Annotated in this window: 48 protein-coding genes (1 of these 48 running past the window's edge); 27 read left to right on the forward strand and 21 right to left on the reverse strand. The window is 46.4% G+C overall.

Annotated features, from left to right (window positions below):
• The first annotated feature begins 121 nt into the window (after nucleotides 1-121).
• Nucleotides 122-760: a DUF805 domain-containing protein gene (locus L4C36_RS14355; protein WP_428478487.1), complete on the forward strand. Its 639-nt coding sequence runs from the start codon at nucleotides 122-124 to the stop codon at nucleotides 758-760.
• 129 nt (nucleotides 761-889) lie between these two features.
• Here the strand turns inward: L4C36_RS14355 and L4C36_RS14360 are convergent, their stop codons facing one another.
• Together L4C36_RS14360 and L4C36_RS14365 are read right to left on the reverse strand one after the other, a co-directional pair.
• Entirely contained in the window at nucleotides 890-2,194 is a 1,305-nt protein-coding gene (locus tag L4C36_RS14360; RefSeq protein WP_428478488.1) for an inosine/guanosine kinase, read from the reverse strand.
• 226 nt (nucleotides 2,195-2,420) lie between these two features.
• Complete coding sequence (locus tag L4C36_RS14365; protein WP_428478489.1) at nucleotides 2,421-3,116, reverse strand: DUF2786 domain-containing protein; 696 nt, start codon at nucleotides 3,114-3,116, stop codon at nucleotides 2,421-2,423.
• A 121-nt stretch (nucleotides 3,117-3,237) separates the two neighbouring features.
• Here L4C36_RS14365 and L4C36_RS14370 point away from each other — a divergent pair, with 121 nt between their 5' ends.
• The gene (locus L4C36_RS14370; protein WP_428478490.1) at nucleotides 3,238-4,203 is read left to right on the forward strand and encodes a hypothetical protein; all 966 of its coding nucleotides are present in this window, start codon (nucleotides 3,238-3,240) and stop codon (nucleotides 4,201-4,203) included.
• 91 nt (nucleotides 4,204-4,294) lie between these two features.
• Here the strand turns inward: L4C36_RS14370 and L4C36_RS14375 are convergent, their stop codons facing one another.
• Together L4C36_RS14375 and L4C36_RS14380 are read right to left on the reverse strand one after the other, a co-directional pair.
• Nucleotides 4,295-4,762, reverse strand: coding sequence for a DUF411 domain-containing protein (locus L4C36_RS14375; protein WP_428478491.1), 468 nt, complete (start codon nucleotides 4,760-4,762; stop codon nucleotides 4,295-4,297).
• A 93-nt stretch (nucleotides 4,763-4,855) separates the two neighbouring features.
• Nucleotides 4,856-5,254, reverse strand: a complete 399-nt coding sequence (locus L4C36_RS14380) for a hypothetical protein (RefSeq protein WP_428478492.1) — start codon at nucleotides 5,252-5,254, stop codon at nucleotides 4,856-4,858.
• 274 nt (nucleotides 5,255-5,528) lie between these two features.
• Between L4C36_RS14380 and L4C36_RS14385 the strand changes: the two genes are divergently transcribed.
• Complete coding sequence (locus L4C36_RS14385; RefSeq protein ID WP_428478493.1) at nucleotides 5,529-5,891, forward strand: XRE family transcriptional regulator; 363 nt, start codon at nucleotides 5,529-5,531, stop codon at nucleotides 5,889-5,891.
• A gap of 156 nt (nucleotides 5,892-6,047) precedes the next feature.
• Here the strand turns inward: L4C36_RS14385 and L4C36_RS14390 are convergent, their stop codons facing one another.
• Nucleotides 6,048-6,785 carry a phosphatase PAP2 family protein gene (locus tag L4C36_RS14390; protein WP_428478494.1) on the reverse strand — a complete coding sequence of 246 codons (738 nt, stop codon included), beginning with the start codon at nucleotides 6,783-6,785 and terminating at the stop codon, nucleotides 6,048-6,050.
• A gap of 183 nt (nucleotides 6,786-6,968) precedes the next feature.
• Here L4C36_RS14390 and L4C36_RS14395 point away from each other — a divergent pair, with 183 nt between their 5' ends.
• The 3 genes from L4C36_RS14395 to L4C36_RS14405 all read left to right on the forward strand — a co-directional run bounded on the left by L4C36_RS14395 (nucleotide 6,969) and on the right by L4C36_RS14405 (nucleotide 11,402).
• Nucleotides 6,969-7,922, forward strand: a complete 954-nt coding sequence (locus L4C36_RS14395; RefSeq protein WP_428478495.1) for a Gfo/Idh/MocA family protein — start codon at nucleotides 6,969-6,971, stop codon at nucleotides 7,920-7,922.
• 433 nt (nucleotides 7,923-8,355) lie between these two features.
• The gene (locus L4C36_RS14400) at nucleotides 8,356-9,438 is read left to right on the forward strand and encodes a hypothetical protein (protein ID WP_428478496.1); all 1,083 of its coding nucleotides are present in this window, start codon (nucleotides 8,356-8,358) and stop codon (nucleotides 9,436-9,438) included.
• A gap of 365 nt (nucleotides 9,439-9,803) precedes the next feature.
• Nucleotides 9,804-11,402, forward strand: coding sequence for a BCCT family transporter (locus L4C36_RS14405; protein ID WP_428478497.1), 1,599 nt, complete (start codon nucleotides 9,804-9,806; stop codon nucleotides 11,400-11,402).
• Between the two features lie 181 nt (nucleotides 11,403-11,583).
• Here the strand turns inward: L4C36_RS14405 and L4C36_RS14410 are convergent, their stop codons facing one another.
• From L4C36_RS14410 to L4C36_RS14440, 7 genes are all read right to left on the reverse strand, one after another.
• On the reverse strand, nucleotides 11,584-12,162 hold the full coding sequence (locus tag L4C36_RS14410; RefSeq protein ID WP_428478498.1) for a hypothetical protein: 579 nt from the start codon (nucleotides 12,160-12,162) through the stop codon (nucleotides 11,584-11,586).
• 189 nt (nucleotides 12,163-12,351) lie between these two features.
• On the reverse strand, nucleotides 12,352-12,822 hold the full coding sequence (locus L4C36_RS14415) for a hypothetical protein (protein WP_428478499.1): 471 nt from the start codon (nucleotides 12,820-12,822) through the stop codon (nucleotides 12,352-12,354).
• Nucleotides 12,823-13,004: 182 nt separating this feature from the next.
• Nucleotides 13,005-13,592 (reverse strand): FMN-dependent NADH-azoreductase, encoded by a 588-nt coding sequence (locus tag L4C36_RS14420; RefSeq protein WP_428478500.1) that lies wholly within the window; start codon nucleotides 13,590-13,592, stop codon nucleotides 13,005-13,007.
• A gap of 569 nt (nucleotides 13,593-14,161) precedes the next feature.
• Complete coding sequence (gene rsmF, locus L4C36_RS14425; protein ID WP_428478501.1) at nucleotides 14,162-15,592, reverse strand: 16S rRNA (cytosine(1407)-C(5))-methyltransferase RsmF; 1,431 nt, start codon at nucleotides 15,590-15,592, stop codon at nucleotides 14,162-14,164.
• Between the two features lie 114 nt (nucleotides 15,593-15,706).
• Nucleotides 15,707-18,334, reverse strand: coding sequence for an MlaD family protein (locus L4C36_RS14430; RefSeq protein ID WP_428478502.1), 2,628 nt, complete (start codon nucleotides 18,332-18,334; stop codon nucleotides 15,707-15,709).
• A complete protein-coding gene (locus tag L4C36_RS14435) occupies nucleotides 18,282-19,511 on the reverse strand; it encodes a PqiA/YebS family transporter subunit (protein ID WP_428478503.1) in 1,230 nt (409 codons plus the stop codon). The genes L4C36_RS14430 and L4C36_RS14435 overlap by 53 nt, the downstream gene beginning before the upstream one ends.
• Before the next feature lie 130 nt (nucleotides 19,512-19,641).
• Nucleotides 19,642-21,513: an ABC transporter ATP-binding protein gene (locus L4C36_RS14440; RefSeq protein WP_428478504.1), complete on the reverse strand. Its 1,872-nt coding sequence runs from the start codon at nucleotides 21,511-21,513 to the stop codon at nucleotides 19,642-19,644.
• 83 nt (nucleotides 21,514-21,596) lie between these two features.
• On the opposite strand from L4C36_RS14440, the gene L4C36_RS14445 reads away from it, so the two are divergent.
• The 4 genes from L4C36_RS14445 (at nucleotide 21,597) to L4C36_RS14460 (ending at nucleotide 25,761) form a co-directional block, all read left to right on the forward strand.
• Nucleotides 21,597-22,055: a GAF domain-containing protein gene (locus tag L4C36_RS14445; RefSeq protein ID WP_428478505.1), complete on the forward strand. Its 459-nt coding sequence runs from the start codon at nucleotides 21,597-21,599 to the stop codon at nucleotides 22,053-22,055.
• A 109-nt stretch (nucleotides 22,056-22,164) separates the two neighbouring features.
• Nucleotides 22,165-22,809: an RNA chaperone ProQ gene (gene proQ / locus L4C36_RS14450; RefSeq protein ID WP_428478506.1), complete on the forward strand. Its 645-nt coding sequence runs from the start codon at nucleotides 22,165-22,167 to the stop codon at nucleotides 22,807-22,809.
• Between the two features lie 17 nt (nucleotides 22,810-22,826).
• Nucleotides 22,827-24,827, forward strand: coding sequence for a carboxy terminal-processing peptidase (prc, locus tag L4C36_RS14455; protein ID WP_428478507.1), 2,001 nt, complete (start codon nucleotides 22,827-22,829; stop codon nucleotides 24,825-24,827).
• Nucleotides 24,828-25,098: 271 nt separating this feature from the next.
• A complete protein-coding gene (locus L4C36_RS14460; protein ID WP_428478508.1) occupies nucleotides 25,099-25,761 on the forward strand; it encodes a lipocalin family protein in 663 nt (220 codons plus the stop codon).
• 83 nt (nucleotides 25,762-25,844) lie between these two features.
• On the opposite strand, the gene pncB is transcribed toward L4C36_RS14460, so the two are convergent.
• Nucleotides 25,845-27,044: a nicotinate phosphoribosyltransferase gene (gene pncB / locus L4C36_RS14465; protein WP_428478509.1), complete on the reverse strand. Its 1,200-nt coding sequence runs from the start codon at nucleotides 27,042-27,044 to the stop codon at nucleotides 25,845-25,847.
• A gap of 487 nt (nucleotides 27,045-27,531) precedes the next feature.
• Here pncB and pepN point away from each other — a divergent pair, with 487 nt between their 5' ends.
• From pepN to rmf, 10 genes are all read left to right on the forward strand, one after another.
• Nucleotides 27,532-30,156, forward strand: coding sequence for an aminopeptidase N (gene pepN / locus L4C36_RS14470; protein WP_428478510.1), 2,625 nt, complete (start codon nucleotides 27,532-27,534; stop codon nucleotides 30,154-30,156).
• Nucleotides 30,157-30,296: 140 nt separating this feature from the next.
• The gene (locus tag L4C36_RS14475; protein ID WP_428478511.1) at nucleotides 30,297-30,521 is read left to right on the forward strand and encodes a DUF2835 domain-containing protein; all 225 of its coding nucleotides are present in this window, start codon (nucleotides 30,297-30,299) and stop codon (nucleotides 30,519-30,521) included.
• A 279-nt stretch (nucleotides 30,522-30,800) separates the two neighbouring features.
• Nucleotides 30,801-35,630, forward strand: a complete 4,830-nt coding sequence (locus L4C36_RS14480; RefSeq protein WP_428478512.1) for an NAD-glutamate dehydrogenase — start codon at nucleotides 30,801-30,803, stop codon at nucleotides 35,628-35,630.
• Between the two features lie 263 nt (nucleotides 35,631-35,893).
• Nucleotides 35,894-36,904 (forward strand): quinone-dependent dihydroorotate dehydrogenase, encoded by a 1,011-nt coding sequence (gene pyrD, locus L4C36_RS14485; protein ID WP_428478513.1) that lies wholly within the window; start codon nucleotides 35,894-35,896, stop codon nucleotides 36,902-36,904.
• 378 nt (nucleotides 36,905-37,282) lie between these two features.
• Nucleotides 37,283-37,828, forward strand: coding sequence for a cell division protein ZapC (locus L4C36_RS14490; RefSeq protein ID WP_428478514.1), 546 nt, complete (start codon nucleotides 37,283-37,285; stop codon nucleotides 37,826-37,828).
• 1,328 nt (nucleotides 37,829-39,156) lie between these two features.
• Nucleotides 39,157-41,295, forward strand: a complete 2,139-nt coding sequence (gene rlmKL / locus L4C36_RS14495) for a bifunctional 23S rRNA (guanine(2069)-N(7))-methyltransferase RlmK/23S rRNA (guanine(2445)-N(2))-methyltransferase RlmL (protein ID WP_428478515.1) — start codon at nucleotides 39,157-39,159, stop codon at nucleotides 41,293-41,295.
• Entirely contained in the window at nucleotides 41,296-41,553 is a 258-nt protein-coding gene (locus L4C36_RS14500; protein WP_428478516.1) for a glutaredoxin family protein, read from the forward strand.
• Nucleotides 41,540-43,468, forward strand: a complete 1,929-nt coding sequence (locus tag L4C36_RS14505) for an ABC transporter ATP-binding protein (protein WP_428478517.1) — start codon at nucleotides 41,540-41,542, stop codon at nucleotides 43,466-43,468. The genes L4C36_RS14500 and L4C36_RS14505 overlap by 14 nt, the downstream gene beginning before the upstream one ends.
• On the forward strand, nucleotides 43,468-45,636 hold the full coding sequence (locus tag L4C36_RS14510) for a DUF3466 family protein (RefSeq protein WP_428478518.1): 2,169 nt from the start codon (nucleotides 43,468-43,470) through the stop codon (nucleotides 45,634-45,636). Before L4C36_RS14505 ends, L4C36_RS14510 begins: the two co-directional genes overlap by 1 nt.
• Nucleotides 45,637-45,814: 178 nt before the next feature.
• Complete coding sequence (gene rmf / locus L4C36_RS14515; RefSeq protein ID WP_428478519.1) at nucleotides 45,815-45,988, forward strand: ribosome modulation factor; 174 nt, start codon at nucleotides 45,815-45,817, stop codon at nucleotides 45,986-45,988.
• Between the two features lie 306 nt (nucleotides 45,989-46,294).
• On the opposite strand, the gene fabA is transcribed toward rmf, so the two are convergent.
• Both fabA and L4C36_RS14525 read right to left on the reverse strand, forming a co-directional pair.
• The gene (fabA, locus tag L4C36_RS14520; protein ID WP_428478520.1) at nucleotides 46,295-46,810 is read right to left on the reverse strand and encodes a bifunctional 3-hydroxydecanoyl-ACP dehydratase/trans-2-decenoyl-ACP isomerase; all 516 of its coding nucleotides are present in this window, start codon (nucleotides 46,808-46,810) and stop codon (nucleotides 46,295-46,297) included.
• Nucleotides 46,811-46,877: 67 nt separating this feature from the next.
• The gene (locus L4C36_RS14525; RefSeq protein WP_428478521.1) at nucleotides 46,878-48,569 is read right to left on the reverse strand and encodes an AAA family ATPase; all 1,692 of its coding nucleotides are present in this window, start codon (nucleotides 48,567-48,569) and stop codon (nucleotides 46,878-46,880) included.
• Nucleotides 48,570-48,786: 217 nt separating this feature from the next.
• Between L4C36_RS14525 and matP the strand changes: the two genes are divergently transcribed.
• The 3 genes from matP to L4C36_RS14540 all read left to right on the forward strand — a co-directional run bounded on the left by matP (nucleotide 48,787) and on the right by L4C36_RS14540 (nucleotide 50,218).
• Nucleotides 48,787-49,245: a macrodomain Ter protein MatP gene (gene matP / locus L4C36_RS14530; protein WP_428478522.1), complete on the forward strand. Its 459-nt coding sequence runs from the start codon at nucleotides 48,787-48,789 to the stop codon at nucleotides 49,243-49,245.
• 64 nt (nucleotides 49,246-49,309) lie between these two features.
• Nucleotides 49,310-49,615, forward strand: a complete 306-nt coding sequence (locus L4C36_RS14535; RefSeq protein WP_428478523.1) for a DUF3634 family protein — start codon at nucleotides 49,310-49,312, stop codon at nucleotides 49,613-49,615.
• A gap of 198 nt (nucleotides 49,616-49,813) precedes the next feature.
• Nucleotides 49,814-50,218: a PPC domain-containing DNA-binding protein gene (locus L4C36_RS14540; protein WP_428478524.1), complete on the forward strand. Its 405-nt coding sequence runs from the start codon at nucleotides 49,814-49,816 to the stop codon at nucleotides 50,216-50,218.
• A gap of 134 nt (nucleotides 50,219-50,352) precedes the next feature.
• Here the strand turns inward: L4C36_RS14540 and L4C36_RS14545 are convergent, their stop codons facing one another.
• The 3 genes from L4C36_RS14545 to L4C36_RS14555 form a co-directional block, all read right to left on the reverse strand.
• Nucleotides 50,353-50,631 carry a hypothetical protein gene (locus tag L4C36_RS14545; RefSeq protein WP_428478525.1) on the reverse strand — a complete coding sequence of 93 codons (279 nt, stop codon included), beginning with the start codon at nucleotides 50,629-50,631 and terminating at the stop codon, nucleotides 50,353-50,355.
• A 242-nt stretch (nucleotides 50,632-50,873) separates the two neighbouring features.
• On the reverse strand, nucleotides 50,874-51,248 hold the full coding sequence (locus L4C36_RS14550; RefSeq protein ID WP_428478526.1) for a response regulator: 375 nt from the start codon (nucleotides 51,246-51,248) through the stop codon (nucleotides 50,874-50,876).
• A 148-nt stretch (nucleotides 51,249-51,396) separates the two neighbouring features.
• Nucleotides 51,397-52,416, reverse strand: coding sequence for a hypothetical protein (locus L4C36_RS14555; protein ID WP_428478527.1), 1,020 nt, complete (start codon nucleotides 52,414-52,416; stop codon nucleotides 51,397-51,399).
• Between the two features lie 479 nt (nucleotides 52,417-52,895).
• Between L4C36_RS14555 and L4C36_RS14560 the strand changes: the two genes are divergently transcribed.
• Nucleotides 52,896-53,246, forward strand: a complete 351-nt coding sequence (locus L4C36_RS14560) for a DMT family protein (protein ID WP_428478528.1) — start codon at nucleotides 52,896-52,898, stop codon at nucleotides 53,244-53,246.
• A gap of 122 nt (nucleotides 53,247-53,368) precedes the next feature.
• Here the strand turns inward: L4C36_RS14560 and L4C36_RS14565 are convergent, their stop codons facing one another.
• The 3 genes from L4C36_RS14565 to L4C36_RS14575 form a co-directional block, all read right to left on the reverse strand.
• Complete coding sequence (locus L4C36_RS14565) at nucleotides 53,369-53,857, reverse strand: YbhB/YbcL family Raf kinase inhibitor-like protein (protein ID WP_428478536.1); 489 nt, start codon at nucleotides 53,855-53,857, stop codon at nucleotides 53,369-53,371.
• 504 nt (nucleotides 53,858-54,361) lie between these two features.
• Complete coding sequence (locus L4C36_RS14570) at nucleotides 54,362-55,609, reverse strand: vWA domain-containing protein (RefSeq protein WP_428478529.1); 1,248 nt, start codon at nucleotides 55,607-55,609, stop codon at nucleotides 54,362-54,364.
• A gap of 15 nt (nucleotides 55,610-55,624) precedes the next feature.
• Nucleotides 55,625-55,816: a hypothetical protein gene (locus tag L4C36_RS14575; RefSeq protein WP_428478530.1), complete on the reverse strand. Its 192-nt coding sequence runs from the start codon at nucleotides 55,814-55,816 to the stop codon at nucleotides 55,625-55,627.
• Nucleotides 55,817-56,298: 482 nt separating this feature from the next.
• Between L4C36_RS14575 and L4C36_RS14580 the strand changes: the two genes are divergently transcribed.
• The 3 genes from L4C36_RS14580 to L4C36_RS14590 form a co-directional block, all read left to right on the forward strand.
• Nucleotides 56,299-57,330, forward strand: coding sequence for a cytosolic protein (locus tag L4C36_RS14580; protein WP_428478531.1), 1,032 nt, complete (start codon nucleotides 56,299-56,301; stop codon nucleotides 57,328-57,330).
• Nucleotides 57,331-57,453: 123 nt separating this feature from the next.
• Nucleotides 57,454-57,597 (forward strand): hypothetical protein, encoded by a 144-nt coding sequence (locus L4C36_RS14585; RefSeq protein WP_428478532.1) that lies wholly within the window; start codon nucleotides 57,454-57,456, stop codon nucleotides 57,595-57,597.
• 15 nt (nucleotides 57,598-57,612) lie between these two features.
• Nucleotides 57,613-57,671, forward strand: the 5' portion of a protein-coding gene (locus L4C36_RS14590; protein ID WP_428478533.1) for a hypothetical protein. 268 nt of this gene lie beyond the right edge of the window; only the first 59 of its 327 coding nucleotides appear in the window; the start codon lies at nucleotides 57,613-57,615; the stop codon falls past the right edge of the window.

Here is a 57,671-nt window from a genome sequence, read left to right on the forward strand (position 1 = left end):
GTTTAGTTTATTATTAGCACTTTACCTTATTTTATATAATGAAGATGATGAAATAGGAAAAATTAGGATTTATTTAAATAAAAATCAAGTTGTAGAAAATGAGTGATTGGAAGGGAATGAGATGAATAAATACAAAATTTTAGAAAGGGATAGTGTTCGCGTTGCGATTGATATATCTCAACCGCATAGCAATCTAGAAATTAGTCAGTTGGCCGCACAAGGTTTTCGCGTTGTTAGTGAAGGCGTTGATGCTCCGACACCAGAACGTGCAGTGGAGTATTTTAGTTTATCTTTTGGGCGTGAAATCATCTCATTAAGTCTTTATAATTTATTGTTTTTTAGAACAAATGCGTTAAGGCGACTGCCTTACTTAGGGATCAGTTTAATTGCGGGGACTGTGTTTGTTGCAATTGTTGTGGGACTCGCGATGAGTCTTGAAGGTTCGATGGATGGTGGCTCTTCACTGGGGATGCTGATTATACTTGCTTTATTAGGGTTGTGGGGAACAGTGTCATTGTCAGTCGCGCGTTGGAAAAACATTGGGCATCAAGGTTGGTATTATTTGATTGCGGTTATCATTGCGACAATCATCGATGGAATATTGATTGAGTTGGGGGTAGAGATTGGGATCGCTGGTCTAATTCTTGCTCTCTATTTACTGTTTACCCCTGAGAATTATGCTCGTCGTAATATGCCAAGTGGCGGCTCTTCGGGGAACGGCAATACGAACGATAAAACACCACAACAATTTAATGCGTAATGTAGCATAGAAAGTAGCAATGGATAAACAGTGGTTCGCTGTACGTTTTTCTCCAGTAAGTGGACTCTAAACTGAAGACACAAAAAAAGCCCTTACGGGCTTTTTTATCAGTAGCAATCTAAGAACAGGTTAACGTTCCCAGTACGCTTCTTCTAGGCAGTCTTCACGCTCAGGCAGGCCACGCGATAGGCGAGGGGCGTGTTGTGTCAATACTTCGTAGCTGACGCGGTTAGAGTACTGACAGATCTGAGAGAACGATGAGTAGCTCAAAAAATCATCCGCGTGTTTGGCTGAGTTTGGCACGTTTGCTTTATGGTAGCGGTTGGCTGACATGTCATGTAACAGGGCAGACAGCGCAGCATCCCCAGCGCCGTTGGTGTTTTTGATTTCAACCGGACCACCCAAGTAAGGGGCAATGTGAGAATACACACGAACTGGTTTTTCACACGCTGACTTCTTCATTGGACGGCTAAATTCATACTTATTGAATTCGGCAATGCGACCCGGTAACAATGGTAGCGTCGATTCACGTTTAAGTTCATCTTCGGTGTAACCGGCCATGTATAAACCAACAGGCCCTGCAGTGCACAGTACCAAGTCAACCCACTCAAGCGCTTTATCGGCGGCAACCAGTGGATCTTTCTCGCCAGTTAGCGCTTCCGCTTCTTCTTCATTCATCGCCACGCAAGTGACGTGATCTTTCAAAAATTCAATCCACCATTCCTGCTTACCTTCGATCACGTACTTCGTGCCCAGTGTCAGAACAACAGGCACACTGTGTTTTTTCGCGTACTCGATGGCTTTTAGCGCTGAATCCGTCATAGGATCGCCAGGCTTACCACGTACCAAATAAGAAGAAAGAACAAGGGCTGACGCATTTTCAAATGCACATTCTGGTACGAATTCTGGTTTAAGCTGGTTCATTTCACCTTCGTTAATGGCGAAAGTGCGCTCACCGTCTTCGGTGATCAAGGTGTAGCAGCGACCGATAGGACCATCAACAGGTTGCAAGTAATCAAGATCCATACGGCTTGATGTGTTGCACAGATAACGGTAAGCGTAAGAACCAATCTTAAGATCTTGGCTCATGACACCCAGAAGAATCGATTTATCATCTGCCAGCACAGAGTAGTTGTGCAGGGTGTTACCAATGGTGTCACCAGGATATTCATGGCTGATCAGATTGAGCTCTTTGAGCTCTTGGTAGAGCAATTCGGCTTTATCTTCGGCAAGCACTAATGAATGCCCTTTACTCAGGTTATGGCGAGCAAGAAACTCATCATCAATACGCGCTTCGATATCTACGATGGTTTGACCAACACCGACTAAGTGGGTACGAGATAGCGGATTTTCTTGCTGAATTTGAGCAACTAATGGATCGCGGGCATTGACTGGAAAGTAATGCTTGGATTTACGCTGACCAGGGAATTTCATGTCTGAAGGCTATCGGTTAAAGGGGATTTTGTTTCATTGTATCACAGAAATGCGATTTACATCCCACTTCATGACAATAAGATGACATGAGTGAATTGACTGCCGAAATTTTACGCGATAACGACGGTGGAGCCATGTGCGACTTGGTAACTGTCTATTTCACAAACAAAAAAACAGCCGCTTCATCGGCTGTTTCTTTGTCTAAATAGCAAGAGTGTGAAGAGGGCTATGACAGCAGTTTTGGAGCGTGTGCTCTTGTGCCGCCTACGGGACGGTTAACTGAAATTGCGCGTCCCTTTTTCATTCCTTTTTCATAATCGGCGGTCAACGCTTTCATGGCTTCTTGCAGTTGCTTTTTGAAGGTTTCACGGTCGAGGTTTTCAAACTCTTTATCAATGAAATTCGACATGCGTTGGTCGTGGTCGTCATCGGTGGTGAGCACAGGCAACTTTTCTAAGGCGCCTTCTAACCAACCCGCAAGGAAAGAAGAGACACGACGGGTAATCTCAGGATTACTGGTGCCCGATCCTTGGAAGCTGTTACGGAATTGGCCGGTTTGTTGGTTCATCTCGCGATAAACAACGTCAAAAGCGAAAGCGGCAAAAATGGCGCGTTCGGCCATACCGATAAATTCAGCTTGCTTCAATCCCTTATGATTGGTTAGCACGCATTCAACGCCAAAGCGGCGGTTAATGCCACGTATGATCTTCAATATCTGAGGGCTGATGTCAGTAGGCAGCAAGGTGGCTGTTTTGGTTTTGCCCATTTTGATGAATTCAATATCGTCTTTTTCCAGACCATATTTGAGCATTAAACGGTGGGCCATCTTTATGGCTTGGGCGGCTTCATTGACATTCGCCGAGTTACCTAGCTCGAGGCATTTTGCAATTTTCTTCAGCGCCTTTCGCTTCTGTTCAGACATTCGGTCACACCATGGTTGAAAAAGGTCGGATATTTTAACGTGAACATCCCTATAGCACAATTCCCTTTGTAAGGCTGATGTCGCATAATAACACGCGTGTTTCATTGATAAAAAACATGTTATGACATTGTCTTACCAAGAAATAGATGTGCCTTTTGAATACCGACATACCTGCTGGTTTTGCGGGGAGCCGTATTTTGACTCTCATGCCTTTATGGCCGCGCCCAACTATGAGCAGCAAACACTGCCGATTCGAGTGCCTTGTTGTCAGGAGTGTTTTTCGTTATGTAAACCCATGAAAGTCAGTGGATTAGACATTCTGCGGGACAAGGTGAAAGCGCAATTGCACCGTAAATACGAGAAGCACTTACAGATTGGCATTAACTGGACGCAGGAAGAGCTGGAAGACTGCGAGTTTGAAGGTAAGGCGCTTGAAGGTTTCAGGGAAAGCGCATGGGCGATGTACGAAATTGCTAAGGGGCGCGTGAACTACACGGGGTGGCCACTGGTGATTGATGGCCAGCCGGTGACGGCGTTCAGTTGTGCGTTTCATGTGCAGTTTGATGGCGTGACTTACACCAGTTTGCAGCAGGCGATTGAACAACTGGCGAAAGCGTATGCCATCCCTCAGCCGTATCTGGAAGATGTAGTCGAAGTGGTGGGGCGAGATAAGCTGACCTATGCCATTCGGTTTGCCAAAATGACCTATGGCTATTCTGCCCAAGAGCGGGCGGCGAGTGTTGCCAGTCTGCGAGCCTTATTAGCGGAAGAGGCGGCTTTATTTTTGCCGGCGCGCACTCAGCAGGCAGGGATCGACGTTGCATTGCCGGCGATTCAAGAATTTATTCTTCATCGAACCGTCATGCCAGCGCATGCCATTCAGTGGTTATTCAAGTATGGGGTTGTGACGTTGTCACAATTAGCGGCGCAGGAAGATGCGTTTTTTGCACACTTTGGTCAAGATTCAGAGCTGACGGCATTCACCTATTTCAATGCGATGCAAATTTACCTAGAACAGCGTGAAATCGACATGCAGTGGGCACGAGAACAAGACCCAAACCGTGCTTGGTTTGATCAATTGGCCTAGGTGACATTGCTGGGATAAGAAAAAAGGCGCTATAAGCGCCTTTTTTGTGTTTGTTATTCCATTGGATCATCCATGGGGGCAGTGATAACCGTTATTGGTTTTCGCGAGACCACACCATGGTTTTGCCGTTTTTATCGAACGCTAACACGTTATACGGGTCTTTTTGGTCGTTATATTCCATGCCCGGTGACCCCATAGGCATACCGCCTACCGCAAGGCCTTTCATGCGCTTTGGCTGAGATTCAAGAAAGCGGATCACTTCATTGGCCGGCACATGGCCTTCAAACGCATAGCCATTAATTTCAGCCGTGTGACATGAAGCGTATTCAGGACGAATACCCAGCTTAATTTTCAATGGTGTTAGATTTTCTTCGTACACGACATCCAGTTCGATGCCGTTCTCTTCCATGTGTTTTACCCACTCTTTACAGCATCCACAGTACGGTGACTGATAGTTTGTGCCTGTGTATTTAGCGGCATTTGCTGATGCGGTGAAAGTCAGTAGAGCAGCCACAGCCAGTGTTTTTACCAAAGAAGCGTGTTGAGTTAATTTCATCATTATTACCTGTTTATACATTATATATACATTGTTTATATCGACAGATGCATGCGCAACAGAGCGCTTGAATGCATCAAAGGGAATGGCAAACAATCAACAGGTAGTAGGAGGACGGAAAATGAACTCTGTGTATGACAGGCGCTCACCTTCGCGATCATCAAACCCTTGTGTGGGTTTAAACGTTTGGTAAGCCAAGGTGTCAGCTAAAATCGCCATATTCAGGCTATGAGAGTGACATTCGGTATCACTGCAACAGGAATCGCTGGAAGGGTGCGTGGTGTGGTCGTTATCGGTGGCAGACATCGCGGTAAGATCATGCACCATCATAGCCGCGCAGCACTCGGCGGCATCTGGCATGTTCATCATGCAATGTGCACGCAGTTCGGTTGGCATGCTATGGCTGATTGATACAGATGCACTGACGCCAAAAGAGGCTGAAATAATCAGCATCAAGGCGATAACACATTTTGTGATCAATTGCTGTAAGCGCATCCGCGAACCATACATCCTAAACATAACGCTAATTATATCTATCAATGTCACGAAATCACAATCACAAGATGGAAAGAAAATTGCGATAGGTCAAAAAATGACAAGTCTTTGAACCGCCACTGGGATTCTTCCGAAACGGGGCTGTAAAGGCATGAGACCTTGTGTGACGTGGCTTTCAACGTCATAAAGACTGACTTTTTTCTGACAAAAAATCCGGTCGTGTAGGATTTAATAACTACAATTAGAAATTTATAGCTTTTTGGGGTTTTTCGGGATGCAATACACAGAACAGGACCGTCAGGTACTACACGACACATGGATGAGTTACAAAGCGAAGATGCGTGTCACGCAGATTGAAATGGCGAAAAAGTTAGGCATCAGCCAATTGGTCTTTTCAGATATCTTGCGCGGTAGCGTGCCATTGGAACATCGCTTCGTTACGCAGTTCTGTAGTTATATTGGGGTTGATCCCGTGTTAACGCTCCCCTCATTGCGTAATCAGGTCGGGAGTCTGTTGCCAAACCAAGTGACGTTAACAAATACGTATATTGTTGATGGTGATATCAAGAACGTACGCTATAGCGGTAACCAGATTGTGGTGGAATATGTACACAGCGTCGATATGACGACCGCTTAAGTTGAGTCATCGATAATGCAATGGTTCAGCTTAATCACTGAGCAACAAAAAAGCCCTCATAACGAGGGCTTTTTTATGCCTACAGCTTCATCACACCGCTTAACGGCAGGTGAAGGGCGTCGTGATAAGGCTGTTATTGACTGTGATTGTCTATTATTAGCCGTGATTGTCTGCTGCGATTGTGTTATCACTTTGCCACTCCGGCACACATAGATAGAGCAGGGCGGCACAGCAAATGGAGGTCAGTAAATCAGTTGGCCAGTGCATACCCAGCCAAATACGGCTCACACCCACACCAGTAGCCCAAAGAACCAGCACCCCAGCCGGTAAATAGCGCCTTCTGCGTAAGAAAAAACCACCCCAGAACACCACGCACACAGCAGCAAAAATGGTATGCCCAGAAGGCAGTGAATAGTTGGTTTCCCCTAGCCAGTGTTTGATGCGCCATGCGCTAATGTGCTGACTGGCTGCGTGTACCGCATTATCTTTCCCTACTTCATCCATGTGATAGAAATCCTCTGGCGAGGAGACAATGCCGAGCGCTTCCAATTCGTAGGTATAAGGACGAGGGACTTCCGTGAGGTGTTTCAATCCACTTTTGGCGGCAAAGCTTAACACCAGCAAAATGGCAAACTGGATGCCCAGTTTACACACCGTTTTGCGAGGGAGCCTCAACGCCAGTGGGATCGTCATCAGTAACGTTATGGTGATCAAAAAGCCAGGATTACCGGCAGAGAAGGTCAATGATGAAAAGAACATCCCGATAGCATCGGAAGCCGGCGCAGCAAGGTTGGCTTGCGAGTAAAACATCAACACACCCGATAGCAGGGTGGCGAAAACCAGCAGGGCAATCAGGCCTGGGATTTTGGTACTGAAAAAAGAACGTAAAGACATGGCGCTATAACATTGGAAAAAGGGATTTGATGGTAACAAAGTCTAGATGCAGCAACGTAAAATAAATGTCATTTTATACGGCAGCGGATGCAAGAAAACGTCAAAATGTCGAAACGTGTACAATCACTATGCGATTTTTCCCGTTGTAGATGAATATAACAGAGCGATGAAAAAGGATAGACAATGAAGATTGCATTAATCGGCTTGGGTGATATTGCGGCGAAAGCCCATTTACCCGTACTGACTCAAATGCCGGATGTGGAATGGGTGTTCTGTACTCGTCAACCGCAGCGGTTGGCCGAGTTAGCGGCCATGTACCGTATTACCGCGTGCTATACCGACTACCGTGAATTAGTGAATCTAGGGTTAGATGCGGTGATGATCCACAGTGCGACACAGGTGCATGTCGAGATTGCCCAATTCTTCTTGAATCATGGGTTACCCGTGTTTGTTGATAAACCGCTGGCAGATAATTATGCAGATTGCGAACGACTACACGAATTAGCCGCACGTAAACGGTTACCGATCTTTATGGGTTTTAACCGACGGTATATTCCACTCTACCAAACCCACCTTACCGGGATGCGGGGTGAGGAAGGGAATACGCATGACGCTTTACGCGGATTGCGGTGGGAGAAACACCGCCATGACTTGCCGGGAGAAGCGCGTACCTTTGTGTTTGATGACTTTATTCATCCACTCGATAGCATTAACGTTTATGCGTCTATCAAACCGGAAGACATGCAGCTTTCCTACCAGACTGAATCGGTATCCACGGATCAATCTTCGCACCGCATAGCACGCATTGATGTGCAGTGGCAGCAAAATAATGCCCTGTTTCAGGCTTCCATGAACCGCTTACATGGCATAACGAGTGAAACGGTATCTGCACAGTATCCTAATAAAAGTTATCGTTTTGATTCGATGACAGAAGGCGTCTGTTGGCAACACAACCAAGAGCAACGGGTGCGACTGGCCGATTGGACGCCGATGTTGGCTTCAAAAGGGTTTCTTGCCATGGCTGAGCATTGGCTTGAGGTTGTGTCAACGGGGCAGCAGGCACAGTATTTTACGGATCGTAATCTTCATACGCACAGATTGGCTGAATATATCTTACAGCGTATATCAATACGTTAATATGTAAGCGCACAGGCTTATTCTTTTCGTCTGTATTACAGTAAGACGTATTACAGCGAAAATAGGTAAGCCTGTGTTATACCTATCGTAGTAAAAAAGATGTCACTGAGATGTCGAACATTATTGGCACACATTTTCTACCTTTCCTTTTATTTCAGTGTGATAGCGATAATATTGCGTGACGATGAAATTTCTTCGATTGCGATTTTATTAAAATTAATGGTCTGTGATTTTGCTATCTTTTTTTTTGAATCTGCATAGAGAGCCGTTTGTTTCACACGTCGCAAATTATATGAGAAGTCGATTCAACTTGATGAATATAGTCGCGACACCTGCTGTGTTAGTCCATCGCTAAAAGCATAATCAACGATTTGGTCATCGCTGTTTACTCGATAGCGACTCAATGTACTTTTACTCAGCATGGACGATTGTTATGCGTAGTTCCTCCCCTTACTTTGCCGGACAGAAGATCAAAGGCAAAGGTGTCACCAAAGCGATACTCAGCCCTTTACCCATTCACACCAATTTTACGAGTGATTATAACGCCCGTTCGATGTTGAGGAGAAATTATACATTCATTGATGTGGGGGGCGGTGTCGCGAATGTATTACATGGTGTTGCTTCGGGTCGGTACGTCGCTTTTGGTGCGCTGTTGTCATTGCTTCTTTATGCTTTTATTGGGCCGTTCCTACCTGAGGTGCAACGGTATGCCGTAAAAGATATTTATGGCGTGGAGTTTGTTATTAAAGCGGAATATTCAGGTTTTATCATTGGCCTTACTGTGATCTCAATTCCTCTTTTATTCATGTTCGCGGTTGCTGTTTCTGAATTGATAAAAGCGATCAAAGTAGCAAAGGAAAAACCGCCATTTCGTTTTCATCGCCAGCGTCGAGAAGTCGCGATGCCAAAGTGGAATGAGCAATCTAAGCGGTATGAGGTACGTTACTGCCCTTGGGAGTTGGTATGTGCTTGGGTTGAAGATAAAAACGTGGTGACGGAGGGGAATAAAATAGCAAAATCGGTTTTATACATTGGTGATGATAAAAGTGACATGACAGAGGAACAGCTGGGCGTGTCTAAGGCGATTCTTACGTTGGACAAAGAAAGCGCGGTGATGGAGTGGGAAGCGATTCGTCGTTTTATGGAAGAGGGGATAAGTCATGATGGTGAGCTATTTGATCAGTCCAAAAAAATGACGATGCGTCGTGTGATTGAGGATTACTGTGTAACGAAAAAGCTACCCGCCCATGCATTTTCGTTGAGTAAGCGCATGTGGTGGGAAGTGAGCGGTTGGCGCGTTGCGGTGATTTTTTATAATGTCACGAGGATGTTTGAACAGAAACACGCTTTCCGTGATCCTACCTTTGAAGCATGGAGTAAGCCGATTAATGAAAATGAATGGCAAAAACCGAGTGCGGCATTGACGAAATATAACACGTGGCTGAAGCGCAATGAGTATAAGAAAGGGTTGAATATACTTAACCTCGGGGATGTGAAAGATAAATATTCACTATAAAAATGATGACGTGACTGTTGAATGTTTCGCGGAACATTCAACAGTGAATGCACACGGTGATGTGCTTTTCGTTGCAAAAGTAAGCGGTAAGTGCGTGTAAACGGTGCATACTATGTGATTGGCCGATTGCCTTTTTTGCCGATTAAATTTTAAACACAACACCTTAATAATTGTTTGTGCACGAATGAATTGCTGTTTGTGTGCATTATAACTGTTAACAATTGTAACTTCCTATAATCACACTAAAATTCGTGTGTTTAGACAGCGATAAATCACTAACCATCAATAAAATAAGCAATATTTCTCTGGAAAGATGCTTTTTGAGCTGCTAAGGTGCCGCCCCTCACACAAACCGTGAGATGATTATGCTGACTAAAACACCGAAAGGTGCTGACAAAACTGTTTCTACTCTAACGATTGGCTTTTTTAGCCTGTTCCTGTTTTTCTCCCTCTATGATATGGCGCATGTGCGGCAGCTCATTGATACGGCTTTTGCGATGGCGACGGATACGTTTGGTCCATTCTGGCAATGGTTGATGGTGTTGAATGCAGTGATTGCGATTGTGATCGCCGTCAGTCGCTATGGTAAACAGCGGTTAGGTTCTCGCACGACACCGGATATTGGTACATTTCGTTGGTTAGCGATGATAATGTGTACCTTGTTAGCGGGTGGCGGGGTGTTTTGGTCAGCGGCTGAACCGATTTATCACTTCATGACATTACCACCAAGCTTCGCAGGCATTGAATCGCAAACGGCGGAGGCCGTGGTACCGGCACTTAGCCAAAGTTTCATGCACTGGGGCTTTTTGGCCTGGGCTGCGTTAGGCACGCTGGCAACTATTGTGTTGATGTATGCACACCATCAGGGTGGAGTGAAACTGCGTCCACGCGCGTTGTTGTATCCTTTGGTGGGTAACAAGTTAGAACAGCATTGGATCGGATCGGTGATTGATGCCTGTGCGATCATTGCCGTGGCAGCGGGTACGATTGGGCCGATTGGTTTTTTAGCTTCTCAGCTAGGGTATAGCTTGGAAGTGGTGGCAGGGTTGGAAAACACCACCACAACGCAGTTGGGTATTCTAGCGTTTGTTGTCGCGATTTATTCGTTGTCTGCGTTTACCGGTATGGATAAGGGGCTGCAATGGCTGAGCCGCTTTAACATCATTGGTGCGTTTGCGTTGCTCATGGTTCTGCTCGTGTTTGGCCCGACCGCCTTTATTTTTGAACACTTTGGTCTTGCCTTTGGTGCATACTTGCAACACTTGCCTGAAATGAGTGTGAACACCGATGCCCCTGAATGGAATCAATGGTGGACATGGTTCTTCTGGGGATGGTTCATTGGGTTTGCTCCAATGATGGCGATTTTTATTGCCCGTATCTCTGAAGGCCGTACCATTCGAGAGTTGGTGATCACCGTAGCGATTGCTGCCCCGATTGTGACGAACTTCTGGTTTACCGTATTGGGCGGCACCGGTATTTTCTTTGAGCTGCAAACACCGGGTGTGATTGCAGGGCCATTGGCCGAGTCTGGGCTACCCGCGGTATTGTTGGCCTCTCTGGCGCAGCTACCGTTTAACGAGGTGTTGATCCCGGCCTTTTTGGTGTTGACCACCACGTTCGTTGTGACAACGGGTGATTCCATGGCGTATTCCATTGCGATGGTCGTGTCGGGTGATAATCAGCCAACGAAAACACAGCGTCTGTTTTGGGCGGTTGTGATGGGCTGTATTGCTGCCGTTTTGCTGGTGGCAGGTGATGGCGGTCTGGGTGCGTTGCAATCATTCATTGTAATTACGGCGGTGCCGGTTTCACTATTGATTGCAGCAACGCTGGTGACGGGGCCTTTGGCTGTGTTGCGTATGGAAGCCAAGCGTGAAACTCAGCAGCAAGCACAATCAGACGGTTTAGCGCAGGCGAGTATGCGTTGGTCGTCTGAGAAGGCGGTGAATTCCTCATCGTACTGATCGCATTAGTCGCAAGACCCGTCGTCGTAAGATAAGATGAATAGCAATGGCCCGATACGGTGAGTATCGGGCCATTTTTTTGCGCCTTGAAAACGGACATGAAAATCGTCGATCGTTGTTGATTCGCCATAGAGTAGCCGGCGATTAGTGCTTGATAGCCGTAATATGCCCAAGTATGCCGTTATTTGTCTGCCACGGGCACCATGATGTGCACATACGGGGTATCTTTCCACATCACATAAGGGCCACCGGTGCTGGGATCATCCGTGATGCCGGCAAGCATTTCTTTTGGCACGATGATCATTAAGTGTGGGCCTGTTTCCACATAGTCTTTGGCTTTCTTGGGTTCTTTGTGGAAAGGGTCACTGTTACTGACACCCGCCCCGCGATCCCCCTGTAGCATGTAAGAGATGCCGATCTTGGTCGCGTTGAAATCCTCTTTTTTCATCATTGCAGACAGCATTTCCATCCATACCGCATCGTTACACATTGGCATGCCATCACCGGGGAAGGTATCAGGCAAGCATGTCCAGCCATTGGTGCCTTTGACCACGACTTTCCCATCGACAATGATAGTGGCTTTATGACTGATAGATTCAGGCGCGGCAGAACGCGCGCGACCAATTCGGTCGGTCATGAGTTCGTCAGCGCTAAGTGCTTTACTGCTTGTGGCGCTGTCATCAGCCATAGCGGAAAAAGAGAGCAGGCTGCAAGACAGGGCAACCGCGAGACAGTGTTTTGTTTTACGGGGAGTAACCATGATATTAACTCCAACTGATTAAAATGACATCATGGTGTCATTCACAAGGTCATAGATTATGACTTTATCAGTATAGATGCCGTCGTCGCAGGCGTAAGACAAAGTATGACACATGCGTATGGCGTCCCTTGCCATGAAGGCACAGCAAGGGAATCCGTAAAATGGAGGAGGAAAATCAGCGTTGAAAATTTAAGCCGTGTAAGGCAAGTAACCGGTAAAGCCGCAAATTTTCCAGCCTTGTGGGGTGTGCTTGAGGTAATACAGGGTTTGCCATAGCAGCGTATCGTTTTGGCCGTCTGCGCGTTTGATTTCGCCATTGAATTGTTTACGAGCAATGGCGCGGCCATTTTCAATGATAATGCTTTCTAGCGTCGTTGCCGCATGCACGGCGGCTTCTAGGGGTTCTGCGTACTCGGTGTCTGCGGCTAGCTTGGCTTGTTTTACCCATTCATCCCTGTAATGCGCAATACTCGAAAACGCGAGATCCCAAGCGCCGGGGTCGGCCTGTTTACCTGCATTGACGGCAAAGAATTCGTCTTCGATAAAATCATTTTCGACCTGACGCCAGTCGGCATCGCAATAGGCTTTGATATCACGCGTGACCAGCATTTCCCAAATGGCGGCTCTATCGGGATCAGTAAAAGGGTTTGTTGAGTACATAGTTAGCTTCCGTTCTTGATGATGTCGTTCAATTTTCGAAGGTATCTTTCTATGCCAGAAGATAAACAGGATTGCGATAGATTACTGAAAGAAGAGGAAAATGTGTGAGCCGGATAAATAAAAAAGCCCCAACGACATACAACAGGAAGGGGGTTGTGTGTCGTTGGGGCTCGGTATAATGCTTATTTTGCGAGGCTTGCGATTTCAGCTTTCGCGTTTTCTAGGCCTTTGCTTGCCATCTCTTCACCCATGTTCAGGGCTTCGGCATAGACAAATTGCACATCGGTCATACCGACAAAGCCCAAAATGGTTTTCAGGTAAGGCACCATGGTGTCTGTTGCGCCATCTTTGTGCATGCCACCACGTGTCGTTACGACAATCACTTTCTTACCGGTTAGTAGGCCAACAGGACCGTTCTCTGTGTAGCTGAACGTGACGCCAGCACGCGCGATTAAGTCAAACCAGTTCTTCAATTGTGTTGGGATAGAGAAATTGTACATTGGCGCGCCGATAACAAGGGTGTCGCTGGCGTGAATCTCATCAATCAGTTGGTTAGACAAGTTCAATGCGTCTTGCTGCTTTTGGGTCAGGTTATCGCCACCGCGTAAACCCCCTGCAATTTCACCATCAAGGACGGGTACGGGTGTCGTCGCTAAATCACGCTCAATGATAGATGCGGTTTCTAGGCTATCAACCAGGTGGTCGATCAGGCCGTTAGATTGAGAGTAGTCGCCAAGAATGCTTGATTTAATTACGAGTACGTTTGCCATTGTTTGTGTCCTTAATCTCTGTTTTATACGTTGTCTGTAAGGTATGTACATACTATACGGTGACGTGATGGATCAGGATAGCGGAAAAATCTGGGCTATATATTCGAAAAATTCGAACAAGTTTTTTTCGTTAAACTGAGGAGGGCGAGTTCCCTATATCTAGGAATAAACAGGGTGTTTGCAAAACGATGGGATATTGTCTCGTTGAATTGAACGAGAAGAGAGAGCCTGATGGATAGGAAGGACGAAAAATTCAAACATAATGAAAAAGACAAAAAATAGCCCGAAACGACTCCTGTCTCGGGCTTAGGGGAATGGCTCGTGAGAGCCTTGCGCTAACTGGTTAGTAAATGGAGATCAATTACACTATCAATGGTAGTTCACGCAGCATCATTTGCCAGTTTTAGTAAAGAGAATGTTATTCAACTCTGATACTTAACAAAAAAATACCACGCGGCGCGTAATTATATGGCAGTTACTTGATCTGCTTTATGACCGACTGACCGTACACGTTTTGACGACGATGAGGTTGAGTGCGTGCCGTGCGCATTTACCGTTGTGCGTCAGGCTTAAATATCAAAAAGGTTCGTGTCGCGCACTAATTCTCGCGGCAGACCATTTTTAATACGATTACCCACCCATTTACCGATCCCAATTGGGTAGTCACGGTAGGTCACAATCACTTCGCCTTTACCTGAAAGGTCTTCTGGGCGAATGTCGCGACCCATGAACCATTCTTTCGCTTGTGCCGATGTTAACGCAATCGCAGTGCTTTCATTGCCTTTGGCCAGTGTCATGATGGCCTCGTGCTGCCAGCGATAGCCTTTCTTGTGCTGTTCTGCCAATTTGATGCCAATGCGCTGGAAGCGAATTTCATCCAACAGATTACGCAGCTGAGCAGGGAACAACCAAACTTCTTTATCGCGTAACCAAAGATCGCTACCTGCAGGAATGGCCATGTCGATATCGGCTTTAAAATGCTCTGCGATCGCTTCTGCATCTTTGTCGGATGCGGGTGAGAACGGGAACTTGCCTTTGCGTTTTTTGACCGCAGGGGATTCAACCGCCGCTAATTTGCGAATACGCGCCACGAAGAAGCCTTCGCTGTCGTAAATTTGCGGGTAAACGTGCAAGAAGCCTTCTTCTGTCAGCGCTTTTTCTGCACCATCAAACAGATCCGCCAGCGATTCAAACGCGACCGCCTCACCGAATGTATCTTTCAAGTGTTGGCACACTTTTTGGTTTTCACTCAGGTTTAAGGTGCAGGTTGAGTACACCATCACACCGCCCGGTTTCAAGGCTTGGAAACCGCTGATGATCAAATCACGCTGAACGCTGGCGATATCTTCAACAGACGCCAAGCTCCAGTTTTCCATCGCATCATCATCTTTTCGGATCGCACCTTCGCCAGAGCATGGTGCATCCAGCAAGATAGAGTCGAACGCTTCTGGTGCCCAACCACCAAACACACAACCGTCAAAGTGGGTCAGGGCTGCGTTGTACACACCACAACGTTGTAAGTTGGCGTGCAGTACTTTAATGCGACTCGCCGCCAATTCGTTGGCAACCAGTGCACCACGGTTTTGCATGGCACACGCAATTTGGGTGGTTTTAGAGCCTGGTGCGGAAGCCATGTCTAACACGCAGTTGAGGGCGTCGTTATCTTTTAGCAAGGCCGTCACAGGCATCATGGAACTGGCTTCTTGAATGTAGAACAAGCCCGCCATGTGCTCAGCGGTATTGCCCAGCGACACGGTGTTCTCGTCTTCACGCTCAATCCAAAAGCCGGTATCACACCAAGGCACAGGGGTGAGGGTCCAGTCTTTGTCAGCTACGCGCGCTAGAAAATCGTCAACGCTGATTTTTAAGGTATTCACACGAATACTACGACGCAACGGGGTCTTACAAATCGCAATGAACTCATCTAAATCAAGATGGGCAGGAATGATTTGGCGGATTTGTTCAATGAAAGCGTCGGGGATATGGATATTAGGGTGCAAGGGAATGTCTCGATTATCTAGCAGTGAGCAGAGTTTACCATTTGTGATTCAGGACGTAAAAAGAAAGGAGCGCAATGCGCTCCTTTCAGTGGGGAGAGAAGAAGGGAAACCGGATCAGTGTTTCGGGATCGCGGTACGCCATGTTTTCCATTCCGGATCCACCGTTTGGTGAAGCAAGAAGTGGCTCTCGGCTTTGGCTTTGGGTGACAGGGGTTGTTCTTCCGGTGTAGCAAATGCGATGCCGCCGCGCAGTAAGCTATCAACGGTGCCCGTTTGTACATTAGCACCAGTCAGCCCAATGGTGACATCCACACCTGAGACATTCCAAAACACAGAATCAGTGCGTACAAGATGGCTGTAAGCGTGTTCTATCTGTGCTTTGATGATGACGCGATCGGCCAACTCACCCAGAGCGACATCGACAACCTGACCGACCTGAATATCACGGTAAAGCAGCGGGGTGCCTTCCGAAATGGAATCGCGGTTTTCACTTTCCAGCACCACGGTCAGGCCAGCGTTGATTAACTCTGCCGTGCCGAGGGTAAAGGTCTGTGAATACGTGCCTTTACCTGGCGTCACAGCAATGTAGCTGCTGATCAAAGTATCAAGATCTTTGGCGCCTGTCAGGCTGATTTTTGGTGTTACGACCCAGAAATAGCTGTCCGATTTTGCCAGTAAATCGGCATATTTCGGGAACAGACGCGCTTTCACCATCACGTTGCCTTGGGTGAAGTCAGGGGTGGTTTCCACCACTTTACCCACGTTCACGCCTTGGTAGCGGATATCGGTATTGACCGCAATGGATTTGGCATCTTTCGCGACCATGGAAATGAGTAAACCAAAGTCTTTAGCATCATTGAAGCTTGGGTAGAGCTTATAGCGTGAACCCGAACGGTTACTGATCCCTTTCATGTTATCAAAAGCGATGCCACCTTTGATTAACGTTGAGAGTGGGTCGGCTTTGATTTTCACGCCGCCTAACCCTGCATCAACTTCGACACCTGAACGGTTCCAGAACACGGTATCTGCCGTGATCAAGTGGCGGTATTTATTCTCAATATTGAGCGAAAGAGTGACACCGTCACGGGATAGGGCATAGTCTTTGACTTCACCCACCTGCATGTTGCGATACAGTACCGGGCTGCCGGCTGAAACCGGTGGTAGTGCATCGGCATACAGTGTTACCGCGCCGACGCCTTGTGCTTTTTCAGCCGCAAGTGTCGCGAGTTGGTGGCTCTTATACAGAGGATATTGTGATTGAATCTTCTGGCCGCCGCTGCTGGTAAAGCTGATCGCTTGCGTGATCAGTTGATCGGCTGGGGGAACAGACACATCCAACCCCTGCGCACTCAAGTTGGCTTTAATGCCTCCGTCGATATAGAAGCGGCTTTGTGAGCGAACCAATTGGGTGTATTCCGGACGGACAATTACATTGAAACGTACATGTTTGCCATCGAGCTTAACGGATTTTACGCGGCCGACTTCAATGCCACGGTGCATCAATTTGGTGCCGCGTTTAATGCCGAAACTTTCGCTGGCATACAAGGCAAAGTTTGCCACACCCGGCTGTTGCTCTTGCAGTTCATCTTGGCTAATGGCAACAAACTGACGGGTTGCGTCGCCTTCACCGGGGATCAGAGTCAGGAAGTTACCGCGAATAAGGTTACCGATGTTCTTCACGCCATTGAGTGATAGTTCTGCTTCTTCCAATAACAGGCGAGAACCAGTGGTCAGCAAATCACTCATGCTTGGCTCAATGGCCGCATGAGCAATGATTTTTTGGCGGTCTTCATCTAAACGTAAATCGGAAATTTGGCCGATTTGCAAACCTCGGTACACGATAGGCGCACCACTGGTACTGATGTTGTTGCCTTCCGGTAGCTCAATCTTAATGGCAATACCACGGCCTGCCGTATTTAAGTCAGGGTAGAGGCGGAACAGGTGATTGGGTTCAATCGGTAAGCCTTCATCCGGTGAGTCAAAGGCAATCGCACCACTGATCATGGCCGATAGGCTTTCAAACTGGACATCGACGCCATTAAAACCAATGTTAGCGCTCATGCCGCTGACATTCCAAAAGCGGCTCTTGTTGGTAACGAGTTCGCCATACTGTGGCTTGATCAACACATCAATGACTACACGTTTTTTGTTATTGCTCAGGGTGTAGTTGTAGACCTCACCGACAGGGATCTTTTTATACAGCACTTGCGAGCCAATATTGATGGAGCCAAGGTTGGGGGCGCGCAGTTGTATTTTTAGCCCGTCACCCACAGGGGTGTCAGCCGGTTGAGAGTCCAGCGCCGTGAATTCACTGGCGAACTTACCCGGCCCAGGTTGCAGTGCGATATAGTTACCGGATACTAAGGCGTCTAGGCCAGAAATACCGGTAATAGAGGCTTTGGGTTTGACCAGCCAGAATCGGGTACCATCTTTGAGGGTACGCACGGCTTCTGGGTAGATGTCAGCCTCTACATAGATGCTTTGTAGATCAGAGGAGAGATTCACATCACGCACGATACCCACTTCCAGCCCTTGATAACGGATGGTTGTACGCCCTGCGATTAAACCCGCCGCATCATTGAAATGAATTTTAATGCGCTCACCGGCGTCATTGACTGCTTTAAAAACAAGCCAACCTGCCAGAATTAAAGCTAACACCGGTAGGATCCATAAGGGAGAGATCCCCCGATCACGCCTTATTTTCACAGGCTCGGGTTGTTGATGGTTGAGTCCGTTGTTCATAGTTGTCCCATATCAGACGAGAATCTAAGCTTTCTGCTGCAAGCATGGTTAAGACCACGACAACACCGAAGGCAATGGCTCCGGGGCCGGGGGTAAAGTCCAGTATCTGGTCGCGGTCAATCAAGGCGACCATGATGGAGATAACGAATAAGTCCATCATTGACCATTTACCGATCATTTGGATGAAGCGATAAAGCTTCATCCGCTGAAGGTGGTGGATGCGGCGATTAAATTGAATTGTCAGCAAGATGTACGCCAATCCCAGTATTTTCGCCACAGGCACAATAATACTGGCGACAAAGATAATAATGGCAATGCCCAGCATGTCGGTTTTCACCAGATGTGCCACGCCAGAAAAAATGGTGTCTTCTGCCCGTTTCCCGTTATTCAAAAAAATAGAAATGGGGTAAAGGTTGGCGGGGAAGATGAAAACGGTCGCCGCAATTAAGTACGCCCATGTTTTTTGAATCGCCATTGGCATACGTTTGTACAGTGCGCTCCCACAACGAATACAGTGGGCGTGATCCCCTTGTGTCATGTGGCATTGGTGGCAATGGAACGATTGTTCTGTGGCATCGTGTTCGGTTTCTGGCTGCCAGGTTTCCCAATAACGACTAATACTGATACGTGACAGTAAAACAGCCATCAAGACTTGCAGCATCACTAAGCTATACAGGCCGGGGCCAACAAAAATGTCGGCATAGTCTTGGACCTTGAAACAGGAAATCCCCAAACTGACCAGAAAGACATCAAACATGGCCCAGTGCTTAAGGTGACTGATGATCCACATGGAATGCCTGAATAGGTTAAAGCGACGGAATCGTAAGCCAATTTGTGCGGTGATCACTGAACCACAGACAAGAAAAGGGGCGATGGAGCTACAAAATAGGATTAAGAAGGCGACGGCAGGGAAATCAGCGGCAAGCGCGATGGTGCCAGAAGGCAGCGTCGCAGGGATCATCACACCAAACAGCCGAATGGTGATCATAGGAAACAGGTGTGCCGGAACCATCAGGATTAAACAGGTCAGCGCAATGGCAAATTCACTGGAGAAGCGAAAGTAACCGCCACGATAGAGTCGGGCATTGCAGCGTGGACAGTAAGCACTTTGCCCATTTTCAGCGACCTGTGGCAACACTGGCAGATCGCAATCTGGGCATAGTCTCGCAGTGGTCATTGAACGTTAATCCTTTATAAAACAAAAAGAAAGTTAAATTATGCGCAAAAGAAGTCGGGCTGCGCAAGTTCATTTGGTGAAATATGCAACCAAGGTATGAATAGCGAAGCCCGTTATGAACACTATATTATTATTTTAGGTTTGCTCTGGCTACTGATACTTGAGTGACATTGTCACATTTGGTCGGTATCAACGCGTCAGAGGCCGAGGTTTCGGGTGTCACAGAATCCGCCGATTGCACCGCACCGTATAATGTTTGATATAAACCGGCTTTATTCACTAATTCATGGTGCGTTCCGCTTTGGCTCACTTGGCCATCTTCCAGTACGTAGATGACATCCGCTTGTTTTACGGCCGATAAACGGTGCGCAACAATTAAGGTCGTCCGGTTTGCGAGGAATTGATTCAATGCCATATGCAATGCCGCTTCTGTGGCGGTATCCAACGCAGAGGTCGCTTCATCTAAAATTACAAATTCAGGATTCGCTAACACCATGCGCGCAATGGCTAACCGTTGACGTTGCCCGCCCGAGAGTTTGATCCCTTGACGGCCAATCTCGGTGTCCAGCCCATCGGTTAAGCGTTGGGTAACATCCGCCATCTGTGCGATATCTAATGCTTGCCATAACTGCTCGTCGGTAAAGTCTTTACCCAACGTTAAGTTGTGTCGCATCGTATCATTAAAAAGCACAGGGTGTTGTAAGACCACTGCCATTTTGTCACGCAAGGCTTCATAGCTGACGGCTTCAATGGGATGCCCATTGATCAAAATCTCGCCGCTGCCTTTTTGGTAAATTCCCAGTAGCAATTGAATTAACGTTGATTTACCGCCGCCCGATGAGCCCACCAATGCGACTCGTTTGCCAGCAGGAATTGTCAGATCCAACCCGCGCAGCACTTCTTTGTCTTCATCATACGAGAAGCGAATGTTCTGTAGCGTAATATCAATGGCTGAATGATGCTTGAACGGATCGACAGTTTGTACTGGGCGCACTTCTTCATCAATGGCTAAGAGGGTGTTTAAACGCTGCATTGCGGCAGAGGCGCTGTACCAGGCAAACTGAATGCCGAGCAGTTCTTGTACCGGACCTAGCATGAACCACAGGTAACCGAACACGGCAAACATCTGACCGACACTTAAATCGGAAAACAGCACCATAATCATGGCCATGGCGCGGAATAATTCAAAACCAACTAAGAACAGCAGGAAGGACACGCGGCCAGCGGCTTCTGACTGCCAGGCGTATCTGTCAGCATCATGGCGAATGCTATCCGCGTTGTCTTTCAGTTGATTAAGGAAATCACGTTCACGGTTGGCAGCACGTAATTGGTAGATCCCATCTAAGGTTTCCACTAAGCGTTGCTGGAAACGCTCAAAGGCTTGGTTTTCCATTTTCTTGAGGTTTTTTACCCGATTGCCCATCAGCTTTGAGGCATAAACAACCAAGGGGTTAACCAAGAGGATGAATAAGCCTAACTGCCAGTTGAGCCACAAGAGAATACCGGCCGTGCCGATGACGGTGAGCAGGCCAATCAAGAAGCGGCTTAAGGTATCACCGATAAATTTATCAATGGTCTCGACATCGGTCACGAGATGGGAAGTGATCCCACCGCTTCCACGCTCTTCATACTGACGCATACTGATACGCCCGAGTTTATCGATCAGCATTTTACGTAGGTTGTACGTCATGTCTTTGGCGACGAGCGTGAATTGTCGGCTTTGCAGAATGTTCAACGCTTGGCTGGCAACGCGCATAACAATCACGAAGAGCAGCACAAGTAAAATATACGCGGTTGGCTGGTGGAGTGATTCAGGGAGAAAATGATTGAGAAATTGAATGCCGCCGGCGGGTTGCTCAAGCAAGATTTCATCTACCATCAGCGGCATCAGAAGGGGGATGGGCACACTGATAAGTGTCGCGATAAGCGCGACGATGTTGGCGACCACAAGCCGGGGGCGATGATGTTTCGCTTGCTTTATCAACCAAGACCAGTTAATCATTTGGTTTGTACTGCCTTTCACGATGATAATGATTCCTATTATTAGTTAAGGCGCTATTCTAACGGCTATAAAAGGAGTAGGCCATGGGAAATCGATCTGTAAACTACAATACGCTTACTAAGCAAGCGATTGCCTTGATCGACGGAGAAACAGATCGCATTGCTAATATGTCTAATATTAGTGCGCTGTTGGCCATGGAGTTAGCGGAGATTAACTGGGTTGGCTTTTATCTATTAAAAGGTGATGAGTTAGTGCTAGGGCCGTTTCAAGGAAAACCTGCGTGTGTACGGATTCCTGTTGGAAAAGGCGTTTGTGGTACCGCGATGGCAACACTGACTGTGCAGCGTGTGGAAGATGTACATGCCTTTGAAGGGCACATCGCCTGTGACGCAGTCAGTAACTCGGAAATTGTGATTCCGCTGATGATCGATGGAAAACCCTTCGGCGTATTGGATATAGATAGCCCAATACTGTCAAGATTTAGCCAATATGACGAAGATGGTTTGGTGACTTTGGTTGCTGAACTACAAAAAAGACTCTAATTGTATGCTTTCGGTGGTTTTTCAGCGTTAGGTAACTATAATAGCGGAACAATTTCTTTTTGATTAAAAGTACTAACGGCGAGGAGACTCGCTTTTGTCAGGAAAGTCCATGGAAAACTCTGAAAAGCTAACGAACAGTAAAGAAGTGATTGCCTACATTGCTGAGCGTTTCCCAAACTGTTTTACTGTTGAAGGTGAAGCGAAGCCTCTTAAGATTGGTATCTTCCAAGATTTGGCAGAGCGCCTAAATGAAGATCTGAAAGTAAGTAAAACCCAGTTGCGTACAGCTCTGCGTCAATATACTTCTTCCTGGCGTTACCTTCACGGTGTGAAAGCCGGTGCAAACCGTGTTGACCTTGATGGCAACGAATGTGGTGTGCTAGAGCAGGAACACGTAGATCACGCGAAACAAGCGCTAGAAGAAAGCAAAGCGAAAGTACGTACTCGCCGTAAAGAACAAGCTGTAGCGAAAGCTGCTGCAAGCAACGACGGTGAAGCAAAAGCGAAAAAAGTACGTGCTAAAACGGCTAAACCTAAGAACACTAAGCCAAATACGTCTAAGCTAAATAAAAAGCCTGCAGAAACGACCCGTGCACTAACTGCTGACGAAGTAGTTGTTGGCAAAAATATTAGTGTCAACATGGGCAACGGAAATATGCCGGCGACTATCGTTGAAATCAATAAGGACGATGTGCGTGTTCGCCTATCTAATGGTCTAACCATGGTAGTAAAAGCGGAGCACTTGCGTTCGTAAAGGAGAATGCTCGACGCATGAACTGTCGATTCCGTTTCTCACTGATAGCTGCTGGCATGATGCTAGCAGCTTCAGCGCAAGCCCTAGAGGCTAAATATTCACTCAGTGATATTCCGCAGCTGACGCCTGAAAAACAGCATGCAACCGCGAGCAAGCGTGTTGCATCCCGTTTTACACGTTCGCATTACAAGCAGTTTTCACTCGATGATACCTTCTCGGCCAGCGTGTTTGATCGTTACATCGAAATGCTGGACTTCAATAAAAGCTTCCTAACCGCTTCAGACATTAAGCAGTTTGATAAGTGGGAAACGCAACTTGATGATCAGCTCAAAAGAGGTGATACATCGGCGGCGTTCGATATTTTCAATACCTCGCTAAAGCGTCGTTACGACCGTTACCAATATGCGCTAACACTCCTTGACCGTGATATTTCTTTTGATACCAATGAAGAAATGGCTATTGATCGTTCTGAGTTGGCGTGGGCAAAAGATCGTAATGAGCTCAATGAAATCTGGCGTCAGCGTGTTAAATACGATGCGTTGAACTTGAAACTCGCCGGTAAAAATACCGATGAAATCAAGGAAACGTTAGGTAAGCGTTACAACAACGCACTCAAGCGATTAACCCAAACCCACAGCGAAGATGTCTTTCAGATTTACATGAATGCATTTGCGCGAGAGGTGGATCCGCACACTAGCTATTTGTCTCCTCGTAATGCAGAACAATTCCAATCCGAAATGAATCTTTCATTGGAAGGGATCGGTGCTGTATTGCAAGTGGAAGATGACTATACCGTTATCCGTTCTTTAGTGGCTGGTGGGCCAGCATCGACGTCGAAGAAATTGGCGGCAGGTGATCGCATTATTGGTGTCGCACAAGATGGTAAAGACGTTGTCGATATTATCGGTTGGCGTTTAGACGATGTTGTTCAGCTAATTAAAGGCCCGAAAGGGAGTAAGGTTAAGCTGGAAATCTTGCCTGAAGGCAACAATGCGAAAAGTTACGATGTCACTATTGTACGCGACAAGATCCGTCTTGAAGATCGTGCAGTGAAATCAGAAGTCAAACTGTCGCAAGGCAAGAAGATTGGGGTGATTGAAATCCCAAGTTTCTATGTCGGTTTGTCTGAAGACACCAAGAAAGAGTTAGCGAAATTGAATGATAAGCAAGTGGATGGCGTTGTTATCGACTTGCGTAATAACGGTGGGGGTGCGCTGACAGAGGCCACCGCACTAACCGGATTATTCATTAACAGCGGCCCTGTAGTACAAGTCCGAGACAGTTACGGGCGTGTGAAAGTGAACAGTGATTCTGATGATCGCGTTTACTTTGATGGCGCACTAACGGTATTGGTTAACCGCTACAGTGCATCTGCGTCTGAAATTTTTGCCGCCGCGATGCAAGACTATGGCCGTGCAGTTATTTTAGGTGAACAGTCATTTGGTAAAGGGACCGTGCAGCAGCACCGTTCACTGAATCACATTTATGACTTGTTCGATAAACCGCTGGGTCATGTGCAGTACACCATTCAGAAGTTCTATCGCATTAATGGCGGCAGTACGCAAAACCTTGGTGTCGTGCCGGATCTGTCTTTCCCATCAGCGGTTGATCCTGCTGAAACCGGCGAGAGTGTTGAAGACAACGCATTGCCTTGGGATAGTATTAAAGCCGCGGGTTATAAAAAACTGTATAACTATTCGACGGTTTTGCCTGCGCTAAAGAGCAAGCATGATGCGCGGATCAGCGATGATATGGAATTTGGCTTTATTCAAGATGATATTGTTGAGTATAAAGCTGAAAAAGATATCAATACGATTTCTTTGAACGAGAAGCAACGTATTGCTGAGCAGGATAAGGATGATGCAGATCGCTTGGTTCGCTTGAATCAACGTCAAAAAGCATTGGGTGAGAAGCCCTTTGTGACGTTGGATGATGTGCCAAAAGATTATGAATCGCCAGACGCATACTTAAATGAAGCTGTTGCAATTACAGCTGATTTGGTCACAGCACAAAGTTAGACAGTATGTTTTCGAGCATAAAATAACAACGGTACCTTCGGGTGCCGTTTTTTTATGTCTGCGATTTATTTTCCTGCGTTCTTTAAGATCGCTGACTTATTGTGATCGACAGAAATGCAAACTTCGTCGAAAAACAGATGTAAAAATTCGTCTCTAAAGTGAGACGTATAAATAAAACCAGTGATATTCATCCAATTTCTCATCAATATCCTGAAATGAGGGCTAGGGTTAATAATAGGTAGGTGATCAATCCGCTGAGAGGGAGAATGCTATGACAAAATCTTTTCTGGTTGCTGTAATGCTTTTTATTACATCACTGAGTACCACCGTCCGTGCCAGTGACTTAACGGAATTTGATTACCCTCTATTGCTGGGGGATTGGTATTGGTTTAGTAATACTGACGAAGGGGTAGCCAGTGAAGGATCGAATTATCGTGCGATGAATGTTAAATTCAAATCTAACTACCGTTTTGTGATTCGTCTTTTACAAGTGGACGGCAGCGTGGATGAGTGGGACGGTATTTATGATATTGATGAAAGCACGATCACTTTTTCGTCAAATGATCAGCCAGAGCAGCACCACACTTACATGTTAAGTTATAACCAATTTATGCTAGATGGTGCACGCTTTACTAAATTGGCACCAGAAAACTTGCCGGGTAAATGGCGTTCTTCGCGTATTACAGGACAAGATGTGGGTGAATCTGTTTCTGAATTAGCCATTTCATTACGCCCTGATTTCTTATTCTCTGCCGAAGTGTCAGGCAAGAACGGGAAAAAAATTGAGCACAGAGGGATTTATTACCTCGAAGATGATCGCATCGTGCTTATTTATGAAGATGGTCAACATGATAGCCAATTCCAATTAGGGAGCAATACGCTGACGTTGAGCAATAAACAATTTGGTATGGAAGCTATTTTGGAGAGGGAATAGGTGAAAAAGACAGCGGATATAAAAAAGCGAGAGTATGACTCTCGCTTTTTTGTATTTGCTTGCTGGGGTGAGACCCTGACGGTTTAACCCACAATCTTAAAGGCAGTGCGAAGCTGAGATAAATACTCAGGATCACGGCAAATACTTTTCCCCGGTTCATCCGAAATTTTTGCGACCGGACGACCTTCACACTCCGTGAGCTTGAGTACGACATTCAGGGTTTTTACGCCTGGTAGATCACACGTTAGCTGGGTACCAATGCCAAAGCTGGTATTAATACGGTGCGCAAAGTGTTTGTAGATCGTCAATGCTTTATCAAGGGTCAGGCTGTCAGAGAACACCAATGACTTGGTTTTCGGATCAATCCCCAGAGATTCGTAATGCGCAATGGCTTTTTCACCCCACGCAATAGGATCACCACTGTCGTGACGTAAACCGACGAAACGTTCAGATAAACGTAGATCAAAGTCGCGTAAAAAGGCATCCATATTGATGCAGTCGGTTAGGGCGATACCTAATGAATCTGGGTATTCTTGCAACCAGCGGTTCAATGCTAATTGTTGGGAATCCGCTAACTCACCGGCCAGTTGTTGGTGACCTTGGAACCATTCATGCGCTTGTGTCCCCACGGGCATTAACGCGCGGGTACGAGCCAAGTGGTAGTTAGACGTTCCTTTGAATTCAGGAACATGCGCTGTGAGATAATCGACCACATGCTGATGGACTTCTTTTGAGAAACGACGGCGGGTGCCAAAGTCAACAAGGCTAAAGGCATCAAGGTTGATCCCTTCTTCGCTTGCTTTCTGATAGAAATTAGCCAGTTTCAGCTTAAGCTGAGTGATGGCATCTTCGACAGAGACATCCGGATAACTGTGTCGGCAACGCACTTCACAGATAATGGCGAGCAGAGGGACTTCCCATAAAATGATGTCTAGCCACTTACCTGTGATCGTAATGGCGAGTTGATCGCCAGACGTATCCACTTCAACGTGCTCGCTGTTGAACTGGTAACCTTTCAGATAATTAAGGAAATCTTCTTTGAAGAAACTTAACGTTGAAAGGTACGCAATTTCTTCTTCGCTGAACGACAGGCCAGCAAGACGATTGATATGGTCCTGAATCTCTTGGCTATAAGGACGTAAGTCTTCATTGCTTCGGCAATGGAATTCCGCAACCGCCTCAGCGTTTGGGTACTGATGATAAATTGCTTGCTGCATATGTAGCTTATATGCATCGGTATCAAGCAGGGAGTCGATAACCCCAATGTGTCCAGAATGATTCATAGCTAATGTAGTTGTTTTAAGCAATTCGGTGATTTTACCTTATTTTGTGCGAACGTTGCCTCAAAATGTTTCAAAAAGTTGAAATTTTTAGGTTACACACCATACGTTGGCAAGACATGCGCAACAAGTAGGCGAAGCCTTTTAGTGTAATGACGTAGGATAGTGTAAAGTTGCTGTTGCTTCGATGATCGCACTGTGAAAGTTTTATTGAATAAGCGTTATCGCTTATCAGTTTAAGTATAGTCAAAATGAAACGCTGCGATTGATATGCAGCAGCAGTCAAATAATGAGCATAAATTTACTGCATTTTTGTGGTGTTGGCCAAATATTAAGCAATTAATGGCGTAACAGGCACGCATCCGCAGGAATTGACTGGATACACTTGTTTGTCTTACCTAAAGGCAGTTTAATGGAATTAACCGCCAGCAAGCATCAGACTTGCAGACCCAATGGGTAATGATCAGCGCGGACAAAAGAAGGAATTAACATGGCCGAACAACCAACAATGAATCAGCCAACGGCAAAATACCGTTCAGATTATCAGTCACCTGATTTCACCATCACCGATCTTCTATTGGAGTTTGACCTTCAGGATACGGCAACCCGCGTGGTGGCGGTGCATAAAGTGCAGCGTTTGAACGCGACGGCCACCACCTTGGTGCTGGATGGCGACGATTTGACACTGGTGCGTGTGGAAGTCGATGGTCAAGCGTGGACGGATTACACGAAAGGCGAAGGGACGCTGTCAATCAACCAACTGCCTGACAGTTTTGAATTGTTGATTGAAACGGAAATCAACCCAGAAGCGAATACCTTGCTTGAAGGGTTGTACAAATCTGGCGGTGCATTCTGTACCCAATGTGAGGCGGAAGGTTTCCGTTGCATTACTTACTATCTCGATCGCCCTGACGTACTAGCGCGTTTTACGACGAAAGTGATCGCTGATAAAGAGCTTTATCCTTACCTGATGAGCAACGGTAACCGCATCGATAGCGGTGAGCTGAACAATGGCCGCCATTGGGTATTGTGGGAAGACCCATTTCCAAAACCAAGTTACTTGTTTGCCCTTGTTGCGGGTGATTTCGATGTGTTGCGCGATCAATACACCACCATGAGTGGTCGCGACGTGGCACTCGAAATCTATGTCGATAAAGGCAACCTTGACCGCGCTGAATACGCGATGACTTCATTGATTAATTCAATGAAATGGGACGAAGAACGTTTCGGTCTGGAGTATGATCTCGATATCTACATGATTGTCGCGGTGGACTTCTTCAACATGGGTGCCATGGAAAACAAAGGCTTGAACGTCTTTAACTCCAAGTTCGTATTGGCAAACCCAAAGACTGCCACCGATACTGACTACCAAGGTATTGAGGCTGTCATTGGTCATGAATACTTCCATAACTGGACCGGTAACCGTGTTACCTGTCGTGACTGGTTCCAATTGAGTCTGAAAGAAGGCCTTACGGTGTTCCGTGATCAGGAGTTTTCTTCTGATTTGGGTTCTCGTCCAGTCAACCGTATTAGTAACGTGCGTATCATGCGTGGTCCACAATTTGCTGAAGACCGCGGTCCAATGTCACATCCGATCCGTCCTGACAAAGTGATCGAGATGAACAACTTCTACACCTTAACCGTGTATGAGAAGGGCAGTGAAGTGATCCGTATGATGCACACACTGCTGGGCGAAGCGAACTTCCAAGCGGGCATGAAACTGTACTTTGAACGCCATGATGGTACGGCTGCAACCTGTGATGATTTTGTCGCAGCAATGGAAGATGCCTCTGGCATTAGCCTTGAGCGTTTCCGTCGTTGGTACAGCCAAGCGGGTACGCCAGTGGTGAATGTTGAGACTGAGTACCTAGCGGAATCAAACCGTTACCGTGTCACCATAAAACAGCATACGCCAGCCACGCCGGGACAAGCAGATAAATTGCCGCTGCATATCCCGTTTGATATTGAGTTATATAACCCGCAAGGCGAGGTTGTCGCATTAGAATGTCACGGTGAGCCGGTTCACAACGTGCTGGATATCACAGACGCAGAACATGTTTTTGAGTTTGAAAATGTGACTGATCAGCCAGTTATTTCGATGCTGCGCGAGTTCTCTGCACCAGTGATTTTGGAATACGATTACTCCGATGCCGAGTTAACATTCTTGATGGTGCACGCTCGCAATGAGTTTGCCCGTTGGGATGCAGGTCAAATGCTGTTGGCGAAATACATTAAGCAGAATGTGGCGAATGTACAAAGCGGCGCGGCGTTTGATTTGGCTTCGGAAGTGATTGATGCGTTCCGTGGTGTATTGCTTGATGCGAATCTGGATCCGGCATTCATTGCTGAAATGCTGACATTGCCGAATGAAAACGAAATTGCTGGTTGGTACAAAACGGTAGATGTGGATGCAATCCACCAGGTGGTGAGTGAGCTGGAAAGTACTTTTGCCCGCGAAATGCAGGACGAGTTCAGTGCGATTTACCACAGCCTAGCGCAATCGGCTTACAGTGTGGAACACGATGCCATGGCCAAACGTGCTTTGCGTAATACCTGTTTGTCTTACTTGGCGAATACCGAGCAGGGCAACGCCATTGTTGAACAGCAATACCAAGCGTCTGACAACATGACGGACACCATTGCGGCGATGACGGCAGCAAACAATGCACAACTTGCCTGCCGTGCGGCACAAATGGCCGACTTCAGTCAGGAGTGGACGCATGATGGTTTGGTGATGGATAAGTGGTTTATGCTGCAAGGTAAGAACCCTGCAGACAACGCGCTGAGCAATGTGCGTGAAACCATGAAGCATGCAGCCTTCAGCCTGAAAAACCCGAACCGTACGCGTAGTTTGGTGGCAAGTTTCTGTTCTGCAAACCCGGTGCGTTTCCACGCAAAAGACGGGTCTGGTTACCAGTTCCTGACAGAAATTCTGACAGAATTGAACACCAGCAACCCGCAAGTGGCATCACGTTTGATTGAACCGTTCTTGAAGTACCGTCAGTACGATGAAGCACGTCAAACGCTAATGCGTGCTGAACTTGAGCGCTTATCACAAATGGAAAACTTGGCAAAAGATCTGTACGAGAAAGTGCAAAAAGCATTGGAAATGTAAGATTTATCGCTAAATTTCAGTAAAATAGAGGCAAGCCGATGTGCTTGCCTTTTTTATTCCTGTTACTTTTATGCCAGCGATTTTTACTCTCCAAAATTTCTGTTTAAACGTTTGTTAAAAAAAGATGAGCCATACCTAAGATGAAATTTTACACCTTTTCTATTGCAGTGAGTTATCAGCAGTTCTTACAGCACTATTCGGGCGCGGCGAGTAGCGTGTTATTGATGACAGATTGTGGCCTGAAACTGCAATTGCCAGCGGTCCGTTTGCGGCCATTTTTGCGCCAAAGCGGGATACATGGCCGATTTAAAGTCACCGTGAATGCACTGAACAAGTTTCATACCATTGAGCAAATGGTGTCGTGATTGGCTTACGTAGGGTTAGCTAGAACCTTTACTCACCCTAGATTTCTCTGTATGGATTCCATCAGAAAAATCTATACGCCAGTCACACATTCGAGGATTGGCCTTCGCCAATGCACTAAAAGTATAACGTTTACGCAACAACTGATCTTACAATAGCCGTAACACATCGCCGTGAATCTTTAGCCGTTGAACTGAAAAGGTAAGCGGAGAAAAACCAATCTCATGAATGAGTTATAAAACTCTATACTTGATTGATAAACAGAACGATGGAGTATGGCTATGACGACACCTGATCCCATAGTGCCGGTATTACTTGAGAAAGTGTATGGCTTAATCCAAGACAAGATTGAGAGCAAGCAACAAGCGTTAGTGGAGGTGTTTGCTCAACGACTGTTAGGCCAGTTAGCCGATGATGATTTACTGCAACGTAATGAATCTGATCTCTATGGCGCAGTACTGAGCCTGTGGCATCATTTAGTGCAAAATCAGCCGGATAAAATTTCTGTCCGCGTCTATAACCCCACCTTAAGCCGCTATGGCTGGCAATCGACGCATACGGTTGTCGAAATTGTTACCCCCGATCGCCCATTTCTGGTTGATTCTGTCCGAATGGCATTAACCCGCTTGGGCATGACCAGCCACTTGATGCTGAATGGCCCGTATTATTTTAAACGCAATGATAGCGGTACCATCATTGATGCGTGTGGGAAAGACGGCGAGTTACAAACCCTGTTTCACATCGAAGTCGACAGGCTCAATAAGAAACAAGAACGAGAGATGCTGAAGCAAGAACTCGAGCTTGTCCTGAATGATGTGGAAGTGGTGGTGAATGATTGGCAATTCATGCAACAAAAACTGAAAATAGTGGTGGAGGAGCTGAAATCCGCGGCCCTGCCGGTTGAGCAAGAGACACGGGATGAAACCATCGCTTTCCTTGACTGGCTCACCCACCATAATTTTACTTTCATGGGTTATCACCAGTATGATTTGATCGCGGTCGAGGGGGATTATGAGTTACGCCCTTGTGAAGGCAGTGGGTTAGGGATCTTAAATAAACCTGCGAAAGTCCGCACACTGCGCCTGTCACAACTGCCTGAATCTGCCCGCATTGAGGCCCGCAAACCGGAACTGCTTATTCTCACTAAAAGTAACGGTAAATCAAAAATTCACCGACCCGCCTATACCGACTACATCGGCATTAAACGTTTTGATCGCAATGGCAACGTGATAGGTGAACACCGTTTTACGGGGCTTTACGCATCCACGGCGTACCACCAATCCACCATGAACATCCCACTGCTGAGCGATAAAGTGGCTCGCATTCTTGAAGAAAGTGGGTATTCCAGCGGTTCGCATTCATGGAAAGCGCTGAATAATTTGCTCGAAACGTACCCGCGAGATGAGCTGATACAAGCCAACGAGAAAGAAATGTTGGAAGTGGGACGCGGTGTGGTACGCATGCAAGATCGCGACTTACTGCGGTTATTTGTGCGTCGAGACCCTTTTGGGCGGTTCTTTTCTTGCATGGTGTATGTCACTAAAGAGCGTTACAACACGGAGTTACGCCGTAAAACCCAAGCGGTACTCCAGGCGTATTTTGCCTCAGAACAAGATGTGGAATTTACCACCTTCTTTTCAGAAAGCCCGCTCGCCCGCACGCATTATATTGTGCGGGTAGAAAACAATAACTATGACATCGACGTAAAAACGATAGAGCATAATTTGGTGGAAGCGGCGTCATCGTGGGAAGACCGTTTGTACGGTTCACTCAAAGCAAATTTCGGGGAAAGCCAAGGCACCTTGTTAGCGAAGAACTACGCCAGTGCGTTTCCTCGGTCTTATAAAGAACAAATGTTACCGGGTTCGGCGGTCGCAGACATTGCCCAGTTAGAAGCACTGAGTGAAAACAACAAACTGGGTATGTTGTTTTATCGGCCGCAGGAAGAAGCGAACGATTCCCGCTTTGTTAAACTCAAATTGTTCCATCGCGATGAGCCGATTCATTTGTCAGATGTAATGCCGATGCTAGAAAATCTCGGCTTGCGGGTGATTGGGGAATCGCCGTATCAAGTGGTGACCGCAGAAGGGATCGTGTATTGGATCCTTGATTTTGCCATGTTGCATAACGCCTGCACGGGCATCGATCTCAGCGAAGCGCGAGATCGTTTTCAAGAAGCCTTTGCCGCGATTTGGTACGGTGAATTAGAAAGTGACGGCTTTAACCGTTTGGTACTGTGCGCAGGCATTACGGGGCGTGAAATCACCATTTTACGGAGTTTTGCTCGCTATATGCGCCAAGTCGGCTTCCCGTTCAGTCAGCACTATATTGAAGAAACCTTATCGAGCCACAGTAACTTGGCTAAAGACTTGGTGGCGTTGTTCCGGTTGAGGTTTGATCCGGTTGAACATTATGATGAGAAAACCGAACAGGGACTGATCTCTCGACTGAACGAAAAACTCGAGCAAGTGGAAAGCTTGGATGATGATCGGATCATCCGTCGCTACATGGATATGATCCTTGCCACGCAACGTACCAATTACTACCAAAAAGATGAACAAGGCCAACCGAAACCGTGGTTATCGTTGAAACTGCGTCCCTCTGAAATCCCTGATATTCCAGCCCCTGTGCCTTTCTTTGAAATTTTCGTGTATGCGCCCGATATTGAAGGCGTGCATTTACGTGGCGGTAAAGTCGCGCGCGGCGGATTACGCTGGTCTGACAGGCAGGAAGATTTCCGTACTGAAATTCTTGGTTTGGTAAAAGCCCAGCAGGTAAAAAATACGGTCATTGTACCGGTTGGCGCAAAAGGCGGCTTCGTGTGTAAGCGTCAGCCGCAATTGTCTGGGCGAGAGGCGATCCTTGCCGAAGGTCAACGTTGCTATAAACGCTTTATTCGTGCGTTGCTTGACGTGACCGATAACATTGTGGACGGTCAGTTGGTCCCACCTGTGAATGTCGTACGCCATGATGAAGATGACCCATATTTAGTGGTCGCCGCTGACAAAGGCACGGCAACATTCTCTGATTTGGCCAACAGCGTTTCAGAAGATTACCACTTTTGGTTAAGAGACGCGTTTGCGTCCGGCGGGTCTAATGGCTATGACCATAAAAAAATGGGCATTACGGCCAAAGGGGGCTGGGAATCGGTCAAACGGCATTTTCGCGAGTTAGGGATTAATTGCCAGGAAACCGATTTCACCTGTGCCGGGATTGGTGATATGGCGGGAGATGTGTTTGGTAACGGGATGCTTTTGTCCAAGCATATTCGTTTGGTCGCGGCCTTTAACCACATGCATATTTTTATCGATCCAGAACCGGATTCAGCCAGCAGTTGGAAAGAACGGGATCGCTTGTTTAATCTGCCGCGATCCAGTTGGGAGGATTATGATCCTGCGTTGATCTCCGAAGGTGGTGGCGTGCATTCGCGCCGCAGTAAGTCAATCAAACTGACGCCACAAGTGCAGGCATTATTAGGCACGCGTAAGCAAAGTTTACCGCCCAATGAGCTGATAGGTCTGATTTTAAGGATGGATGTCGATTTACTCTGGAATGGTGGGATTGGCACCTATGTCAAATCGACCACAGAAACCCACCCCGATGTCGGTGATCGTGCGAATGATGCGCTCCGTGTGAATGGCGCAGAGTTACGGGCCAAAGTTGTGGGTGAAGGCGGTAACTTGGGCTTAACCCAACTGGGCCGTGTGGAGTTTGCAAAGCGGGGTGGTTTGGTCAATACCGACTTTATCGACAATGTGGGTGGCGTGGATTGCTCTGATAACGAAGTCAACATCAAGATTTTGCTTAACAGCTTGGTGGCGGGCGGCGACCTGACCTTCAAACAGCGTAATGAGCTATTGGAGCGAATGGAAAATGAAGTGGGTGATATCGTTCTGGATGATGCTTACCGACAAAGTGAATCGATTTCAGTGACGCAACAGCAGCACACACAGTTGCTGAAAGAGCAGATCCGTTTTATTCATCATTTGGAGAAAAACGGTAAGCTGGATCGTGCGTTGGAATACCTGCCAGATGATGACACGCTGGCAGAACGAGAAAAGGCCGACATGGGGCTGACACGTCCGGAATTGGCCGTGCTGGTTGCTTATGGAAAAATGGTACTGAAAGAGGAGCTTGTGTCAGATGAAGTGGCCAGTGATCCTTACCATGCAAGGTTGTTACCGGCATATTTCCCGAAAGAACTGCAAGCGCAATACCGAGGACAGATGGAGCAGCATCCGTTGCGTAAAGAGCTGATCGCCACCAGCTTAGCCAATGAAATGTCGAACGAAATGGGCTGCAATTTCGTAACGCGCTTACAGGAAGAAACCGGTGCATCGGTGGCTGAAATTGCTGGCGCGTATTCAGTCGGGCGTGAAATTTTTAATTTTTCCCACTGTTTTGAGCAGGTGAGAGCGTTGGATAACGTGATTCCAGCCTGCGTGCAATATGAAGCACTGTACCGATGCCGACGTATGTTACGTCGTGCTACCCGTTGGATTTTACGTAACCGTGATAGAAAATTGGGCATTGAACAGATGATCGCGTTCTATCAACCCGTGGTGAATCGTCTACGTGAACATCTGGACAGTTACCTTGTCACAGAAGAAGTGCAAGAGCATCATGAGCAAGCTCAAAGTATGATCGCGCAGGGCGTGCCTGATGATTTAGCGATGAATGTGGCACGACTCAGTAGCCTGTATTCGGCCATGGATATCGCGCAGATAGCCAAAGAGTTAGACAAAGAAATCGACTTTATCGCGAAGGTGTACTTTGTGGTTGGGGCGGACTTGTCGCTACACTGGTTCCTTAAACAGATCCACCATCAACCGGTTGAAAACCACTGGCAGGCATTGGCGAGAGCGTCCTTCCGAGAAGATTTGGATTGGCAGCAGCGGCAGCTAACGTCTGCGGTGATCACGCGCGGCATGGAAGGGGATGACGTACAACAACTGCTGGATCATTGGGTGGAGGAAAATCGTCTGGCTATCCAACGGTGGAATACGGTACTGGCGGAATTCAAAGTGGGGACTACGCACGAATTCGCGAAATTTTCTGTCGCTTTGCGAGAGTTAATGTTACTGAATCTCAATTGCCGCACCGTCGTTTGATGCTAGGTTGACCAACCCTGTCGAGATTGCATAGTCTGTCGGCCATCAACGTATGTTTGATGGCCGATTTGTTTAACAAGAGCCATGTAAGTTAAACGTTTGCTTTTTAAGTGAAAAAACAAACTGTTATTTATTGTCGTTAGGTGTCTTCCTGCATAGATAAAGCGTATTTTTATCAACAAACTTGAATTTATTTGTTGTTTTTGGATAAGAAAGGGGGATAATACCTACCCGTTTACACGGGGCTTTTATTAGGAGGTACAATGATTTACCGCCTCGCTCGATCTGCAATTTTTCAGCTGGATGCTGAAAAGGCACATGATCTGGCTATTCAGAACTTTTCTCGCTTTACTGGCACTCCTCTCGATCTATTCTATCGTCAACACGTTCCTGATCGTCCTGTTGAAGTCATGGGCATTACGTTCAAAAACCCGGTGGGTTTGGCGGCGGGCCTAGATAAAAACGGCGAATGTATCGACGCATTCGGTGCAATGGGTTTTGGTTTCGTTGAAGTTGGCACTGTGACACCACGTCCACAGTCTGGTAACGATAAGCCTCGTCTTTTCCGCCTTATTCCTGCTGAAGGTATCATCAACCGCTTTGGTTTTAATAACCTAGGTGTCGATAACCTGATCGAGAACGTGAAGAAGACCAAATACGATGGTGTTATCGGTATTAATATCGGTAAAAACAAAGACACGCCAATCGAAAAGGGTGCGGAAGATTACCTGATCTGTATGGAGAAGGTGTATCAATATGCGGGCTACATTGCTGTGAATATTTCTTCACCAAACACACCAGGACTACGCACACTGCAATACGGTGAGATGCTGGATGAGTTGCTGGCGCAGTTGAAAGAAAAACAACAGGCGTTGGCAGAGCAGCACGGTAAATATGTCCCGCTTGCACTGAAGATCGCTCCTGATCTTGAAGATCATGAGATCAAGCAAATTGCAGAGTCATTGATCAACAATAAGATCGATGGCGTTATTGCAACAAACACGACGCTCGATCGCTCATTGGTCGAAGGCATGAAGCATTGTGATGAAATGGGGGGGTTAAGTGGCCGTCCGTTACAGAATCGCAGCACTGAAGTCATTCGTCTGTTGGCGAAAGAGCTAGACGGTGCACTGCCTATCATTGGGGTCGGTGGCATTGATTCTGCTGTGTCTGCCCGTGAAAAAATGGCGGCAGGTGCCAGCTTAGTGCAGGTGTACTCTGGCTTTATCTACCACGGTCCAAAACTGGTGAAAGATATCGTCACACACCTTTAAACGGTGAGTGGAAGGGCATGACGGCGAATGATAAATGCGATGGCGTAAATCGTAGGCATTGTGGCTAGATTGATAAAAGCGTGACGATGTCACCTTTTTAACGTGTCTTTAGCGTGTCAAGACAGCCCTTCATGCGTTATCAGCGGTAAGTGACTGTTTAATGAAGTACCGATAGGATCCGTCCTCTCGGTACTTTTTTTGTCTGAATTATAGCCAGTCGCCACTTTTACTGTGTTTTTTGTCAATATTTCACTTGTTTTACAGTCTGTTTTGCTGTTTATTTCCTCTTTTTATTTAACCTGCAAAAAGTAAAATTCTCCTAAAGTTTTTTGTAAGGCGTTGGATAAACAAGAACACGAACGGATTTTGGAGCGTAACATGTTGAAACCGAATAATTCATGGATGTGGTATTACGACCAACACAATGATGCGCTAATGCTTGATCTGGGCGAAGAGATGATCTTCCGTGTCGCCATTCCAACGAAACACCTTGTCCCTTGTGCGTTCGCAAAAACCGTTTTTACGGTTGACGACGCGACAACCTACCAAACGTACATCGAGAGCTTACACCAGCTAGACCTTTCAGCCCCTCGTAAAGCGGAGTTGGCACTGAACGCCGTTGCTGCCAGTCGTTTTCATAAGCCGTTAATGCCAAAAAGCTGGTTCTTCCAGGAACAGAGTCGGGGTGTTGAGCCGAGTAACGGCGATGTCGTCACTCTGACCACGGAATTTGGTGAAGCGAATTACGTCGTTATTGAAAATAGTGGCTGTGCCAGTTTGTGTATGATGGCAGATGTCGCTCCTATTACGTTGACGGTATCGAAAGAAATGGCTTTTTGCGAAGTGATCAAAGTTATGAATAACCGCATGAAACCATTAGAGATTATTCAAGAAAGTGCACTGCATTACGCGCTTGTTGGCTAATTTTTCGTTGTTATAGCGTTCTTTATTGTATTACGCCTTCCTTTCACGCACCGCTTTGGTGTGCGCCTTGTTACCTTAGTTTCCCCCCTTTGATGCTCAATCACTTCCCACTGTTTTCCGCTTCGCTTAATACTCTTCCACCTGTTGCTTATTCGATCCATCGAATATCGTCGCTAGCCAATACCTCTAAGTGTTGACACCTCGCGTTCAGATACAATACAGGCACGCAGATCGAAGTAGGGTAGGCCAGCCCACCGTTTGCGCGCCTTATTTTGCTTACAGGTCCGCTGCGTACGTTTTTGCTCTGTGCATTGCACACTCTCCGTTTGTTCATCGTTTGCTTGTTCCATACTTTGCTTATCCTGTTTCGCTTAAATGCGGAGACCATGCTGGGCGGAAAAATCGTCCGCCGCAATGGGCTTGATAGTGGCATGATCGGTGATAGGAAAAGGAATGCCGAAGGCTAAGCGATAAAGCCATCATTAAGGCGCTGTATAGCGATTTGTACGGTTTTTTGATGATGAGCGTTAAATTTACTGTTCATTGTACACGGCGCGACTGAGTGCGATATGGCTGCTTTTTTGTCGATGATTGAAATCATCGGCGAAGAAAGGCTTTATTTCTGTTTATAAATCATGCAAGCAAAGTGATACGTCTCGAATTTTTTTATCTTTTTTGCCTTTATTTTCTGCCCCTTTTTCGTCAAATAAGACAAAAAAACCGCAATAATTCACTTATTGAAATGGCAGATCAGGTTAAGATCTTCCTCTATTTCCGCTTTGATGTAATTAAGTTACAGCCACTGTGAGGTTGCCATTCTGTCCGCTCAGGCAATACTTTCCATTTGGGAAATTATCAGGATTGCATCTTCATTCATCGTGGTGGCCGAGTGGAGAACCAAAGGCAGTGTAGAGCATTAGGTGGGCATAAATTGAGCATAATCTTGTTGGTTGCTGGTTTTCCTGTTTAGTTTTCGGTATGGCATTCAGTGTCTAAGTTGTTGGCTGTAAAGAGATTTGGCGTGATTATGCTCTTGTGTGAACAATAGCGACGAGGCGATTGGTGATATTTGTGAACAATCTGGAAAGGGGTTGCTCGCTCTCATTGTGCATGTGTGTAAACGCAATTTATGTATTTAAGCGTCGATGCGGCGCCAGGTTGTGGGTATCGGACAGCAATTGAAGGGAGGGATGAAAGATGGCCTCGCTTGAAGCGAGGGACAGATTGTCGTTTTTTTAACTAAATGAGCCTTTAACGCCGCTTTAGCACAAGGTATTTGAGCGCTTTTCAGTTATAATTCACGGCAACATAAGAGCGAAAAGAACGTCATGAATCAATATCTAGCTATTACCTCTCGAGGTCTTGAAAACCTTCTTGCAGAAGAATTGGAGCAACTGGGCGCCCAGAACATTCAGGTTGTGAGTGCCGGTGTTCGTTTTAAAGCCGAACAAGCAACAGCTTACCGTTGCTGTCTTTGGACGCGCATTTCATCCCGTATCATCCAAGTCCTGAGTGAATTTAATGTCCGTGATGACATGGACCTGTACTTGGGTGCCGCTGCGATTAACTGGCCAAGCTACTTTGGTAGCGACACGCGTATCATCGTTGACTTCAACGGTACCAACCGTGAAATCCGCAACAGCCAGTACGGTGCGATGAAAGTGAAAGATGCCATTGTGGATAAATTCACAAAGGCGGATCTTCGTCGTCCAAACATCGACCGTGAGCGTCCAGATCTGCGTATTCATATGCGTCTATCTGGCGAGAAAGGTGTACTTGGTCTGGATATGGCTGGTAGTGGCTTGCACCAGCGTGGTTACCGTAGTGAGGCAGGTAAAGCCCCGTTGCGTGAAACCCATGCTGCAGCGTTGGTCATGAAATCGGGTTGGACGGAAGATAAACCGCTACTCGATCCAATGTGTGGTTCAGGTACGCTGTTGATTGAAGCGGCGATGATGGCAGCACAAATTGCACCGGGTCTGAAGCGCAAGAAGTGGGGCTTTGAATCCATCAAAGACTTCGACAAAGAAGGTTGGTTAGAAATTCACGCAGAAGCGACCGTAAAAGCGCGTCGCGGTGTGAGTAATGTAACAACGAAGTTCTTTGGTCGTGAGATGGACCGTCGTGTGTTGACGATTGCGCGTGATAACGCGGGTCGTGCGGGTGTGAAAGATCTGATTGATTTTGAATACGGTGATGCAACACAACTGATTTGCCCTGAAGGCTTCTCGCATGGCGTGGTACTTTGTAACCCTCCATACGGTGAGCGCCTGGGTACAACGCCAGAGCTTATTTCACTTTACGGTGATTTCGGTAACCGTTTGAAGTTGGCCTTTGCGGGCTCGACGGCGTCTATTTTCTCCTCGTCGAATGAATTGCTAAGCTGCTTGCGTATGCGTGCAGACAAGCAGTTTAAGCTGCGTAACGGTGCGCTTGACTGTGTGTTGAAGACATACTGGATCACGGCGGGCGGTGTAAAGCATGTTGAAGGTGAAAAAGAGGGTGTGGTTGAAGAAACACAAGTTGCGCCTGATTTTGCGAACCGCCTGAAGAAGAACATCACCAAGTTGGACAAGTGGGCGAAGAAAGAAGGTATCAGCTGTTACCGTATCTACGATGCCGATTTGCCTGACTACAATGCGGCGATTGATAAATACAACGACTTCTTGATTATTCAAGAATACGCGGCACCGAAATCGATCCCGGAAGAAACCGCACGTCGCCGTGTGATGGATATCTTGCGTGCCACGATTCAGGTGACAGGCGTTGATAACAGCAAAGTTATCCTGAAAGTGCGTGAGCGCCAGAAAGGTAAGAGCCAATACCAGAAACTATCCAGTGCTGAGCGTCACATGATTGTGAACGAGTACGGTGTTGACTTGAAAGTGAACCTGTATGACTACCTGGATACGGGTCTGTTCTTGGATCACCGTATTACACGCCGTAAACTGGGCGTAATGGCACAAGGCAAAGATTTCCTTAACCTGTTTGCTTATACCGGTTCAGCAACCTGTCATGCCGCTTGCGGTGGCGCGAAGTCGACCACCACGGTTGATATGTCCAACACGTACCTGCGTTGGGCACAAGAGAATATGGAGCTAAACGGACAGGTTGGCAGTCAGCACCAGTTTGTACAAGCAGACTGTTTGCAGTGGCTGCAAGAAGTCGATGACACGTTTGACTTGATCTTCATCGACCCACCGACGTTCTCTAACTCTAAACGTATGACTCAGAGCTTTGACGTTCAACGTGATCACATCATGTTAATGGAAAACCTCAAGCGTATGCTGCGTCCGAATGGACAAATTGTGTTCTCGAACAATAAGCGCCATTTCAAAATGGACATCGAGAAACTGAATGAACTTGGCCTGAAGGCTAACAATATTTCTGATACAACGTTGCCAATGGATTTCGGCCGCAATAAGCAGATTCATAACTGCTGGATCATCACCCACAAGGAAGACTAAGTGCTAATCACACTTTATAGCACTGAGGGATGTCATCTTTGCGAGCAGGCTTTTAGCCTGCTCGTTCAAGCCGGCGTAGAAGAGCGCGTTCAAGTGGTAGATATTGCCTTTGATGATGCGCTCTTTTTGCGTTACGGCACCACCATTCCGGTGCTTTCACTGCATCCCACAGACTCAAATTCATCTAATACCGAACTCGGCTGGCCTTTTGAGGCTGACGTTTTGGCAACATGGTTAAAAAACAATGGCTTTAATTAATATTAGTAATGCGCAACTTGCGTACGGTGATCACGCTTTGCTTGATAAAGCGGAATTCGTTCTTCAACCCAACGAACGTGTGTGTTTGGTGGGACGTAACGGTGCGGGTAAATCCACGTTCATGAAAGTGGTTACCGGCGACGTTGTACTGGATGACGGTAGTATTCAGCGTCAAACGGAGCTGAAAATTTCGCGCCTAGAGCAAGATCCACCGCGTAATGCTGAAGGTAACGTATTTGATTATGTTGCAGAAGGCTTGGCGGAAGTGGGTCAGGTACTGAAAGAGTATCACCACCTGTTAGATTTGATTGCGGTTGATCCGAGCGAATCAAACCTTAATAAGCTGATGAAAGCACAAGAAAAAATTGACCACGCGAATGCTTGGCAGTTTGATAATCAAATTGCGACCGTACTAGAAAGTTTGCACCTTGACCCGCACACATTGCTGAGCGACCTTTCTGGTGGCTGGCAGCGTAAAGCGGCACTGGCACGTGCATTGGTTTGCAGCCCTGACATCTTGCTGCTTGATGAGCCAACGAACCACTTGGATGTGGCAACCATTGAATGGTTGGAAGGCTTCCTGAAGAACTTCCGTGGTTCAATCATCTTTATCTCTCACGACCGTGCATTTATCCGTTCAATGGCGACCCGTATTCTGGATCTAGACCGCGGTAAGCTGGTTTCTTTCCCGGGTGACTATGAGCTGTATCTTGAAAGCAAAGAAGAGATGCTGCGTGTAGAAGCGGAACAAAACGCCGAGTTTGATAAGAAGCTGGCACAAGAAGAAGTGTGGATCCGTCAAGGTGTGAAAGCGCGTCGTACTCGTAATGAAGGCCGTGTTCGCGCCCTGAAAGCATTACGTGCTGAGCGCAGTGAGCGTCGCGAAGTGGTCGGCAAAGCTGACATGAAACTTCAGGATGCGAACCGCTCAGGTAAGATTGTCTTTGAAGCAGAGAATATCTCTTACAGCTATGGTGATGCAACCATCATCAATGATTTCAGCTTTACGGTTATGCGTGGTGATCGCATCGCCCTTATCGGGCCAAATGGTTGTGGTAAGAGTACATTGCTGAAAGTGATGCTGGAGCAATTGACCCCAACGTCGGGTAAATTCCATTGCGGTACGAAGATCGATGCGGCTTACTTTGACCAGTACCGTGAAATTCTAGACCCAGAAAAAACCGTTATCGATAACCTGGCTGACGGCAAGCAAGAAGTGACCATCAATGGCGTAACGCGTCATGCACTGGGCTATTTGCAAGATTTCTTGTTCCACCCACGCCGTGCACGTACGCCTGTTAAAGCCTTGTCTGGTGGCGAAAAGAACCGTCTATTGCTAGCCAAGCTGTTCCTTAAGCCTAATAACCTGCTTATTCTCGATGAACCAACGAACGATCTCGATATCGAAACATTGGAACTTTTAGAAGAAATACTTGCCAACTATCAGGGCACGTTGCTTTTGGTGAGTCACGATCGTCAGTTTGTTGACAATACTGTGATGACAAGCTGGATTTTTGAAGGCAATGGGGTTATCGAAGAATACGTAGGCGGTTATCATGATGCTCAAGCGCAGCGTGCTAACTCGCTAACAAATATTGCAAAAAAACAGGCTGCTGAATTTGAGCAGGCTAAGAAGAAACAAGAAAATAACAAGCCGCGAGAGACAACCCAATCTACGCCTAAGAAGAAGCTATCTTATTCGCTTCAAAAAGAGCTAGAGGGTCTACCGCTTAAAATTGAAGAATTGGAAAACGAAATTGCTCAATTGCAGGAGCAAATTAACGATCCTGTGTTCTTCCAAGACGTAAAAAATGATACTCAAGCTACGCTGAATCGCTTAGCGGAAGTGGAGGCTGAATTTGAAACAGCATTTGAGCGTTGGGAAGAACTTGAGGCAATGCAAAAGGAATCTTAATGCAACAGAAGACGTTAAAGTTATCTACACTGGCGATCTTGATCGCCGGTGCTACTGGAGCGAATGCGGCGGTTTATCGAATAGTTGAAGTTGAAGACAATACAGATATTTCAACATTACCGTATTACCCTAACCAAAATGTAGATCAATCCCAAATACCTCAAAAGTTAGAGTTTCACGCTAAAGGTATTTCTGCGTCATATGTAAAGGACCCAGCAAAGCCAGATGATCCGGATAGTGATAACTGCTTTGCTTCAGTCGAAAGATGTAATGTTGATAATTACGTTGTTAGTGGTGAAGCACGTTTAGGATCAGAAGGTGTGCCATACCGCGATGTGGTTCCCTACATCAGTGATAACTACCAAGAAATCAATGATGAAGATCGTCTTTACAGCTACTGTTCTCGCAACCTTGGTCCTAATACCTGTGATAACTGGGCGCTGACCCAGTTTTACGGCAAAGGCTACAACACGAATGCTGTTGAAGATCGTACCGGTTTGGGTGGATTAGTGCGTGAGCAGGAAGCGTGGGATAAAAACTACTACGCGAATGCGACAGCACTGTTAGGCAATAGCAGTTTTTCTGCAATCGAAACCTTTGCTAGTAATGAGGCGGGCTATGATTCAGCCGTTGTTCCGACGCTAGGTAGTATTGTTACGCACTCATCAACGAACACTGTTGTTAACAGTGTTGGCAGTAATTTTGCTGTCGGCATTGCTAGTGGTGCTTACTTTGAAAAAGATGGCCGCTTTGCGAGACAGTTTAACAAACGTGGCTTTGTTAACTATGGCGATCCTGCATCACCAAGTGAGAAAGTAAGGCTGGACCCGTTTCAGGCTAACCCATTGGTTAAAAATGCAGGTCAGTCATTAGCGTTTGAGGCCGTTGAATACCCAGCAGGTAAATTACTGGTTGTTGGTAGTGCATCTTTTGCACCAAGTGATTTCGACGATGTTGACAGAAAAGTGCCTAATGATAACCGTGATGGCGATCCTCTTTTCAATGATGATGCATTTAGGAAGTGCCCAACGTATTTTGCGGATGCAGCGAACGTTGATTTAGCCGGCTTCTATGGCTCGAAAGAGTGTCAGTTGTCTGTATTTGCTAACGATGCCGTCTTTTGGACAGTTGATGGTTCATCGCAGTCGGTAGAAGCCAACTTGCTAGCGAAGCGTGAAGCATCAGATGGCGAATATAAGACGCTTGATCCAGATAATGATGATCGTTCTTTCCAAGCGGGCGCTACGTCAGTGTCTCTTGTGGGTGGTAAGCCCGTTGTGGCGGGTTTCACTACCGATTCCGTCGATCACGAATCTATCGATAAAGCGTTTGGTGGTATTTACGCTATCCGTGCCGCTGTTTGGGAACTAACTAAGCCCGATTCCACAGATGTAACGGCGGAGTCTTGGACGCGTAAAATCATTCCTGGCTTAGCAATTGAAGATGGTGACGGTGATCGTCGTTTGACGTACAGCCTTGCGACGGATGTGAATGAGAACAACAAGGTTATTGGTGTGGCGAAAAATGCCAACTCTGATAACCGTTCTTACTCTGAACGTATGTTTGTCTATGACAATGCAGCGAAACCAACAGCGCCTACGTTCCTAGACAGTAGCATTTCATCCTTGTTCTTTAGTGGTGCGAATGGTTACCCAGCAGCAATCAACAACCACGATCAGATCGTGGGCAAGTTGGATGCAGAAACGGTCAACCAGGTTGATGGTCGTTTCCGTCGTCAGCGTGCGTTTACGTATGTGATGGGTGATATCAGTACAGATTTTCCTGACGCTGATAAAGAGAAGATGGCACTGAAGCAGGGCAATGTGTACTTCTTGGATGATCTCGTCAATGACGGTAATGCGTCTGGTACGGCTAACCAATACCGTATCTTTGAAGCGACTGATATCAATGACGCAGGTGTTATTTCGGCAACCGCGTTTAAGTGTGCTGGTGGCTACGATAACCTGAGCAGTACATCATTCTGTCAAGGTGGTGCCGCTGATTCAGAGCGTACCGTTGCGGTGAAATTGATTCCGATTGCAGCCAGCGAAAACCCAACCGTTGATGTACGTCCATCGGCAGATAGCACCGTTGAACGCAGTGGCGGTTCTTTGGGTGTATTTGCACTGACAGTACTCGGTTGGTTAGGGTTCCGTCGCAGAAAGTAAATTTTTGTCAAAATTGCTCGTTTTATATTCAGGCTCACATTTTGTGGGCCTGAATTGTTTCTGGGGTTGATCTCATTGGCTATTTGACCAATTCTTAATAGTGGAGTCACCAAAGCTCCATCATTATGCAATAGTAATGAATGCAACATGTAAATTGAATAAGGATGAGGATCGTACTATGAAGAGACAAAAGCGGGATCGTTTGGAACGCGCACAATCTCAAGGCTATAAAGCTGGTATCAATGGTCGTTCCAGTGAAGAATGTCCGCATCAAGCAACGGACGCCCGTACTAACTGGCTAGGTGGCTGGCGAGAAGCAAGACAAGATCTGCAATCTGGCCTGTTTAAATAATAAACCTCCCTTCATATCACCCTTATTGAGCCCCTATTAGGAACAGGGGCTCATTCATATCCCGCGTTACCGTATTCACCTCGTCAATGCATAACAACATCTCACTTATTCGTTATCATTGTCATTGATCATCAGGGCTTACGGGACCACACAGGCGGCAGAGTGGGAGAGTCTCGTTTCGGTTTGACCGATGATTAGGTGGTTTAGGTGGTTTAGGTGACATTGTCACGTTGAGTAACGTGACGACAGGCATTAAAAAAGGTCGCCTAAGCGACCTTTTGATGTTTTGCATTCATGCTGTATGCATTAGAACGAAGACGTATCTTTAAACAGACCGACTTTCAAATCTTTCGCGACGTAGATCTCTTTACCATCAACCAGTACGCGGCCATCAGCAACACCCATGATGAGTTTACGGTTGATCACACGCTTAAGCTGAATTTCGTACGTCACTTTCTTCGCATCCGGTAGAATTTGGCCGGTAAATTTCACTTCACCCACGCCCAGTGCACGGCCTTTACCTTCGCCGCCAGCCCAACCTAGGAAGAAGCCAACAAGCTGCCACATGGCATCAAGACCAAGACAACCCGGCATCACAGGGTCACCTTTAAAGTGGCAATCGAAGAACCATAGATCAGGTTTAATATCCAATTCTGCAACGATGAAACCTTTGCCGTGATCACCGCCTTCGTCGGTGATAGTGGCGATACGGTCAATCATCAGCATGTTATCAGAAGGCAAAGAAGGAAATGCAGGGCCGTAAAGTTCGCCTTTACCACACGCAACGAGTTCATTGTAAGTATAAGATTGCTGGCGTTTCATCAACTGTAAAGCTCCTTGAATAGTATGGGAGCAATTTAGCTTACACGTGTACGCCAAACAACTCGGATCAGTGCTGGACAAACCAGTTACGGATACGGCCTAACCAACTGCTTTCATTGTCATGAATACCATGATGGAACGCATCAATACGCAACGCAATGCGTGCGAGCAAGGTATTGTCATCTTCTTCATCTTCATTACGGAAGACTTTCCCCGTTAGCAGCGGTATGGCTTCATCTACGCTTTCAACGGCCCACAGGTGGAATTGACCCGCTTTAATGGCTTCCAGCACTTCGTCATTCAAGCACAGGTGGGTCAAGTTGGTTTTCGGTAAGATAACCCCTTGCTCGCCTGTCAGGCCTCGGTAAGTACAGATCTTGTAGAAGCCTTCAATTTTCTCATTCAAGCCACCGACGGCCTGTACTCGGCCAAATTGGTCAACGGCACCGGTCACGGCGATTTGTTGATTAATCGGTTGAATGGCCAAAGCCGACACGAGAGAGCACAGTTCAGCCAGTGAGGCACTGTCGCCATCAATTTCACTGTAGGATTGCTCAAACACGATAGAGGCAGAGAACGGCAGGGCTTGATCTAAATCTAACGCGGTACTGAGGAAGGCTTGCATGATCATCATGCCTTTGGCGTGGATATTACCGCCCAGCTCCGCTTTGCGTTCCACGTCAGAGATGTCACCATCACCAAAGTGCACCACACAAGAGATGCGGGCTGGCTCACCATACGCACGAGGGTGTCCAGGCACTTCAACAACGGTTAAGCCGTTAACCTGACCCACTTCTTCGCCTTGGCAGTCAATCAGCACTTGGCCATGGTGAATGTCTTCAATGGCGCGCTCAGGCAGGTAAGATTCGCGGTACTCACGGGCATCAATCGAATCTTTCAGGTGTGTGGCAGTAATGGCTTGGCCTTGAGATTCAATGGCTGCTTCACACAATAAGCTTTGGTGCCAGATAGGACACAACGGAACGCGTGTTTGGTCTTCAGCATGGCGGGCACCGGTTTTTAGGAGTACGCGCAGTGCTTCATCATCAGCAAGATCAGGCAGGCCGGCTTTATTGATAATGGATTTAAGGTAAGCGAGGTACAGGGGTAAGTTGTCTTCATCAATGAGCAAGTCTTGCTCAAACTCACTGTACATCGTGAAGCCTGATGAGATATCCGGTTCTGCGTTGTCCAGCTCGCCCATTAAGTAGCGATCGCCAATCAACACCAGTTTGATATTAAGTTGTTCTGCTGGGGGTAACGGGTATAGCGTTTTGTGGGAGATAGGCTGCCATTCCAGCGAGCCATTCATCAACACACTCTTTAGACGGGGCCATAAGCTAGGGTTAGCTAAGATAGACCCCACAGAGAGCATGAGATAGCCATTGTGTGCTTGATGCACTAAACCGTGCTTCACTTGTGGCTTCGTGATGTGCTTATCTTCAATGGGAGGATAAACCGCACCAAACAGACTTTGTTCGGTCACGTTCTCACCGGCAACGATAATGGGCTTTACATTATCACGTTGAGCATGCTCAGTGATAAGCTCACTGATGTAATCGCGGTACACTTTGTTATCAGGCGCAATAATACGCAATACGCGAGGTTGAAGTTCGACAGCGGTAAACCGGCGTACTGCATCCGTAAGGCGATCTTGTAATGTTCCGGTAACAGCTGGGGAGAGATCGTCATACTGCTCCAAGATAGCTTGGTATTCAGTGTAGTCTGGAGTCATTGTACGCCAGGTTTCTTCATGCATGGGCTTGTGCTTTATGTCGTTAGTGTGAAAAAGACAGCAGTATAAAGGATTCAATAGCTGCATAATAGCTAAGCGTAATGTTATTTCGGTGATTTGCAGTGAGAGTGAGAACGACTTAAAAACAATCGCTTAAATATTAAAAGGGAATTGAGCTTTATGGGGGCTACAGTTACACTGTCACCATTAAGTGTAGACTTATCGAGAATCTCAGACGACTATGAAATATCAACAGCTTGAAAACTTGGAAGCCGGTTGGAAATGGCATTATTTGGTGAAAAAGTGGAAAGAAGGGTGTGCCATTACCTGCCACATCGATACCAGTGAAGCCGAAGCGGCCGTGAATGGCTTACTGGCGCTTGAGTATGAGCCAACGCGCGTCCTTCAATGGATAGACAAGCATATGTCGCCTGAGTTGGATAACAAGCTCAAACAAGCCATTCGTGCAAAACGAAAGCGCCACTTCAATGCTGAGCAGGTGCATACACGTAAAAAATCAATTGATCTTGATTATCGCGTTTGGGAGAGATTGGCTGAAAAATCCAAAGAACTCGATTGCACCTTGTCAGATACCATTGAATACTTATTGAGTGAGTCCAGTAAAACGGAGCGAGCAAGCCGTAAGGTACTGGATATTAAAAACGATCTCCATGAGTTGCTTGATTTCGACCTGGAGTAATCATTAAGCCCACGTTGTCTGATGGCCCTGTCACTTTGGGCTGTATAGGCCAAAGGAGTGCATTATGTGGTATGTGGCTTTACTGGCGGTTGCCGTGTTCGTGCTGGTGTTTATCGACCGACCTGCCATGATGTTGAAGTTTGAAGAGGGCAAACTGGTTCAGCAAAAAGGGAATATCCCACGTGGTTTCCTGATTGGCTGTAAAGATATCGCACAGAAACAGCCGTTCTCTGGCAAGATTAAAGTGTATAAAACACGCTTTACGACCAAGCTGGTTTTCTCGAAAACGGTGCCGGGCAAAGTGAAACAGCGTATCCATAACGTCTTTCCTCATAATGGGGGCTCCCGTAAGCGGGGGAAACGCGCTTAACGGGCAATAAGCCTTATACTTTTTCTCTTACATTTTGATGGCTTATCGCTTAAAAGGCTTCTTCGGAAGCCTTTGTTGTTTCTGGCGCGGCTCATCATTCCTACGACCCTTTTCTTTATTCATTCAATTAACGTGTCTTCGGTGTGTCTTTGATTGACGAAGAGACTGACGCCGAGTACACAGGAGAGCTTCTACGCGATGAGTCTGTTAATACCGCATGCCTTTCGTCTCACCCAAGGGCAAGACCTTAAAATGGCTATTCAGGCCTATGTACAGCAGCATCACTTGCAAGCCGGTTCTTTACTGAGCGGTATAGGCTGTTTATCACACGCAGAGATCCGTTTAGCGAATGCAAACCATGTGCGTAGTTTGCCTGGGCCTCTGGAAATTGTGAGCTTAGTGGGAACCTTAACACCTGAACATGTGCATCTTCATATTGTGGTGGCGGATGCGCAGGGAAAGGTATGCGGCGGGCATCTGATGGAAGGGAGTATGGTCTCTCATACCGCAGAGGTTTGTCTTGCGGCTTATGAGAACCTGTCTTTCTGTAGAGCGTTCGATCCTCAAACGGGATATACCGAGCTGGTGGTTACACCACGATAAAGCGGTAAAGCGAATTGATGATCACGTGAATGTAATGATGAGTATGCCCGCCATAATACGTAGAGACGCAAGCGTATGGCGGACAGTTAATAGGTAAAATGCCTGAAGAATGGATAAATGACAACGTTAGCGTATTAGCGTATAGGTGAAGACGATGGCGCAGGTACGCTTGCGACGGCTTGTAATAAGGATTGTTGACTTGTCATATAGGCTTTTACTTTATCTTGCAGGACGACTAATGCGGCTTCTGCTGCAAGACGTTTTTGTTTTTCATCTTCAAGTTGTTTGCCGAGGTCGACCGCTAAATAACCGCCTTTGATTAACGCTTTGGTGGTTACGTTACTCTCTGTTAGCGATTTTAATTCTTCGATCATGTAATAATGTTGTTCAATGTCTCTTATTGTAATGGCCATACTGTACTACTAAAAAGGTGATGGTAAAAAGCATCATGCTTAAACGAGGAAAGATGGCATTATCTCGCCATTTTTAGTTTTGTCAATAAGTTAGATTGCATCGTGTTGAGATGGGTAATCGGCGAATATGCAAAAATGCTATCACTTGTTATATTCTACGCGTTAGCGAATAACGGCATATTATGCAAAATGTGATCATCCATCCCTTGTTGAGAGCCTGCTATTATCATGCATGCGTGAGTTTATTGCGGAGACGGGAAGATTTTTTCTAAACAGAGTTGCAGCTTATTTAAGGACAGCGGCTTGATCAGATAATCTGTCGGATTATGCGCAATCACTTTCTTTACCGTATCCATTTCACTGTCGCTGGTCACTATCACGATAGGAAGGTCAGAGTAGATCTCTCGAATATTCATTAACACATCGATACCGTCTAATGGCTGACTCAGATTCAGATCGAGAAATATGACGTCGGCCTCATGCTTCGTTAACAGTTGATACCCTTGTTGCGCATTCGGCGCGTAGAACACTTGTGACGACGTCACGCACTTACGTAATAACTGCGCAAGGATTGTCGCCATCATCTTATTATCTTCAATGATAATACATCGCTTCATTGGGTCACTTTCCTTGTATGAACCTTTACCTGTTAACCAAACTTTGTCCGCTATGTCAAAGCGGCAATCGTTGATAAAGGTATCATAATTTAGCGCGATCAATTTAAAATGACAAACCTCACAATAATCACTATTCCGATCCAGGCACTTACGTTGAATACGTTTTTAGCTTGCTGCGCGCCACCCAATACCCTAATGGCAATAACAGGAAAAACCACAACGAGGACGGTTCATGAATGATCGTCTGCATGATTTCATCTGCAGAGAGAGAGTCGGGCTTAATGGGCGCATTCACTAATATGACGGAAGAGGGATCTTGCGCTGTCATCGCCTGGAAAATATCGTCAGTCTCAATATGCTCAAACGAATGAGGGGGGGCGGCATTTCCCGATGCTTCGCCATCTTGTACATTATCTTGTAAAAGGCTTTGTTCATGGCTTTCAACATGATTTGACGTGGCGACATTGCCTTCATTATCTGAGTCAGCGGCATTGAGTGAATCTGGAACCGGAGAGCCTGTGTATTGTTCTGACGATGCAGATACGCTTTCTGAACCCTCATTGTCACCTGTCTCATCGTTTTGTTCACTCTCGCTTGAGACATCACTTGAAGCAGAGGGGGCATTCCCTGCAGACGATGATGAAGGCGCTGTTACTTGGTCTCCTGCAGCGCTTTGACTGCTTTGTTTATTGATTGATGGACGGAAGCTTTGCCCTGATGACAGCGAAGATTGCGGTGCGTTGTTGGCTAACACCATCTGTGGTACTGAGGATGCATTTTTGCGTAAGGTCCTCATCTTCTCGAAGAGCAAAGGAGGGAAGTCATAAGCATAAGAAGCCAAGGCAACTTTAGCCGTTGCCGCGAGTGTTGGTATGTGTTGTTCGGGTAGAGAGAGTAGATTGTCTTGATATGTTGGGTTAAAAATAAGCGCATCTTTATGCTCAGGAATGATCCCCATATCAATATATAAATCTTTTGATGCTTCAAAAGCTTCCCGTTGCATCGAGATAAAAGAGGGGCGATCTCCTGTATTTCCCGTTGTGCTTTCATGCTTCCCATGGGATAGCGAGGGCAACTCTGGCGTATAGAGCGGCACGACGCCGTCTTGGACCAATAGCGGAAAGAGGAGGAATAAAAGGGCGATAAGTCTTTTTCTGCTCGTTTTCATCTTATAGTGCCACTCCTTTTCGGAGAGAAGATCTCACGCGATAGTGATCATATGCCGCTGGTGGATATTAACCGATGCGCATACCTTTAAGATAGAGCACGCAGGACAAATTGCTAATAAAAATAGCAGCTTGGATGGAATAACATCAAAAGAGGCTGGTGGATGGCAAAGTGAGAGAAAACGCATTAACTCAATGAATTTAAATGATATTATACAAGAAACAAGTGACCTTACCGCTGCACAAGGGCTGTTATCACATCACACGTCTAATGCACTATAATTTTAGTGTTGTCTTTCTATTAAACAATATTCACTGCCATAAAAAGAAAGCATCTCAGTAGAAAATGCACGTTCACATCGTCTAATTATGTTGCTGATTTAATTAAAAATCGCCATACTCCAGCCAATTTTACCTCGCTCAAAATAGGGGCTTTCCCCCCCTCGTGACTGAGCGGCATATTGGAACAATAGAGAACAACATGAATCCCATCGTTATCAGCATCTCATTACTCTTTTGCAGTAATATCTTCATGACATTTGCTTGGTATGCGCATTTAAAAGAGCTAAATAATAAACCCTGGATCATTGCAGCCTTAGTGAGTTGGGGGATAGCGCTGTTTGAGTATATGCTGCAAGTGCCGGCAAATCGCATTGGCTATAGCGTGTTTAATGTTGGCCAACTCAAGATCATGCAAGAAGTGATCACGCTGATGGTGTTTGTCCCGTTCTCGGTTTTTTATCTCAAAGAACCATTGAAACTGGACTACTTGTGGGCAGGATTGTGTTTGGTAGGGGCTGTTTATTTTGCTTTTCGCAGCAAATTTGCCTGAGTAGAAAGGGTATACCACGGTATTTCGTTGCTCTTCATGTGACGGCGTCACGTGAAAAGATGATGAAATACCGTGGCTTATAAACGATATCGTTATATAAATAAACTAATATAAACAAGGCCTTATCGTAATGATGAAGGTGCCACCAGTTCAGCTTTTCCAATCATGTGCTGATGGATAAGGAATCCACCATAGGCTGGCATTGGATTCGCAGGTAGATCCAGCTTTTCCACATCTAAGGCGTAAACGGTAATGGTGTAATTATGTGGTTTTGCATCTGCCGGCGGACAAGCACCACCAAAACCTTTAAACCCAAAATCATTGATGATTTGGCTGGCACCTTCCGGTAAAAATTCATTACTGACATTGCCTGCATGGGCCGATAAAGACGTTACTTTTACTGGAATGTTAAGCACCATCCAATGCCACCAACCACTACCAGTAGGCGCATCTGGGTCATACATCGTCACCGCAAAACTCTTCGTGCCCTTAGGCGGATTTGACCAACTTAACTCAGGCGATTCATTTTTGCCTGTGCATCCCCATTGATTAAATACTTGTGCTTTGGTTAATGTTTTACCATTTTCAACCGTCGCGCTAGATAGGGTCATCTCATCGGTTTGACTCAAAGCCAACGCGCTGGCAGAAGATAAAGATGTACTCCCCAGTATGGCTAAAGCTAAAAGTAGCGTTTTTTGACGGGTCATTTTTCTTGTACCTCTTTCATCTATAATTGCATGGGTAAGCGTAGGCGGGGGGAATCACTTGTGCAACTCATCGAGCGGTAACATAAGGTATATTATTACTACCGCCCAGTTACGCTGTAACAGAATGTTTGGTTTATATATTTAAAATCAATGTATTAGCGTGTTTACCGATGAATCATTAATGGCATATTGTTTGATAGCGAGAAGGGTGTTTTGAACGGAAAGTGTATGTCAGAGGTGACTGATACGTCACAGGGTAACGTAGCGTGGTTCGTTTGAGTTACACCGTCACTCTGGTTTTTAAGGCGGATGATAATACTGGCCCCGGCCATTGCAATAAACATGACAACAACCACGACATGACCAGTATCACCATGCAATTCTAATAACGGTTTATAGGGTGCCTTTTTATAAAACGCCTTTTGCTTTCGCGTCTTTCAGCCACAATGGAAACTCATTGAGTAGGCGGGCATATAACTCATCATCCTTGACCGTCGCAAAATCATCGATCGCAAAGAAATCTGCGTTATCACAAACGCGCCCACCCATGTCATCCAACTTCTCTAAGACGCCATATCCATGGCCACCTAATCCTACACATTGCCAGAAAATAGGCTTGTCCGATGCATCTCGAACAATCTTTTCAATTTTACTATTCTCGTAAACGCCGCCGTCGGTAATAAAAATAACATAGGCGGGGACGGTTGAGTGTTGGTAGTGTTCAACTACGGCTTCCATAACAGGGGGCTCGTTGTTGCCAAAACCAAGGCCTTTTACAATTTCACTCAGAAACCATTTTTTACTAGCAATACGATCAATATAGCCATCAATATTACTGAGCGTTACATCGGAACACTTCTTAAATTTTGTGGCAAAAGCCCACAAATCCAACGCCATGTCATCGTCAAATTGCACGGCAAGTACTGCGATGCGATCCAGTACCGACTGCACATGGCCATCTTTAAATTGACCGGACATGCTGCCAGAGCAATCTAATACAAAACCAACGCGTGCTTTAATATTGGTGAGGTTGTTTTTCTCTAATGAAACGGTGGCCGATTTAGCTAAATTAACTAAGCGCGGAGCTTTTTCTGCGATGGTTTTTTCCAATGAGACAGCCGGTGTCGCTACAGTGTCACTTTCATTCGGTTCGCCTGCAACATCCACGCCGTAGTTAATCGCTAATGGACCTAACCCTCCATAGAACCCCATGCCGCTGGCTTTGAATTTCCACTTATCATTGTGCTTGTACACTTCACCTAAAATTAGTGCTTTTTCCGACATCGACTGATTGTTTGGTGAGAACGAAAACAGACCATTCACGCTGACCGACACGCTGGCCACATCGCTAAATGCGTGCGTTGAATGGATCGCAATCGTGATGGGAACGGCGATCACGTCTGACGGAATTCGTGACACATCAAATGAAAAAGCAAAGCCACCCGTAATCGTTTTTAGTTGCACCGCATTCGCTTCAGACGCTGGCTGGTTGTAAAAAATGAAGTCGTCATCTGATCGCACTTTTTTATTGGCACCCAATAGATAGGCAGAGACATCAATCTCATTAAGCGGGACTGTGCCCGCATTAATCATCACGTTGACATCAAATTGGTGTCGATCAATCACCAGGTTTTGCCCCGATTGTAATTGGCTCATCGTTTTCCCTGTTGGTTATGGATACAGCGGTAAGGTGAAATTGCGCATTAAATCACTCAATGACGGACGGCGTGTTGAATCCATGAATGAGAGATTAGCGGAGAAGAAGTAATGATTTAAGAACGTTTGGCGAATGATGTAAATCAGACGGATAGGGAACTGGCATTCACCCGCCAGAATAACCCCACGGATTACAACAATACGCATCGGATTGTGTGGTCGAATGCAAATTCAGACGCATGTGTAGAACCGTTCGTATAACGCCGATAACCAAACACCGGATTAGGCCAGAGTTGAGCAATTAACAAACAAATCAATGAGGGAGATGTCGGATTAACGCTAACAATGGGGTATCTGATAACACACACGCCTAATAAGTAGGCTAGGCGTGTGGGTAATGCACGCACACGCACTAATTGTGACGCCGTAACAACACCAATCAGTGAGATATACATATATCAGTGTGCTTGAAATTGAAATTAACGGGCTCATTGATACTGTTATCCATTCATTTATAAAGAGATCAACGTAAGCGTCACCCACTCAAAACTGGCTTGTTTTTCCAATAAAAAATACGCTTTGTGTGTTGGCACCAGGTGCTTACGTTTACGTCAGAATACGGTTAATCAAATTTCTTTATCGTCACCATCTCTGATACAATTCGTCGGTTGTTATTATAGGAGTCTTAGATGAAATTACTGTATTGGCTGGATGATTGGCTAAGCCATTCACGTTCACAGCAACAAGCTGAACTACCCATGTCCGGGGGAGACTTACTGGGCGATGTGTATGTTAAGTATCAATTTGTTGATGTGGACAAACCATTACTGTTCACTTTTTCTCCTGCCGGTACCGACATCAAGGAGCACGATCTGCATGAAGATTTTGCCCCTTGGGGGTACCGTTTAGCGCAAAAGCAAGATGTGAATATCATTTCATTTCAGCACTTGGGGAAAAGTAACTGGTTTCGCAACAGAAACTTGATCTTCTTTCTTGAGCAGCTCTCCACCTTGCTAACACCGTTCACTTATCGTTTGGGTTATGGCCTGAGTCGTGGTGGCTTTGCGATTGGTGCATTTGCAAACTTGTTGCAGCTTGATCAGGTGTTATTGTTCCATCCTGTTAGTACAAAAAATCAGGAAAAGGCGCCATGGGACACACGTTCCAGTACGGAGATCGCGCAGCAGTTTGACTGGACCGGTGATTACCATGATCTGGACTTAGGCAAAGCGAAGGGGTACATCATTTATGATCCAACCAATAATATCGATCGCTTGCACGCAAAACGCTATCCGGAATTAACGCACCTGAGAGTCTTCGGTATGGGCCATGGTACCCATGCGACGTATTTAAACAAGTTTGGTTTCTACAAGCAGGTAGCGATCGATTTTATCCGTCATCAAAAAATCGACATTGCTCAGTTCCGTCAGCAAACCAGAACGTTACGTTTCAAAGAAGATTATTACCGCTGCTTGAATAAGGCGAACGCCAATTCTGAACATCGCTTGGGCTTACTCAGCACGGCGCACAATATTCTTGCCGCTGAAAAAGAAGAACATGTGCAGGAGCACCAAGCGCAAATTGATGTGCAGCCTCTGATTGATATTGCACTTAAACACCAGGATGAACATCCTAAAGATGCGATTCAATTACTGGAAATGGCCCAACTGTTAGTGCCGGATGATCCATTGGTCGAACATAAGCTGAGACAGCTTTCGTAAAAACGGCCACGTCACAATTCATGCGTCACCCAAAAAGGTTGTCCTCCCATCTCTCTATTAACGTTGTAGAGTAGGGAAGTCAGCCTTTTTTAACACAGAGGAAACGACCCGTTTGCATGTTTCATGATGATGAAACATGCCGATGATAGTTCCCACTACCTACAACGTAAAACAGGCATTCCCGCCAGCGAGATCATCCCATTGCAGAAACTTGAGTACATTCTGCAGGATGGGAAAGCGTACAAGAAAGGCGTGATCCGCTGGTAGCCAATAAGGCCGCTAATGAATCAGCCATTCGTCACCAATCAATTCATCCAATTCTACAAACGTGAAATGGAAAT

Origin of the sequence: Photobacterium japonica, from assembly GCF_050337005.1 — a bacterium.
Lineage (GTDB): Bacteria > Pseudomonadota > Gammaproteobacteria > Enterobacterales > Vibrionaceae > Photobacterium > Photobacterium japonica.

Coding starts and splice junctions, on each gene's coding strand:
- L4C36_RS14355 (WP_428478487.1), top strand. CDS start 122: ATGAATAAATACAAAATTTTAGAAAGGGATAGTGTTCGCGTTGCGATT.
- L4C36_RS14360 (WP_428478488.1), bottom strand. CDS start 2,194: ATGAAATTCCCTGGTCAGCGTAAATCCAAGCATTACTTTCCAGTCAAT.
- L4C36_RS14365 (WP_428478489.1), bottom strand. CDS start 3,116: ATGTCTGAACAGAAGCGAAAGGCGCTGAAGAAAATTGCAAAATGCCTC.
- L4C36_RS14370 (WP_428478490.1), top strand. CDS start 3,238: ATGACATTGTCTTACCAAGAAATAGATGTGCCTTTTGAATACCGACAT.
- L4C36_RS14375 (WP_428478491.1), bottom strand. CDS start 4,762: ATGATGAAATTAACTCAACACGCTTCTTTGGTAAAAACACTGGCTGTG.
- L4C36_RS14380 (WP_428478492.1), bottom strand. CDS start 5,254: ATGCGCTTACAGCAATTGATCACAAAATGTGTTATCGCCTTGATGCTG.
- L4C36_RS14385 (WP_428478493.1), top strand. CDS start 5,529: ATGCAATACACAGAACAGGACCGTCAGGTACTACACGACACATGGATG.
- L4C36_RS14390 (WP_428478494.1), bottom strand. CDS start 6,785: ATGTCTTTACGTTCTTTTTTCAGTACCAAAATCCCAGGCCTGATTGCC.
- L4C36_RS14395 (WP_428478495.1), top strand. CDS start 6,969: ATGAAGATTGCATTAATCGGCTTGGGTGATATTGCGGCGAAAGCCCAT.
- L4C36_RS14400 (WP_428478496.1), top strand. CDS start 8,356: ATGCGTAGTTCCTCCCCTTACTTTGCCGGACAGAAGATCAAAGGCAAA.
- L4C36_RS14405 (WP_428478497.1), top strand. CDS start 9,804: ATGCTGACTAAAACACCGAAAGGTGCTGACAAAACTGTTTCTACTCTA.
- L4C36_RS14410 (WP_428478498.1), bottom strand. CDS start 12,162: ATGGTTACTCCCCGTAAAACAAAACACTGTCTCGCGGTTGCCCTGTCT.
- L4C36_RS14415 (WP_428478499.1), bottom strand. CDS start 12,822: ATGTACTCAACAAACCCTTTTACTGATCCCGATAGAGCCGCCATTTGG.
- L4C36_RS14420 (WP_428478500.1), bottom strand. CDS start 13,592: ATGGCAAACGTACTCGTAATTAAATCAAGCATTCTTGGCGACTACTCT.
- L4C36_RS14430 (WP_428478502.1), bottom strand. CDS start 18,334: ATGAACAACGGACTCAACCATCAACAACCCGAGCCTGTGAAAATAAGG.
- L4C36_RS14435 (WP_428478503.1), bottom strand. CDS start 19,511: ATGACCACTGCGAGACTATGCCCAGATTGCGATCTGCCAGTGTTGCCA.
- L4C36_RS14440 (WP_428478504.1), bottom strand. CDS start 21,513: ATGATTAACTGGTCTTGGTTGATAAAGCAAGCGAAACATCATCGCCCC.
- L4C36_RS14445 (WP_428478505.1), top strand. CDS start 21,597: ATGGGAAATCGATCTGTAAACTACAATACGCTTACTAAGCAAGCGATT.
- proQ (WP_428478506.1), top strand. CDS start 22,165: ATGGAAAACTCTGAAAAGCTAACGAACAGTAAAGAAGTGATTGCCTAC.
- prc (WP_428478507.1), top strand. CDS start 22,827: ATGAACTGTCGATTCCGTTTCTCACTGATAGCTGCTGGCATGATGCTA.
- L4C36_RS14460 (WP_428478508.1), top strand. CDS start 25,099: ATGACAAAATCTTTTCTGGTTGCTGTAATGCTTTTTATTACATCACTG.
- pncB (WP_428478509.1), bottom strand. CDS start 27,044: ATGAATCATTCTGGACACATTGGGGTTATCGACTCCCTGCTTGATACC.
- pepN (WP_428478510.1), top strand. CDS start 27,532: ATGGCCGAACAACCAACAATGAATCAGCCAACGGCAAAATACCGTTCA.
- L4C36_RS14475 (WP_428478511.1), top strand. CDS start 30,297: ATGAAATTTTACACCTTTTCTATTGCAGTGAGTTATCAGCAGTTCTTA.
- L4C36_RS14480 (WP_428478512.1), top strand. CDS start 30,801: ATGACGACACCTGATCCCATAGTGCCGGTATTACTTGAGAAAGTGTAT.
- pyrD (WP_428478513.1), top strand. CDS start 35,894: ATGATTTACCGCCTCGCTCGATCTGCAATTTTTCAGCTGGATGCTGAA.
- L4C36_RS14490 (WP_428478514.1), top strand. CDS start 37,283: ATGTTGAAACCGAATAATTCATGGATGTGGTATTACGACCAACACAAT.
- rlmKL (WP_428478515.1), top strand. CDS start 39,157: ATGAATCAATATCTAGCTATTACCTCTCGAGGTCTTGAAAACCTTCTT.
- L4C36_RS14505 (WP_428478517.1), top strand. CDS start 41,540: ATGGCTTTAATTAATATTAGTAATGCGCAACTTGCGTACGGTGATCAC.
- L4C36_RS14510 (WP_428478518.1), top strand. CDS start 43,468: ATGCAACAGAAGACGTTAAAGTTATCTACACTGGCGATCTTGATCGCC.
- rmf (WP_428478519.1), top strand. CDS start 45,815: ATGAAGAGACAAAAGCGGGATCGTTTGGAACGCGCACAATCTCAAGGC.
- fabA (WP_428478520.1), bottom strand. CDS start 46,810: ATGAAACGCCAGCAATCTTATACTTACAATGAACTCGTTGCGTGTGGT.
- L4C36_RS14525 (WP_428478521.1), bottom strand. CDS start 48,569: ATGCATGAAGAAACCTGGCGTACAATGACTCCAGACTACACTGAATAC.
- matP (WP_428478522.1), top strand. CDS start 48,787: ATGAAATATCAACAGCTTGAAAACTTGGAAGCCGGTTGGAAATGGCAT.
- L4C36_RS14535 (WP_428478523.1), top strand. CDS start 49,310: ATGTGGTATGTGGCTTTACTGGCGGTTGCCGTGTTCGTGCTGGTGTTT.
- L4C36_RS14540 (WP_428478524.1), top strand. CDS start 49,814: ATGAGTCTGTTAATACCGCATGCCTTTCGTCTCACCCAAGGGCAAGAC.
- L4C36_RS14545 (WP_428478525.1), bottom strand. CDS start 50,631: ATGGCCATTACAATAAGAGACATTGAACAACATTATTACATGATCGAA.
- L4C36_RS14550 (WP_428478526.1), bottom strand. CDS start 51,248: ATGAAGCGATGTATTATCATTGAAGATAATAAGATGATGGCGACAATC.
- L4C36_RS14555 (WP_428478527.1), bottom strand. CDS start 52,416: ATGAAAACGAGCAGAAAAAGACTTATCGCCCTTTTATTCCTCCTCTTT.
- L4C36_RS14560 (WP_428478528.1), top strand. CDS start 52,896: ATGAATCCCATCGTTATCAGCATCTCATTACTCTTTTGCAGTAATATC.
- L4C36_RS14565 (WP_428478536.1), bottom strand. CDS start 53,857: ATGACCCTATCTAGCGCGACGGTTGAAAATGGTAAAACATTAACCAAA.
- L4C36_RS14570 (WP_428478529.1), bottom strand. CDS start 55,609: ATGAGCCAATTACAATCGGGGCAAAACCTGGTGATTGATCGACACCAA.
- L4C36_RS14575 (WP_428478530.1), bottom strand. CDS start 55,816: ATGCGTATTGTTGTAATCCGTGGGGTTATTCTGGCGGGTGAATGCCAG.
- L4C36_RS14580 (WP_428478531.1), top strand. CDS start 56,299: ATGAAATTACTGTATTGGCTGGATGATTGGCTAAGCCATTCACGTTCA.
- L4C36_RS14585 (WP_428478532.1), top strand. CDS start 57,454: ATGATGATGAAACATGCCGATGATAGTTCCCACTACCTACAACGTAAA.